Here is a 57,671-nt window from a genome sequence, read left to right on the forward strand (position 1 = left end):
AGAAAGGGTTGGATCGAAGAAATTGTTTTACAGGTTTATCGACCCGATTTAGAACGTTTTACCACCGAGTTAGAACGCACGGAAGTTGAACTCGCTAAAAATCATATTCCCTTTGCTGTGGGGATTTTAAGCGGCTTAAAAAACCGTCCAACGCCGATGAATATGATCGAAAAACAAGTGAAAGCCACCCGCAAACATCAATTAGCAGGAGTCTCTTTTTTCTTCTATGAAAGCCTCTGGAATTGGGCGGAAGAATCCCCGAGAGAACGTCAAAATAAACTGCAAAAACTTTTTCCTATTCCCGCCTTACGTCCTTCGGTTTACGGAGTAAATTAAACAGCGGGATTAAATACAAATAAAACGCATAGGGAAGACAGTTAAAATCACTCATCAATAGCGTTACCGGAACTAACCCCGCAATGTTCCAAGGAATCAAAGGAGATATCATTACAACGGTATTTTCCAGATTAACGGCTAATTGCTCATCCTTCAATTCTAAGGTTTGATATCTTTTTTTTACCAATTGTTGGGTGAGTAAAATGGCGATTGTTTGCGTACAACCGTAGGCGCCTGAAACAGTTCCGATCAACATTGTTGCTAAAAATAAATCCTGTTGGGATTTGGCGCTGTGTAAAAACTGTTCGATAAAGTTTAAAATATGAGTGTCGGCTAATATTCCGGCTAAAGCGGTTGAAACAATCACAATTAACACAACTTTTCCCATTGCAATCATTCCCCCTCCAATTAAAATAGATTGTAGCGGCGAGGGTTCACTGAGATAAAATCCTCTGAAGATAAAATTCAATAATTCAATCGGACTGTATTGTTGATAAAATAAAGCAATTAAACTCGCAATTGCAATACTGACAATCATTGAAAGTTTGACTTCGACTTGAAAAATTGCTAAAATAAAGATGGTGAAAGCGGGTAATAATAAAAGCGGTTGGGGATTAAAAGTTTTAACAATTTCCGAGACTAGAATCCTATCCGTGATTTGAATTGGATACAGTCTGGATAAAATTAAATAGATGATAACCGTTAAAATTAAGGGAATGAATCCCGTTTTCAGCATATTTTTAATATTGGTATACAGTCGGGTTTGAGTCACACTCGCGATTAAATTTGCACTCGATGACATCGGAGAACAGCGATCGCCAAAATAAGCGCCAGAAAGAATCGCACCCGCCACCAAATTGGAATTTCCCCCGCTATTACCCGCCATAATCATTAAAGCAATACCAATGGTTCCAACGGTGCCAAAGGAAGTCCCAATTAACAGAGAAACCAAGCTTGTTAATAGAAAGGCTAATAGGATAAAATAGTGAGGGTTAATGATTTGAATGCCATAATACACCAAACTGGGTACCGTGCCGGCGCTCATCCAAGAAGAAGTTACGGCACCAATTAAGAGTAAAATAATAAAAACCGGAAAAGACTTTTTAGCGCCTGCGATCGCCATTTGAATTAAGTCTTTTAATAAAAAGCCTCGCCTCACCAAAACCGCAAACCACAGCAACAGCGAAGCGAGTAAAGGATAAAAAATAAAGTACCCTTTGAGGGTACTAACAACTAATAAAAGAAAGGAAACAATCAGGGTAATGAGTAAATCCATGCAGTTGATTATAGAGGTTAAAGGACTGCATACTTAGCCGCATAAAATTATCAAAGAAAGGCAGAAATTTTATCCTTCTCCATTAGGAGCTAGTCCAATAATTATATTAATGGGATTTGTATGATGCACCTCAATCGAGAAATCTTTTAATTAAAGCTCTCAATTCTGATCGGTTCGGAATCTTCACGGAATTCTCTGTCGGTTTCCGTTTCCATTTCCGTTTCCATTTCCGTTTCCATTTCCGTTTCCATTTCCTCTAATTGCTGTTGTGTCTCGTATCTTTCGAGCCAATCTTGACCCAACTGAATCGTCACATCAGACTCTAAAAACCCGGTACTTTCAACCACAACTTTACCAAAACCTAAAGCCCGTTGAATCGATTCTGCGCCCTCCGTATCGCCATCTTGAGCAACAATTCGAGTCACCTCTAAAGGTTGAGTCCAGGGCTTAGAAACCTTAACATTCCAGAAGCCATCTTCGTTAAGTTCCATCACCAAACCATCAACCGCATCCCAACTATCCGTACTATCTTGAATGGCAATTCTCAAATCTCGGCTATCAACATTTTCAAAACGCCAAGAATCATAACCAAAATCAAAATGTTTAGCCAAAATCACATCTAAGCGACTGTAGTCGGGTAGCCAATAACTCGCATCATATTCTTTCGGATCGCTAAACTCTCCCGGAACCATTAACATCTCAATACTTTCTCGATCAACATGAGTCGCAAAATTCACCAAAGCGACCAATTCCTCTAAACTTAAATTGGTGTCAATATGAGACTGAATAATCGAAACCAGCTTGGGAAGTCGGGAAATCGTCGCCACATTTAACGCCTGTTCCATAAAAGATCGCATCAAAATTTGCTGGCGTTGAACCCGACCAATATCGCCCAAACTATCCTGACGAAAACGCAAAAATTGCAACACTTGAGAGCCATTCAGATGATGTTGACCCTGCTCCAAATTGATATACAAATGTTGGCTATCATCGCTATATTTCATATCTTTGGGAACGTAAATCTCTAAACCTCCCAAAGCATCAATCAGTTTTTCAACCCCTTGAACATTAACCCGAACATAGCGATCGATTCCCACGCCCCCCAACAGTTCGCTCGTCGCTTTGGCACTCAAAGCGGGGCCACCTTCATAGTTAGCATGATTAATTTTAGTCATCCCCATTCCCTCAACATAGGTGCGAGTATCGCGGGGAATTGACAAAACTTTCAGCTTCTTTTCAGCCGGATCAAACCGAACCAAAAGCATGGTATCCGACAAGCCTTTAAATGAGTCTACCAGGGCGTGATATCCCAAGTCTTCTTGTTCGTCGAAGAATTCCTCATCTTCCAAGTCAGAGGTGAGAACCTTAACGCCCAAAACCAGAATATTAACCGGGCGAGTTAACTGGGGAAAACGTAAATTTCCCCTCGCCATTTGACCCTTAGAAAAGACAGCCGCTTCCTCGGCGGTTAGCTTTTGTTGCATCAACGGCGTTGTCGAAAGGGAAACGGCGAGTAAGGCGCCTGCGGTTGCCGAGATCGTGGCCACTCCCGTTAAGCCCAATGCCAATCCTAACCAGCGTCCGGGGCCAGATTGGGTGAGTTTTTTCAGTACCGGTTGAGCAGTTTTTGATTGACGCAATAGACGATGATTAGTTCTACGAGCAGACACAGGCTTCCTCACACACAAAATAACGTTTTTTTATCAATGCCTGAAAACAGAGAAAAAACTATTTTCAGACCTAAGACAGATGCTTCCCCAGCACTCGTTCCGCCAGTTGACTAATTCCCGGCAACCACAACGGCTGACGTTGCCAAAGGCGAATCATTAATCCAAAACAGACTATAAAATAAGTGGTTGTTAATATGCTACTACTTAACAACAGAGGCATCTTTAAAAATTCCGTTGTACCCGAGCCTGCCTCTAATGCCAAATGTCCCAGTAACCAAGCCAAAGCCAATGTCACCGCCAAGCGACTGGTAGCTTGATGTTGCGGTGTTCCCTGACGGCGATACAACGTCCAAAGCGCCGGAAACACTCCAATCACCGGAACCAAATAAACAAACAGTCGAACGTGTGGCGCGTCCGGATATTCTAGGGGATCGGTTTGATTCATAAAACCTCCTGTAGCAGCTTGACGCCTACAATAAATACGAGGGAATTTGGGCTGTGCGATCGTTGGTGTTTCTGAAAAAAATTTTGATCCCTGATGGTTAGATCTCCGCAACTCCTAAAAGCTGCTGTCCATACCGCAGAACAAATTCTGATACACTGAATACAACCCCCGATGTAGGAGAACATATTACACCATGACCCAGTCCAAAAAACAAACTGTTATCTCTCCATCTATATTATCTGCCGATTTTAGTCGCTTGGGAGACGAAGTTCGCGCAGTAGATGAAGCCGGCGCCGATTGGATTCACGTTGATGTGATGGACGGTCGTTTTGTTCCTAATATTACCATTGGCCCGTTAATCGTAGAAGCACTCCGACCCGTCACCAGCAAACCCCTCGATGTTCACTTGATGATTGTTGAACCGGAAAAGTATGTTGAGGATTTTGCCAAGGCCGGCGCCGATATTATCTCGGTTCACGCCGAACACAACGCCTCTCCCCATTTACACCGGACTTTGGGCCAAATTAAAGAACTCGGCAAGCAAGCCGGTGTTGTTCTTAATCCGGGGACTCCTTTAGAGTTGATTGAGTACACGTTGGATCTTTGCGATCTCGTGCTGATTATGAGCGTTAACCCCGGTTTTGGCGGTCAAAGCTTTATTCCGGGTGTCGTTCCCAAAATCCAAAAGCTGCGTCAAATGTGTGATGAACGCGGCTTAGACCCCTGGATTGAAGTTGATGGCGGTTTGAAAGCCAACAACACTTGGCAGGTTTTGGAAGCAGGTGCTAATGCTATTGTAGCGGGTTCTGCCGTGTTTAAAGCGTCTGATTACGCTTCGGCGATCGCCGGCATTCGCAACAGCAAGCGTCCGACTCCCGAGTTGGCCACTGTATAAAAAACGCTTGTTCGTTAACATCTAAAGCTTAAAATGCACAATTTAGGAGTCAGATTTTTTCTGGCTCCTGTTGTTTTTGAGGGTTAATATTCGTAGATTTCTAAGGGTAAATTATCCGGATCTTTGAAAAAGGTAAACCGTTTTCCAGTAATTTCATCGGTTCTAATGGGTTCGGTTTCAACGCCTTTTGATTGCAGTAACGCTACAGATTCATCTAAGTTTTCTACCTCAAACGCCAAATGTCTCAAGCCGCAAGCTTCGGGACGGTTCGGACGTTCGGGCGGATTTTCAAAGGAAAATAATTCGATTTGATCGCTCGCGCCGACTCTCAAATCCAGTTTATAAGAATTTCGAGGCGCTCTATAGGTTTCTTCAATAATTGAAAATCCCAAAGTATTCACATAAAAATCTTTGGATTTTTCGTAATTAGAACAAATAATCGCAACGTGATGAATTCGACTCGGTTTCATAGTTTAGGTGTCAGGTGTCAGTGAGCAGTTAACAGTGAGCAGTTATCAGTGACCAGTTATCAGTGAACACTGACCAGTTCTATCGTAACCAGTGATAAGTGATAACTGGAGACTAAAAAACCCGGTTTCTAAGAGAAACCGGGTTTTTGGGCTTTACCTCACAGTTTTTCCCGAACTCCGGGGCGGGTTTATATCCGTTGTCTGCGGGGAATGATAAATCAATTCGGAGGCGCGCCCCTACACTCCTTCCCCGACACCCGACAGTGAACAGTTATAGCACTACGCATTATGATTAGGACATTAGTAAAAGCTGAAAACCTTTTGTAGTCTAACTTTTGCATGAGCGCCTTTTGCATGAGCGCCTCTTGCCCCTTTCCCCTATTCCCTTTCCCCTTTCCCCTTTCCCCTGTTCCCTATTGACGATCGCGATTGCCAAATTAAACTTGATATGATAAGATAAAAGACTGGTTTAACTCAAACTCACTCAATCGATCACTGAATCGCCGTAAGTTCACCATAGACTAGACGAAACACTGGATATAGAGTTAAGATAAACAGGCTATCCCCGAAAACACTATATATAGAAGCTTCGGGACAACAAAAAAGTCCAGAATCTAGGTGTAATCTATTATGTCTAAGAACTTAATCACAGCGGGAATTATCGTTCCGGCTCAGTGGCCATTGGCGCGAGTTTGGTTAGAAGTCTCGGCGTGGCTCGGTATCGCCCCGAGACAAATTGAACATTTAGAATTGTGGCAGCACCAAATCTGGGTTAAGATAATAGGGTCAGGAGCAATCTTCGTCAGTTATCGCTCCCTGCCGCTTTGGATCGAACAGGGCTTAGAGGCAATCTCTCAGTGTCAAACTCGCGATCGCCTTAACGAACTCGGGGAAATCTTCAGTCGCGAACTTAAACGCTATCGCCCCCACTATAACCCCCAAGCCATAGAACAATGGCGTTCAGCTTGGAGTGAAAAAGCCAAGCAACTGAGAACAGACGAAGAACGGCTCAAACCCCTACGGGAACGTCAGGAAGCCTGTCAGCAATGGCAAGACGGTTGGCGCCAAGTTCTGCGCTACTGTAGCACTCTGGAGTCCTTAGAACGGCTCGCACCGGAAATCAAAGTGCAAACCCAGCAGTTTGAGGACTTACCCGAAAGCCAAACCGTGATGCAACTCTGGCATCAACGCCAGCAGGAAATTACTCAAGTAACAGCCTAGTCAATTGGAGTAATTTTCCGGACAGCACTGACATTTTCTCGGTAGAGACAGATAGAAAGTCTCTACTATTTCCGTGTAATTACAGTGGTAATTTGTCAATTGCACGGATACACTGTATATTAAGTCCGATCTATACAAAACTTAAAGGAGGTGACGTCTGTGTTGAAGCAACAGCAAAACAAGTTCAAGACAGTTCAACTCACCGAAGGAGTATTGGTGCTTACAGCCTTCGATGATGCTTGCATTCCCGCATTACGTTCTGGATTTGCTGGATATCCCGTTAATCCCCGTTGGAATGCCGTTAAATTTCACGCCTGGAAAACAGGTCGTCAATGGCGTGTCGCTCTTTCTGAGGGTGAAATGACCGTTCGTTCAACCGACTCAATGTTAGTCTCAAAACACGAAGTCGAACAAACAACAGAGTCCGAATTACCTCGAAGGTCGAGGGAGAAAAACTCCCAATCCTTCTTTTCTAATCATGGCGAGCGTTCAGGAGAATTAACTCTTGCTTGAACCACACAGGGCTTAGGGCGGCGTTTGACCGCCCTCCTAATTTGCCCTTTTAACGGATTATTTCACTTCAATGGATTGGCGTTCAGCATCTTCTCCAAATCACAACAAACCCCCGCTTCACATCTAGCTTTAATTACAACTTTATTCTTGAATAAACGCCCCTTTATCCCCATTAAAATCCCCGTCGGGTGTGATAAGATGACATCACGACTCCTGAATTCCTAACTCTATATGTCATCTTCACAACCTGCTCACCTTTCTTTAGAAAGCGCCCAACAAACTCTAGAAGCCTTTAACTGTGCAGATATTCAATCTGTTAATCCGATAGAAAATCGCGATCGCATTTGTTCGGCGCTTAAACTTGTCGTCGAAAATTCAGAATATCAAATGCTCGGAATTTGTGCGGATTCTTTAGATGCGGCTTGGAACGCTCTCCAAGAATATTTACACGGACTCGATTACAATATTACTCTAGATCGCAATGCTGTAGAAGCGATAGAAGGTTCAGTTTTTGTTAAATTTAATGGTCGCAGTCAATCTTACTACGCCAGTCCCTACACCGAAAAATATCGGGGTGTATTGGTGTCTTGTCAATCTACAGATGATACCGGAATTAACGGCACCTACGGGCATTTTCCCCTCGATTTATTTAGTTAAATTAGCCATTAATTCTCTCTAATGACATCGCCAAACCATAATCACTCCATTACTACTTCCGCTCACCAAAAACAATCCATCTGCACTAAAATTCAGCGTATTAACACTGTTGAAATGACCCGTTAAAGTGCGAAGTAAATATCCCGTTTCTAGCGACCAAATCTTAATTGTTTGATCGGAACTTCCACTCGCAATAAACTTAGAGTCGGGACTGACAGCCAAAGTCAAAAGATCGCGATCGTGTCCCGGTAGAGTATGAACCAATTGTCCATCTTTGAGCGACCAAACCTCAATTGTATTTTCCCAACTTCCACTAATTACAAATCGACAATCTGAACTAATCTCCAGAGTTTTATAGGTTTGAAACGGCTCAAAAGAATGTTCGATCTTTCCGGTTTTTACCGACCAAAAATTAATGCTATTATCGATACTTCCACTATAAATCAGTTCGGAATTAATATCAACTGCAATCGCATTTACAGAATTAGTATGTCCGGTGAGTGTGTTCTCTAATTCTCCCGTAGCGAGCGACCAAATCTTAACCGTATTATCCCAACTTCCACTAACAATAAATTCACCATTTGGACAGACAGCCAACGCACTCACCGAGTAAGAATGACCGATGAGTGTATGCAATAATTGTCCGGTTTGTAACGACCAAATTTTAATCGTGCTATCCACACTTCCGCTAACCAGGTGTTGATTATCGGGTGTAACGGCTAAAGCGGTAATTGAGTTAGAATGACCTTTTAAAGTTCGGATCAGTTGTCCGGTTTGTACCGACCAAATCTTAATTTGATGATCCCAACCCCCACTAACCATAAACTGACCATTTGGACTGACTGCAATCACATTAACAACATCTGAATGTCCGGTTAACGTGAGAACAGCATTCCAATTTTGAGGGTTTTGTTTGGATTTTAGCTGTTGTTTTTCACTATCATTCTGAACGATAATTTTTAATTCCTGACGGTAAACTTCCCGACGTTGGAGTTGTAAATCTTTCAAAACCGACAGATAAGGCTTCACCCACATTCGCGGAAATTCTGAACTTAATTTATACAAATGCGGTTGATAGTGAGGATCGATACTGAGATAATACCAATCAATTAAAAAAGTCGCTAAAAGCTGATGAATTGTTACGATTAATTGTCTGACTTGACGGATCGCCAAAGCCGGACTTAACCCTTGAGAAATCAGTTCTTCCTGTGCTTTTTCCCAGTTCCAAGGTTGTATGGGAATTAGAGAAACATTTTGATTTTGTAGACCCCAAAAACCCACATGAAAATGCACTTCATAGTCATTAATATCGCTGTACAAAATAAATGTCGGTACGGGAGATAACACCATCTGCAATTTTCTGACTTCAATATCGCCCAACGGTCGAGTAAAATAGTCAGCATAAAATTCAACCGGACGTTTGTTGCTGGTTTGGGGATAATGTTGGTTCAAAAACCGTCTTAAACCGTTACCAATATCTTTTTTAAGATGTCTTCGCATCCCCAACGGACAATCTTCGCTCATATCCGGGGGAGCGATAAACATCAATAAACGATGCTGTTCTTGTCCTTCTAATAAAATCCGTTCGGTTTCCTGACGGCTGAGATTAGAAAACCATTTTTCTCGGTTCCAAATTGCATCGAGTTCGTGCAGTTTTAGCTGAATTTCATGGGCTTGTAACTCCCGCAACAGTTCCCGTTGCAAGCGGCTAATTTCTCGGCGATCGCTAATTTCTTGCTGGCGAATTTGTAAGCGACGTTCCTCTTGAGTAATTGCCAAAGAATTAAACTCTTGAAGTCGGCTTTCTTTGCGATGGGAATATTCAACCAAAGCCTCAATATAACGGGGATCTTCTTTCACCTTGTCCGGAATAGAAGGAAAATCTAATTCCGAAGATTGAGACGAACGCTGACCGTTCATTACCGACATTAACTGTTTACCCAGTTGACGCGCAACCGGAATCAAAAGCGGAGCGGCTAGAGGATAAAGATAGGGAGGAATTGTCATCAGATTTATACCGGTTCGGGTGTTAAAATAATAATCTAATCCGCCTAAATTTTCGGGCTTGAACTGAGCGGAATGTAAAAGCTGAACTTCAAGCAATTCACATCAAATTAAACACCATTTAATCATCTCCAAAATTCGCCTATATTTCATCTATCGGAGTCTGATTTTAGGTGGTTATCGGTTGATAAATTCCCGCACCCGTTCGAGGTATGTTGGTGCATCCTCCAACATCGGAAAATGAGCCGTATCCTCTAAGATAGCCAGTTCAATGTTATCATTCAATGCGGCCGCTTGTCGCCCCATTTCGGCGGGAATAATTTGGTCGTATTCTCCCGCAACCAAGAGCGTAGGAACCTTAAACTGAGCAAATTGTCGGGGAAGCCACTCCGTCGCCTCTTTACTCACCGAGGTTAACACCGTACCGTAAGCCGCGTCAAAATCCGCCAGTAAAAAATCTTCTAAAAAAGCTCGACTAATGGCAGTCGGTAAAGAACGATATAAAAATCTTGCCATAAAAACTTTATCAACCAACGGAATCTTTGCCAACCATTTCGGACGAAATAAAACCACATACCGACTAAACTTATGAAACGTGGTAAACGTCTTTTCATCGTATTCAAAAATACCGCTACAGGTTAAAATCGCCCGTTCCACCCGTTCGGGATAAAGATTAATAAATAAAGCCGCAATTGACCCGCCCATCGAGTGAGCATTCAAATAAACTTTATCCAAATTCAAAGCATCCAATAACCCCTTAAGTTCGTGAGCATAATCGACCAATTCATAACTCAAAACCTGAAAATCCGACCCCTCAATTGCCGTAGCTTTTGAACGGCCAAACCCCCGCAAATCATAAATCAAACAATCAAATCCATCCGATAAAGCTTGAGCCGTACTCGTCCAATAGCGACCCGAACCGCCCCAACCGTGCAGAAACACCATCACCGGTTTTTTCTGTTGCTGACCCGGTGCTTTAATCCATTCATAATAATGTTGAACGCCGTTGATATTAATATAGGAACTTTTTAAATCCAACTGCATTTGATCAATTCACCCCTAGAACTGTTGAAGTTTTTTCTCTCAAGTATAATAGATCTCTTAGATTTCCAGCAATTTTTTAGGTTTTATTGAAGAACTGAGTCAGTTTATCCTCATCTAATTGACCGTTGGTTCTCACACCATTACACACATCCAAGCCAAACGGTGCCACAGTTTCAACCGCTTCTACTACATTATCAGGATTCAACCCCCCCGCCAAAAATACAGGAACATTCACCCTAATCTTCTCCTGATTCTCCGTGAGTCTTTAACCAATAGGATAAAACAGTTTTCGCCGTAGCCGGAGAAGCCGTCTCAACCCCCGTTGAAGTTCGATGCAGCCACCAACCTTTCGCCGTCTGCGGGGAACTCCACAAGTTCAGATGTTCGACAGGCGGATCGGCGTAAAAGCTTTCAATTCCCGCCCCCAACAGCGCCGAAGTCCGGTGAGTAAAGCGATCGTGACTCATGCGGTAAATGGGAAAATTGCCCCCCAGAGGGACGCCCCAACCGTCTAAGGCGATGAACGCTTTGACTTCGCCCCCCGCCTGTTGCCACATCCAAGCCGCCGCGATCGCCCCCACAACCCCCGCACTAAAACAAATCAAGATAATCGGTAATTTCACCGGATTTTGCCCAAAACCGCCTCTAGGAGGAGGAGACAAGGCGGGAGTTTGAGCTACACTGCATAAATAATTGAAAATGTCAAGACCTGAATAAGCCGGATAGTCCTGGGTCGGAAAAATTAACAAATTCCCCGACTGACACCGACGCCGCAAATCGCCGAAAAGCTTACAGAGAAAGGATTCCGTTAACTTCGGATCGTGAATACCCGCAATAATAACAACCGCCATAACCCAAATTCGGTTCAACTTCTTTTATACTGTAGATCAAGCTATCCCCCCCAGGGGGATGATAAGCTAAAAAAGGGGAGCGAAAAGGAAGATTTGAGTCCCAGACACTCCCAACCGTAAATAACAGCTATTTTTGAGGATAACAAAGTGGTTGCAACACCCGAAAAAACACAAGACAATATTTCTGTATCCGACAGTCCAAGTCAAGATCGAGTCGCCGTCCTGTTGATGGGATACGGCGAAGTCGAAAGTTATGAAGATTTTGCCAATTATAACGAACAAGCGTTGAACTTGTTAACGGCAAAATTCGCCCCGGTTCCGACTTGGATTTATCCGCCTATGGCGAAACTTTTGGCAGTATTTGACCTGCACGAATGGAGTCACCAACACGGGAATTTTATTTCCCCTCACAACGCTATTTTTGAACAGCAACGGGCGGGAATTGAACACGAACTCAAGCACAAATGGGGCGATAAAATTAAAGTGTTCAAAGCTTACAACTTCTGTAAACCGTTCCTCCCCGAACAGGTTTTGGAACAAATCAAAGCGGAAGGTTTTGATAAGATTTTAATCTATCCGTTGTTAGTCGTTGATTCGATTTTTACCAGCGGAATCGCCGTCGAACAGGTGAATAAAGCTTTGGCAAATTTGGCAGACGGTAGCGAACACTGGGTTAAAGGTCAGCGTTATATTCCGTCGTTCTTTAACGAACCCGCCTATTTGGATTTGATGGCGAATATGGTCGAAGAAAAGATTAAAAATGAATTGGCTGTCGCCCATTTGCCCTCACAAACCGCGATTGTATTAATGAATCACGGCTGCCCTCACAAAGCCAAAGGATTTACATCAGGAATTGATGAAAGTCAGGCGATGTACGAACTGATTCGCGAGCGTTTAATTCACCGTTATCCGTTGATTTCGATTGGTTGGTTAAACCACGACACGCCGTTAATTGAGTGGACGCAACCTAATGTTAAATTAGCCGCCCAAAACTTAATTGAATTGGGGGCGACATCAGTTGTATTTATGCCGATTGGATTTGCAACAGAAAACCACGAAACGCTGTTAGATGTTGAACATATTATCGAAGCGTTGCGTCGCAAACATCCCGAGATTACCTATGTACAAATGCCCTGTGCAAACGACCATCCTGAGTTTATGAAAATGGCAGCAGAATGGGCAAATCCGCAGATAGAAGCGCTGTTAAATGAAACAGCTTTGGCGGTTAATCCACAGTTAGCGTCGGTTCAAGCCAAAGAAGTTCATAATCACGACCACAGCCACCATCATCACCACCACGACCACGACCACAGTCACGGTCATCATCACCACCACCATTAATCCCCCCTGCCCCCCCGATGATCGGGGGGTTAAGTTTTTCAGAATTGTAGGGTGGGTGACAATTAATTTTCAGTGGAGATCACCAATTTTTATCGAAGTCACCCACCCTACTCCTAAAAGAGAAATAATTAAGAGTGAAAATTACAAAGGAGAGAGGGCGCAAGCAAGAGCGCCCCTACATTGATTGCAATACGTTCCTCAATAGAAGTGTCTTGTAATTGGTTAATAATCTCAGATTTATTCATAGTTTTAATTCAAAATTAACGGTTGTACAGGATGATAGTTAATTATGATTATAGCTTCGTAAAGTTACCGTTATTCTCCCCTCGCCTCGCAGGGGGGATTAGAGAGGGGTTGGGGGAAAGCTGACAATCAAGGTTTACATTTCTTCTCCCCTCTCCTCCTAAAAGTGGGGTTGGGGGAGAGGTTAATCTGGTGTTTGATTCTTCAAGTAATTCAGAATTTTTTCATCCTGAGTAATTAATAATGAACCGTGAATTTTAGCCGTTGCCACAATAATCTGATCTGCTGGGTCGGCATGAAATCCAGAAAGCCGTGTTGATTCAAGGATAATGGGAAGGGTTAATTCTAACAGTTGAATACCAGGATATTTTAGAGCAAGTTCGAGCCATTCTTCTACAGAACACTCAAAAGCCAGTCTATTTTTTTCAACTAATTTGGCAACTTCCCAGCAAGAAATGATACTGATACCCAACCCGCTTGCTTGATTTGATTGAATAATCTCACGGTTTTGGGAAGACAATTTCGGGTTTTCATCAACCCACCAAATCCAGATATGAGTGTCTAGGATAATCATGTCAAAGCCTCCCAATCTTCTATTGCTACGGGTTCATAAGGTTCTTCGTAGGAAATGAGTTTTCCTCGCAGGGGGCGATGTTCAGAGGTAAGCTGTTGTGAGGAGATTGAACGCATATCATTTTTAACCGTTTGTAAAATGGCTTCAATGATTGCAATACGTTCCTCAATAGAAGTGTCTTGTAATTGGTTAATAATTTCCGATTTATTCATGGTTTTAATTAAAAATTAACGGTTGTACAGGATGATAGTTAATTATGATTATAGCTTCGTAAAGTTACCGTTATTATCATCACCATCATTAAACGTCGTTGGTTTAATTTGACCTAACCCCCCAACCCCCTTCCCTACCTCTCCCTAACCCTCTCCTACCTCTCCCCAGCCCTCTCCTAAAAGGAGAGGGGAAAGGTGTCCCTCGCGGGACTATTTATTAGTCGAGAGGGAAAAGGAAGAAAGTTTTTTATTTGGAAGGGGGAGACTTTTATATGATTTAATTAATACTCCCCTCACCATTTATCAATAGTCCCTTATGGGACACCTTTTCCCTCTCTCACCCCCACCAACCTCCCCCTACAGGGGGAGGCCATTTGCCCCCTCTCGACTAATTAATAGTCCCTTATGGGACACCTTTTCCCCCTCTCCAACTAATAAATAGTCCCTTTGGGACACAATTTCCCTCTCCTCGTAGGAGAGGGTTAGGGAGAGGTTTGAGAGGGATGGGGAGAGGTTTGAGAGGGTTAGGGAGAGGTTAATTAGAATATAAATTAGGGTAGAGTTGACAATCAACGTTTACGTTTGGGGTGAACTTGAGAGAAAATAGAGATAAGACCCCCAACTATCTCACACCGTATGACGTGCTGTTTAAACCCCTACTGTCCCAAACCCAATAACCCGGACGTAAACCGTTATTGTCAAGCTTGCGGCACCGAATTAATTCCCATTTTGAGAGGTCATTATCGGGTAATAAAACTGTTGGGAGAAGGGGGTTTTGGTCGAACCTATCTCGCGGAAGATATTGATAGATTGAATGAATATTGTGTGGTCAAACAATTCACCGCAAACGTTCAGGGAACCGGGGCGTTAAACAAAGCGACACAACTATTTTAACAGGAAGCCCGACAACTTCAGCAACTCGGAAAACATTCTCAAATTCCGACATTGTACGCTTATTTTGAGGAAGGGAAACAGTTATTTTTAGTTCAGGAATATATCGAAGGCGAGACGTTATCACAATTAATAGAAAAGCGGGGAATTTGGACGGAATCGCAGGTTAAACAACTGTTGGAGGATTTGTTACCGGTTCTGAAGTTTGTTCACGAACAAAAGGTTATTCATCGGGATATCAAGCCGGATAATATTATTCAGCGTCGGGGCGATGAATGTTTTGTGTTAATTGATTTTGGGGTTGCCAAACAGTTATCTACAACGGTTTTACAAACAAAAGTTGGGACTCGTATTGGTAAGGATGGTTTTGCTGCTATCGAACAAATGCAAGGCGGGGAAGCTTATCCGGCGAGTGATTTATTTGGTTTGGGAGTAACTTGTTTTTATCTGTTGACTCAAGTTCATCCCTATCATTTGTTTTTGGAAGAAGGTTATGGCTGGACTCGCAACTGGAAGCAGTATCTCAAGCAATCTGTTAGTGAGGAATTAAAGGAAGTTCTAACTAAGTTACTGCAAAAAGATGTTCAGCAACGTTATCAGTCTGTTTCTGATATTTTAACAGCTTTGCGATCGCATTCTACAAAAAGTTATCAAAGTCCTAAATCTTCTCAAACTGTTACTTCAGGTGTTTCTTGGAAAAATGCAACCTGTATTAAAACTTTAACAGGACATTCAAATCATGTTAGGTCTATAGCATTCAGCCCCAATAGTCGCATTTTAGGCAGTTTGTCGTATTTTGGCAACACTATAATATTGTGGGATATCACAACTCAAACTCAAATTTCTACCTTTCCATTGAATTCATCTTATGTGTGGGAATTTGTTAGCCTACAAGATTGTCAGATTTTAGCTGGAAATAGAGACAAGCATATGGTAATTAAAAACCTAATAACTCACAGAAATTCTGTAAGAAGTCACAATGGTAACATCTCAGCGAGGGGATGTATTAATAATACTATTGAATTGAACTATAATAATATCCTCCCTCGAAGGGGAAATCTCCAAACTCTAAGCATAATTCCTGCTGCGAACAATATCCGAACTCCAAGGAAGTTTCCTATCTTTTTAGAAGGTCATTCAGGTCATGTCTATTCTGTAGCATTCAGCCCCGATGGTTGCACTTTAGCAAGTGGAAGTGCTGACCAAACTATCAAATTATGGGATATGGAAACTGATAGAGAAATTGCTACTTTAAAAGGACATTCAAATACAGTTGATTCTGTTGCATTTAGCCCCGATGGTCGCACGTTAGCGAGTGGAAGTTCTGACAAAACTGTTAAATTGTGGGATGTGAAAACTCAAACTGAAATTACCACATTAAAAGGACATTCAGATTGGGTTAAATCTGTTGCATTTAGCCCCGATGGTAACACGTTAGCGAGTGGGAGTTCTGACAACACGATTAAATTGTGGCGACCCGAGTAGGTCGGGGTTTTTTTGTCGGGTTTGGGGATATTTTTTGTTGGGTTTAGGGGTTTTTTTGTTAGGTTTAGGGCGCAAGCCTTGCGCCCCTACGTGGTTGGAGGAGAGGTCAAATTACCCCCCTCAGTCCCCCCTAAAAGGAGGGAAGAATTATCCGTTTCCCTCTCCATTAATAAATAGTCCCGAAGGGACACAATTTCCCTCTCCTCGTAGGAGAGGGTTAGGGAGAGGTGGAGAGGGTTAGCCAGAGGTAGGAGAGGGCGCTGCGGTGAGGTCAAATAGAGGCTAGGATTTTGGGAATAAAAAGGATTAATTTATCGTTGCGTCGAACGGTTTTTTAAATAGATTGCTAACAAAACAATCATTGAAATAATGCACAAACTTTTCCACACAAACAACCACCAAGGACGCCACCAGCCCCCGGTTTCTACTTCAACAATATCGGATAATCCAAATAGAAAAAAAGTGATCGCAGCCATCATCCGGTGAACTCGAACCCATCCCCTATTTTTGAAAGCTGCAACTGCAAACCCCGCCGCAAATACACCCCAAATTCCCGCTTCTATATAATTTCCTTGCGTGTAAATTGCTTCTAAAATACGGGCTTGTTGGTTCAGTTGTTCGACGGAAGAACCAGACGTTAACTGTCTCATCCACCAACCCAAACCCACCAACATTAGAAACAACAGGGTTAACCGAATGATTGCACCTTTTGACATAGAATTAGGAGTGTAAAGTAAGTCCCCCTTTCTAAGGGGGATTTAGGGGGATCTTTTAAAACTCCCCCTTTTATCCCCCCTAGCCCCCCTTTGTAAGGGGGGAAAAGAGGGGAGATTTAAGGGGATCTTTCCCCAGAGAAAGAAGAAAGAGGACTGTATAGTAAGTCCCCCTTTCTAAGGGGGATTTAGGGGGATTTAGGGGGATATAATTAGGATAAAAATTAATTAATCCTCAAATTGCATCAAATTCCAAATTTGACTTTCATCTAACACCTTTTTCGGACGCATAATTAAAATCAACTGTCCCAACAACGGCACCTCTGTATCTTCCTCAAACCACTGCAATTCCAGTTGATTATCCCGTTCGACCAAAAAATAACGATCCGCTTCCCAATTCCGTTGTGAACGGTCAATAACCACCAAAACCGGTTCAACTTTTCCCGGTAAAGGATTCGGTAAACTGTCGCTTTTTCCAATAATAACAACCGGATCTTCCGCATTCGTAATAACCTGCCAACCCGGAAGCGGTATCCACGCCCCCTGACCGGAAAATTTAACCATCCCAAACGGTTTTTCTTCGTCGGTAATGGGAACCGCTTTTAAATCTTCTAAGGTTAATGGAAATTCGCCGACAACCGGAAGAATACGGGGTAAATCTTCATCCGATTCTAACCGATAAACCGGCAAACGCGGCGCCGGACGAGTGGAAACAACCGAAAAATCAGTTAATAGTTTTTCCACCTGTTCTCGGGCGCCGGAAGACTGAACAAATTTTAGCGCTTTAGCAATTAAACGCGATCGCTGTTGGAGATCGCTATGCTGTCTGGCGGCTTTCCAACACTGGTAGGCGATCGCATCCCCCGGACTTTGGGTAAACCCCTCCGGTAAACTGCTAAGGCGAGACATATCTTTGATCGCCTTGGCGAGTTCTTTGGCTTCATCGGCGTCGATATTTTGCGATACGCTAAACTCTGCGGCTTCTATGCGTTGCGGTTGGGTGAGAATACGATACTCATAGAGAATATCGCTTCCTTTTTGCAGAAAATGCGATCGCACTCCTTCCGAGGCGTCGCCCGTCACCAAAGAGTTGTACACTTGAGAAGCAACAATGACCTGATTTTGTTGAACCGGTTCAAAGCCAGTTTCTTCAAACAGTTGTTGAGAATTGTAGCCCGATTTTTGTAGCGTCGCACAGGCCTGTCCCCATTCTACCCAAGTTCCTTGTTTGCGACGGAGTAATTGTAACAATTCTTCCAAATTCCCGCTTTCATTAGAGGGTTGTGGGTTTGGGTTGTTTTGCGGTGTTCCAGTCATAACGTTAAAATCCAATTTGAGTTTACCTTACCTGTCATTTGTGATTCAATATTCCAGTGGAAGGCAACGGGGTGATTGCAGTTGAGTTCAAATCCGGTCGGATCGCTCCTACTTCACTCAGTTTAGCGGAAAAGGTTTAAGATTTTGCAGTTTTCTCGGTTGGAAATTGCTACCAATGTATTAAATGTTTTTTCTGCGGTTCGTCCAAAAATAGTTTAACTCAACCTCTTGATTCTTTTATTTTTATAATGAATTCTAAAGTTTTACTCAAAGAAGTCTATAAAAAAGTTCCGATGTATCGCTTATTTAATCGTTTGTGGATTCATCCCCATCAGATTAAAGGATATGGCGTCAGCGATCTGGTCTGTGATTATCCGCAATGGGGACCAGGTGACGATTATCAAGTCTGGTTTGATGAAAAAATGACCGAGTTTCAAGTGAAAACTCAGTGGGTTGAAAATGGAGAGAATGGAGAGAATTCGACTCCGTTGGTGAGAGTGTTAATTTTACTTTGCGATCCGGTTGTGGAAATGAATTTTATGCGTTATGTTGATGTAGCGTTAGATTCGGGCGATCAATTTTTTGTACCGATGCGGTTGGCAACAGAATCTTCGCTGAAAACTTTAGAACCCACAGAGGGGTTAGAAATTCACGTTCTCGCCGAAAAAACAAACAATAAAATTCTTTATCCCGATGAGATTTTAGCAGAAATTAATAACAGTCAATGGTCTATGATTTGGGAATAATTTTTCTTGAAAATTAGGATTGAGAACACAAAAGAGCGATCGCCAAAAATCGGCTTTGATCGGACAAGCTTTTCAAAAATTTCCGATCTACATTGACTTCCTCTGATTGATAGGGAGGTGGTGAGTCCACCCCCGTGCGCGGGAACAAGCGCGTTGAGGGGAGTGGCTATCCCGTTGGGGGAGGACCGGAGGTGGGGAGAAAGATGTGTAGCATCGGTGCTTCCGTATTTGATATTACCTAAAAAACGTCAAACTTTAACGAAAAAAATGATATCTTTCATCTGGATCGCCGTGTTAACCTGTCTAGGTATCAAAGAGTCAAAGAAAAGAACTACTCGGTCGCAGAGGTAGTTTTGACTGGTTTAAAACTTTGACAGAGGTAGACTTTATTGCGATAAATAGTCTGATTATTTCTGGTGGGAACCGACTTTTTAACTCGGGTTGCTAAGTGTGACTTCAAAGTTTTCATTGTTACCGATTCGTAGCTTTGTCTTTATTTAATACCAAGCTCTCAGAGAACGAGTAAGTCGTCAGTCGTTCAACGGCCGTCGGTCAACCTTTTTTGTCTTCTTCCGATGTGTTTCAACCTGCAAATACTCATTCCACAGAAAAATGAAACTCAAGCAAGTTGGTTATTCGCTTCTGACTTTGGGTGCCCTGTTCGCTTCCCCCATGTCCGCTGAAGCCGCAAGTTTCACCACAGTAGCCAGCGGGCTGAACAATCCCAGCGGAATCACTTTTGGTCCCGACGGCAGTCTCTATGTCGGAGAAACGGGTACGGGTGGCGATGGCAACTGTCAGCCCTCTCCGAGCGCCCCCGAATCATTGATTTGTGCAGGCCAAACCGGATCGGTCACGAAAGTCGATTTGGCTAGCGGTACTCAAACAAGAGTGGTCAGCAACTTTGACTCTCTGGCAATTCAGCCGAGTCTGGAGCAGGGCGCAGGCCCGCAGGAGATCGCCTTTGACTCCGAAGGCAATGCTTACCTCCTGAGCGGCTACGCCGGATATCCCGCCAACCGGGACCTGGAGATTTTTGAGCTAGCTCAAGATGTTGAGCCTGATTTACCCCCCGGTCAAGTGGTGTTTGCGCCCCCCAAAGAAAATCCCAGCGAGTTATTGAATGTACCCGACCTGGGGAAACTGTTCAAAATAGATTTGGCTACTCAAGAACTCACGGAACTGTTTGACTTTGCCAAACACGAACTGTTAAACAACGTTGACGGTGGCGACTACATTACCAACCCCTTTACGATCGCCATTCAAGATGATTCGGCTTTTGTTGCCGATGCGGGCGCCAACGTCATCTACAATATCGGCTTGGATGGCGAATTTATTAACGCTTTTGCGGCTCCGACTCAACTGGTTGAGAACGTAGAATTTCCCGAGGTTTCTCCTTTCGGGCCGCCCGAAAATTCCGGTGAAATCCCCATTCTCGGTGGCGACCCGAGCCAACTACCGAACGAAGGCGAAGAACCCGAAATGCCCTTCCCCGTATTTCCCGATAGCCCGTATGAGTTGCAATCGGTACCGACGGGAATCACCACAGGCCCCGACGGTGCGGTTTATTACGCGGAACTAACGGGCTATCCCTTTCCCGAAGGCGAAGCGCGAGTTCTCCGCATTAACCCCGAAACCGGAGAACCCGAAGTTTTCGCAGACGGTTTTACCCAAATTACGGACATCGCCTTCGATCCAGATGGCAACCTGTTGGTGCTGCAATTTGCCGATGAAGCCCAGTGGAAAAACAGCGTCAATGGTAGCTTAAAAGATTTGCCCGGTTCCGTCATCAAAGTCACCCCCGACGGTAAACGGACAACCATCGCCTCTGAAGGGATCTTCTCCGCAGCAGGCATCCAAGTCGGCCCCGACGGGGGGATTTACGTTTCCAACAACGCGATCGGTACCAACGGTTCCGTGATCCGGTTCGACAATACTAAGTCCGTACCCGAACCCGGTAGCATCTTGGGTCTGCTGTTCTTTGGCGGCGCCACCATTATGGGTCTCAAGGGTAAGCGAAACATTGTGTAGCTTATTTGTGTAGCTCATTGGGGAAAGCTAGCAATTCATAGATCTAGATCTCCTCAAGAGATTTAGATCTAGGCTATTTTTACTTTTTTTGGCTAAATTTACCCGGTTTAAAAATCAAAAAAGGCTTGCATAAAGTGGATTTAAGCTATTTTTTCCCTTTTCCAGGAGTACATCTTTCTAAGTAATTCTTTCAACGGAGGATTTTACGGTTGCCTGTTGTCTCTCTTACAAACTTGCGTCTCAACGGAAACCGCGCCCGTCGCGCCGATCGGTGAATTTCCCCGATCGCCTTTTGCTATCACTACTGTGCAGACAAAGGAACGGCGCGAAGTGGGGTAAGAGCGCGTTTCCCGCAGGCAGCACCCCCTCAGCAGGGAACAGTAAGGCATTGAGCAATCTTTACCGTTTTTTACACAGCTTGGTTTATTTATGTCTTAATACTTAGATTTTTCTCTACCCTTGTGGGGATGACGGATTATAATTTATAATATAAAATATCGCTTCTTTAAGCAACGCTACTCGGTAATTACACGCAACACAAATTTTAATTACACTTCAGTAGTTTTGCGTAAAAAAAGTCAAATCTTTACGAAAAAAATGACATCTTTTCATCCGGATGATTGTGTTAGCTTATCTATCAGTCATCTGGGTGTCACAGAAGAAAACGAAGTCGGAAAGGTAGTTTCGACTGGTTTACAGGTTTAACAGAGACAGACGTTATTGCAATAAATAGTCTGAAAGACTGATGGTGGAGATCGACAAAAGTCACTCGGCCAGCTAAGTATGGCTTCAAAGTATTAATTCTGATTGATTCATACTTTTTTATCTGTTTCGCGCCAAGCCCTAAGGGACTGGTAAATCGTCAGTTGCTTACGAACCGAAAACCGATTTTTTTAAGTTTTCTTCTGATGCGTTACAAGTTACGACTATTGATTTCAGGGAACAATGAAACTTAAGCAAATTGGTTATTCACTATTGACTATCGCCGCCGGACTCGGTGCGGCAATGCCTGCGGAGGCAGCAACTTTTACAACAGTAGCGAGCGGACTGAATAATCCCAGTGGGATTACCTTCGGCTCCGATGGCACCCTGTATGTTGGCGAAACCGGTACCGGCGGAGACGGAAACTGTCAGCCCTCTCCCAGTGCCGCTTTCGCAGAAATTTGTGCGGGCAACACCGGATCGATCACCAAAGTCGATCTCGCCACCGGCACTCAGACCAGAATCTTCAACGGCTTTGACTCCCTGGCACTTCAGCCGACTCTAGAACAAGGTGCAGGCCCCCAAGAAATTGCCTTTGACTTCTTGGGAAACGCTTACCTGGTCACGGGTTACGCCGGATATCCGGGCAACCGGGATGCAGAGATCTTTGAAGTCGCCCAAGGCGCCGAACTCCCCCCGGAACAGAATTTAATTGCGCCCCCGGCCGAAGATGCCAGCGAGTTATTAAATACACCCGACCTGGGCAAACTGTTCAAAATAGATTTGGCAACCGAAGAAGTCACCGAACTGTATGACTTTGCCCTCTACGAACAGTTAAACAACCTCGACGGTGGCGACTACATCAGCAACCCGTTTGCGATCGCCATTCAGGATGATTCGGCTTTTGTGGTTGATGCCGGTGCCAACGTTATTTACAATATCGGCTTGGATGGCGAATTTATTAACGCCTTTGCATCCCCGACCCAACTGGTTGATAACGTAGAATTCCCCGATGCTTCTCCTTTCGAGCCGCCTCAAAATGGAGGTCAAGAAGACCCCGTTCTCGGTGGCGACCCGAGCCAACTACCGAACGAAGGCGAAGAACCGGAAATGCCCTCCTTTGAAATTCCAGAAGGCCCGTTAGATTTACAATCCGTACCGACCGGAATCACCAAAGGCCCCGACGGCGCCGTCTATTACGGTGAACTGACCGGCTATCCCTACCCCGAAGGAGAAGCGCGAGTCTTCCGCATCAACCCCGAAACCGGAGAACCCGAAGTTTTCGCAGACGGTTTCACCCAAATTACAGATATCGCCTTCGATAAAGAAGGCAACCTGTTAGTGTTGCAATTTGCCGACGAAGCCCAGTGGAAAAACAGCGTCGAAGGCAGCTTAAAAGATCTGCCCGGTTCCGTCATCAAAGTCACCCCCGACGGTCAACGCACAACCATCGCCTCTGAAGGAATCTTCTCGGCAACAGGCATCCAAGTCAGCCCCGACGGTGGGATCTACGTTGCCAATAACGGTATCGGTACCAACGGTTCGATTATCAAGCTCGACGATCCAAAATCTGTACCGGAACCCGGTACAATTTTCGCCCTGTTAGCCTTTGGCGGCGCCAGCCTTTTCGGTCTAAAAGGTAAGCGAGACAGAGTTTAGGTGAACGCAAAAAGTAGGGGTGTATCGCCATCACTTACGCCCCCTACAACCAACCTCAACCCCCGAAAGTCTCGATCAATTTAGAAATGAACATCTTTCACTCGGTTAGCTCCTTCACACTCACCTGTTTATTGCTTTCAGTCGCCAATCCGTCACTCGCCGCAACATTTACTCGGTTTGCCACAGGCCTCAACAACGCTCGCGGACTCACTTTCGGCCCCGATGGTGAACTCTACGTTGCGATCGCCGGAACGGGTGGCGGCCCGACCTCACCCAATTCTATCCCCTCGCCAAACGTACCCGGTCTTGACCTGTATTTGGGCAACACGGGGGCGATCAGTAAAGTTTCCGCAGATGGGACCGTCACCCCCGTAGTCACCGGCTTGAGTTCCCTGGCTTTGGCAGATGGTAGCAACGCCGTCGGGCCTCAAGATATCGCCTTTGATGCCAGCGGAACGCCCTATATTCTTTATGGATCGGTGGCTGATCCGGCTCAACGCGATCGCACTCTCAACGCCCTGGCGGGTAGTCCTTACTCGGAAAACGATGTTTTGGGGACATCGGAGTTGGGCAGTCTCTACCAAGCTAATTTTCAAACCGGTCAACTGACTCAACTGGCTGACCTGGCTCGGTACGAACTGCAAAACAACCCCACCGGGGGCGATATTGACAGCAACCCCAACAGCCTCGCGATCGACGGCGATACCATCTACATTACTGACTCGGGCGCTAATAATTTGTTTGCCTACAGTCGGAGAGAAAACCAGCTTCAACTCAACACCACCTTTGACCCGGAAATTGTTGCTCTCGACAGCCTCAAGTTTCCACAGGGGTTGGGGCCGCCCCCAGCCGCGCCTAACGATCCCACTCAGGCACCGGAAACGGAAGACCCCCTCTTTCCCCTGCAATATGTCCCCACCGGCGTGGCGGTCGGTGCCGATGGCAATTTGTATGTTGCCGAGTTTGGAGGGTTTCCTTTTCCTGACGGGAGATCGGAAATTACTCAAATTGATGGGAATGGTCAACAAACAACATTTGCTGACGGTCTGATTCAGCTTACTGATATTGCTTTTGCTCCCAGTGGTAAGGCTTACGCGACTGTTTTGGCAACTGAATCTTTGGCACTGGGCGGCGATCGCGGAAAAGTTGTGGAGATCGGTACTGATGGGAAAGTTACCACTATTTTAGATGGCAACCAGGTAGACGGGGTTGAGTTGTTAGTAAACTTAACCGTTGCGACGGACGGTCTAGTTTATGTTGCCGGTCGGGGTAATGGCCCGGAATCAACCATTTTCCAAATTGATCCAGACGGTGATGCTGTTGATATTCCTGAACCCAATTCGGCCTCTGGCGTTTTAATTTTGGGTCTTTTGGGAGGGGTTTCTTTTGGGGTCAAGAGCGCTCGAAAACGACTTTTAGAGAGGGGAGAAGGCATTTCTCTATAGGGATAAATCAGCCAAGTTCATTGTCAATTTAACCTGAGGATTATGATGAAAGTTAAAAAATTATCAGTCGGTGCAAACCTAACGTCTTTACTTGCCGGATCGTTGCTTTCTTTGGGTGCGATCGCCAGCGAAGCTAAAGCCGTTACTCTCGAATTTGATAGCCAAATTGGTGAACCCGGTTTTGCTCCCGGTCAGTTATTTGTGCCTCAAGGTGTCTCCGTTCAAGATAGCACCGGCAATATTTATGTCGGTAACGGTCGCGGACGCAACCCCGACGGGAGTACAAATTTTGAAGTGGGTAACGAGGTTTCTATCTTTACTCCCGAGGGTGAATATATTGGTGGGGTCGGATCGGGCGGTACCGGCCCGGGCGAGTTTGACGAACCCGGAGCGTTGGAGTTTAGCCCGAAAACGGGTAATCTCTACGTGGGCGATGTTTTTAACCTTCGGGTTAATGTTTACGATCCCGAGGGAAACTATATCGAAACCCTCGCCGAAGGCGAATTTGGCGGACTGATCGAAGGTCGGGCTTTCTTCGGGCCTTCTGGGATTACTTTTGATGCCGAGAATAACGTTTATGTTGGCGACTTCAGTAACGATCGCATTCTGAAAATTAACGAAGCCGGCGAAATTATTGACACTATCGGTACTCCCGGAACTGAACCCGGACAGTTTCAAGGCCCTGCGGGGATTCGGATTTCTCCGGTTAGCGGTAATATTTATGTTGCCGACCAGTTTAACAACCGTATTCAGGTGTTAGATCCTGAGGGGAATCCGCTTTTGGTCTTTGGTACCGAAGGTACCGAACCCGGTCAGTTCTTGCAGCCCATTGGCTTAGAAGTGGACGAGCAAGAAAATATTTACGTTGCTGATTCTATTAACAGTCGGGTTCAGGTTTTTGACAAAGAAGGTAATTTGTTAACGGTTTATGGCGAACCCGCCCGCAACGCCGACGGTGAGATTATCCCCCCGCCCGCCCCTGACGGTTCCAGCGGACCTTTCGGACCCGAACTCGACCTGCGACCGGGTGCGTTTAACTGGACCGGCGGCACCGGAATTGAGGGTGACAAACTCTATGTGGGAGACTTCTTCCAAGGTCGCATTCAGGTACTTGATATTGATTATCACGATGATATGGCAAAAGTACCCGAACCCACTTCCGCTTTAGCTTTGGCCGGGGCGGGTTTGATCGCCGCCAAGCTTCTCAAAAAGCGTAAAATGACCCGCTAATTGTTCTGTTGATGCAGAAGTGCTTGACACATACAATCGGTTAAGATACGTCGTCACAGCACTTCTGTCTGAACGTTAAGCCACAAGCCGAAAGCCAACAGTTCAGCGGCTCCCGCATGGTCCGTGATTAATTTGTTGTTAAAATTAAAGTGGGTTTATCATGGGGTGAGACTGGATAGAATCTCTATCTAGTATCAAAAAACACTGCTTAATTTTAGATGAAGTCTGGGAAAGCATCAGCCCACTGCCAAGACCTTAAAACAAGGCGGGGTATAACAGTTAAAATCTTGAAGATTTGAAGAATAGCCGAAAAGGATTATCGGGCTTAAATTTTCCCTAGAAGTTATCGTCAATTCCTCTAGAAAAGCAGTATTTTCTAAAGCATAAACCTTCCCACCTATCTTTGGAACGGATATTTTTAACGGAAATAGAATTTCTGTTCAATCAAACCGTTAAATCGGCTAAAAACTCTTGAAAAGACGGTTTAACCTTTCGACAGATTGACGCCCGCGAATGTCATCCCTTAAACTGTGAATAATTTACAATTAAACATTTTTCTGAACGTCAATCAAGCTGCTAAATCGGATAACGATCAAGGTAAAATAGTTGAATACAATAGATAAAAAAGGCGAAATGATTATCGCATCTAAGGATAAATTAACTCACTACAATCGCACTGTAAATATCATTTTTGACTGGCTGCCGAGCAGGTTTACAGAGGCGATATCCGAAAAGCAAACCTCAGCAACCAACCCAAATGATGAACAACTCGCTTGGTTGAGAAAACAGCATTCAGAGTTGTTAAACGGAGCCAAACAAAGAACCTTTTTTATTGCCTTTAGTTTGGTTCCCCGCCGTTTGGGAAAAGCAAACCTAGTCCTGAACAACGAAGACCTGAAAACGGCAACAGAACTCTATCCCGGCTGGCAACCCCAACACTGGCGGGTCGATCAATTGGCTCGAACTTTGTTAGTTTTATCCTTAATTCAAGGCAACCCCGAAACCTATCAAAGCATCCTAGATCAACTGTTTTCGGCCGCCGATATTGACGAACTCGTTGCCCTTTATCAAGCCTTACCCCTACTGCCAACACCGGAAAAATACCAGCAGCGAGCCGCCGAAGGACTGCGTACAAATATGTCCGTTGTCTTTAATGCCGTCGCACTCAATAACCCCTATCCGGCAAATTATCTCAGCGAACTCGCTTGGAACCAAATGGTTTTAAAAGCCATATTTATCGACAGTCCCCTCTATAAAATGATCGGTTTAGACGATCGCACCAACCCCAAATTATCCCAAATGTTGCTCGACTACGCCCACGAACGTTGGGCCGCCTCGCGCACAGTCACCCCCGAACTTTGGCGGGCGATGGGTGCCTTCACCACCGACAACATGAGCGAAGATTTAATCAAAGTATTGGAACATTCCGATCCCAAACACCAACAAGCGGGTGCGATCGCCTGTAGCCGTTCAAACTCCGAAAAAATCCGCTCTTTGCTGGAGTCTCGCCCCGAGTTAAAGGCATTTGCCCAACACCAGACTTGGGACACCTGGACTCGAAATCATCTCTATTCCAACCACGCCAATACAGCCCAATAAATTTTACCTAAATACTGATCGCAATGAATTCTACCAATTTGATGTTTATCGATCCCCATATCCACATGAGCTCCCGTACTACCAACGATTACTTGATGATGCAAGAATCTGGTATTGTAGCAGTTATCGAACCCGCTTTCTGGCTCGGTCAGCCTCGCACTAATCCCGGTAGCTTCAAAGACTACTTTAGCAGTCTCATCGGTTGGGAACGCTTTCGAGCCGCTCAGTTTGGAATTGCTCATTATTGCACCATTGGCTTGAATTCCAAAGAAGCGAATAACCCCGCAGTTGCTGACCCCGTAATGGAGTTATTACCTCTATTTGCGTGTAAGGAAGGAGTCGTCGCCATTGGTGAAATTGGCTACGATGACATGAGCGAAACGGAGGATAAATACTTCCAAGAACAGCTTGCTTTAGCCAAAGAGCTAGAAATGTTAGTTATGATTCATACCCCTCACCGCAATAAAAAAGCAGGGACTAGCCTCAGTATGGATCGTTGTATTGAACATGGTTTAGATCCGTCTCAAGTTATTATTGATCATAATAATGAAGAAACCGTCGAAGAAGTTTTAGAGCGAGGATTTTGGGCAGCCTTTACCATTTACCCGATGACAAAAATGGGTAATGCTCGCATGGTAGAAGTCGTCAAAAAATACGGTACTGAGCGCATAATTGTTGATAGCAGCGCCGACTGGGGATTGAGCGACCCGTTGGCGGTACCGAAAACCGCTCAATTAATGCTCGATGAAGGCATTTCTGAAGAAGATGTGCGAACCGTTTGTTATGGAAACGCCCTCAAAGCCTACAGCCAAAGCGGTCAAATGAATGAAAACGACTGGCTGAAACCTCAAGAAGTCGATTATACCGCCCAGTTCAATGGCAATAGTGTTTTACGCGGACAAAACCCCGATTCTCAAACTATACGTGATTCTCTGATCATTAAGTAAAAATAGGCTTTTCAGAGTTATCTAACTTTTTAGAGGCAGATTGATCATTGGATTGATTCATCTGCCCTAACTATCCAAAAACAGAGTTTATCCTCATTTCAGGTCATTGATTTGAATACAACACTTTTAAGCGACCGAACAACCGGCTATTTTCAATTGATGCGCCCCCCCAATATTCCCACCGCTTGGGCGGATATATTAGCCGGATATGCGATTTCTGGAGGGAGCGCATCCGTTAGTTCTTTATTATGGTTATTGCTGGCAACCACCGGACTTTATGGCGGAGGCGTTGTTTTTAATGACGTTTTTGACGCCGAGTTAGATGCAAAAGAACGCCCGGAAAGACCGATTCCGAGAGGTGCCGTTTCTTCTCAAGAAGCAACAATATTGGGCGGGTTTTTATTAACCGTTGGGGTGGTTGCGGCGAGTCAAGTTTCAGTTTTGAGCTTGATTTTAGCGAGTTTAATTGCTGCGGCGACGATTATTTATGATAGTACAACCAAACATCATGCTTTGTTTGGGCCGCTGACAATGGGGTTTTGTCGGGCGGGTAATTTATTACTCGGGATAAGCGTTTTACCCGCAACCTTTAACAGCATTAATTTCGGCGATTTCTCCTTATTTCATCCCACCTATCTCGCAATTATTCCGATTTTATATATTGGTGCAATTACCGCTATTAGTCAGGGGGAAGTTTACGGGGGAAATCAGCAAACCGGATGGATTTCTGTTGGGTTAATGGCCGTTGTGATTGCGATTTTATTCGGATGTGCGGTTACATCGGTTCATCTGATCAGCGCTTTATTGTTTGTTGGGGTGCTGAGTTGGCGGATTTTTCCCCCTTTTATTCAAGCGGCTAACGATCCTCAACCCGACAAAATTAGAAATGCTGTTAAAGCAGGTATTTTATCTTTAGTTGTTGTGAATGCTACGCTTTCCGCTTGTTTTTTAGGCGGAATATTTGCTATATTAGTATTAGCATTGTTGCCGCTCTCAATGGGTTTATCCCGTTTATTTGCGATGACCTAATTCGCCGCAAACACGGTAAGGGTGGGTTGGGAAAAAATAGAGATTTTCTACAAATCGCACGGCTAAACTCACCCGAAAACACCGATAACTTAACTCAAAAGGGGCGGGTTAACAGAGATAATTTATCAGAAAAATACACGAATACAAAACCCGCCCCAAAAAATCAATACAAAATCAACAACTAAAAACCATCAAGTTCCATGACATTTACACTTCCAAAACCTGTTCTTGAATCAACAGTTTTAAACGATTCATCTGTTGACTATGCTCCCCTCAAACAAGAGGTAAAAGTTACATTTAACTACGACGTACACTTTACACGGGATTTATTTAATCCCAACAATCCTTTATTAGCAAAAGTGTTACTCGCAACCCGAGAAGGCGTCAAAAAAGCCATCGCCTTTGTTGATAGCGGACTCCCCCAAGCATCAGAAATTCTCGAAAAAATTCAAGCCTATAGTGACTGTCATCCCCAGGCGTTAAACCTGAAAGCCGGTTCAACTTTAATAGCAGGAGGAGAAGCGGCGAAAAATAATCCTCAACTCGTAGAAGACTTACAAAAACTAATTTCAGACGCCGAACTTTGTCGCCATTCCTATGTTATCGCTGTGGGAGGGGGTGCGATGTTAGATTTAGTTGGCTACGCCGCAGCAACCGCCCATCGGGGGATTCGGTTAATTCGGGTCCCGACAACCGTTTTAGGACAGTGTGACTCGGGAGTTGGAGTTAAAAACGGGATTAATGCTTTCGGGAAAAAGAACTTTTTAGGAACATTTGCGCCGCCAACTTTGGTTTTAAACGATGCCAACTTTTTAACCACATTAGATGATCGAAATTGGCGTTCCGGTATCGCGGAAGCCGTGAAAGTTGCGCTGATTAAAGATGCGGGTTTCTTCGATTTTATTGTTAACCGAACCGAAGCATTAGTTAACCGAGATTTAGATGCAATGCAGCAAATTGTTTACCGTTGCGCTAAATTGCATCTCGATCATATCGCAGGCGGAGACCCCTTTGAAATGGGAAGTTCTCGCCCTCTAGATTTTGGTCATTGGGCGGCTCATCGGATAGAATATTTGAGCAATTATCGGCTTTATCATGGGGAAGCTGTGGCGATTGGAATTTGTTTGGATAGCACTTATTCCTATCTCTCCAGTTTAATTACCAAGGGAGAATGGCAAGAAATTCTAAGCCTATTTAAAGCTTTAGGATTTAGCCTGTATGAGAGAGAACTTTCTTCTTTTGTTCATCAACCCGAAAACCCCCGTTCTCTGTTTAAAGGATTGACAGAATTTCAAGAACATTTGGGCGGCGAACTGACCTTAATGTTGTTAACGACAATTGGTAAAGGTTTGGAAGTTCACCAAGTCAATTTAGACAAATATCGTCTCGCAATTTTGATGCTACAAGAGGCAGATTTATAATGCAAGTTATAGAAAACGGCTCTCATCTAACCTACTGCACAAATATTCATCCGGGTGAATCTTGGCCGGAAGTTTTCAGCAATTTAAAAGAATATCTTCCGGCTTTAAAAAATCGCTTGAATGCCGAAAAATTTGGCATCGGTTTAAGGCTTTCCCATCAAGCGACAACTCAACTTAATTCCTCAGAAATGGGCGAGTTTAAAGCTTGGTTAGCCGAACACAATCTCTATGTTTTTACCCTGAATGGATTTCCCTACGGGGGTTTTCATAACGAAGTGGTAAAAGATAAAGTTTACGCCCCGGACTGGACCACACCCCAACGAACAAACTACACCAAAAAACTCGCCCATATCTTAGCCAAATTGTTACCGGAAAGGGTGAAAGGGAGTATTTCAACTTTACCCCTTTCTTATAAGCCTTGGTTTAACAGTTCATCGGATTTTACCGGGGCGTTTAAACAGAGTACAATTAACCTGATTGAAGTTGTTATCGAACTGGTTCATCTGCATCAGACAACGGGTAAATTTATTCATATTGACCTCGAACCCGAACCCAATGGGTTAATTGAAAATTCGGCCGAAGTGATTGACTTTTTTCAAAATTGGCTGTTACCCGTTGGCGGGGAATATTTGGTTAATAAGCTGAGTATTTCTTTAGCCGCAGCCCAAACCCTTCTGCGAGAACACATTCAAATTTGTTACGATACTTGCCATTTTTCAGTTGTTTATGACAACCCGGTTCAAGTGTTTCGTCAGTTTAAAGAAGCCGGGATTTCAATTGGGAAAATTCAAATTAGTGCGGCGATTAAAAATCAGCTTCCTGTAGAACAATCCCAACGGGATAATCTCGGGGAATATTTACAGAAATTTGCCGAATCAACTTATTTACATCAAGTTGTTGCTTGTTATCCAGACGGAAGTTTACAATCCTATATTGATTTATCCCAAGCACTTCAAGAGTTGAAAGAAACAGCGGCGAAAGAGTGGCGAACTCATTTTCATATTCCCATTTTTAATCAAACCTACGGGATTTTACAGTCTACCCAAGACGATATTTTGACGGTATTAGAACTGTTGAAAGATTATCCCTGCGAACATTTGGAGATTGAAACGTACACTTTTCAGGTTCTCCCTGATAACTTAAAAATCGATTTGCTGAGTTCTATTGAAAGGGAATATAACTGGGTGATTCAACATTTTATAGGTGATTCTAGTGTTGAGTCGTCGGAATTGAAAAAACCGTTGGTGAAAATGGGTTAATTCTCCTTTATTCCCTTATCCCCCCTAGCCCCCCTTAAAAAGGGGGGAAGATGGAAAAAAATTGTAGATTAAATGTTTTATTGGGAAAAAGTAAATGCAAAAAACATTAGAAAATCCCCCCTAGCCCCCCTTTTTAAGGGGGGAAGATGGAAAAAAATTGTAGATTAAATGTTTTATTGGGAAAAAGTAAATGCAAAAAACATTAGAAAATCCCCCCTAGCCCCCCTTTTTAAGGGGGGAAGATGGAAAAAAATTGTAGATTAAATGTTTTATTGGGAAAAAGTAAATGCAAAAAACATTAGTAAATCCCCCCTAGCCCCCCTTTTTAAGGGGGGAAGATGGAAAAAAATTGTAGATTAAATGTTTTATTGGGAAAAAGTAAATGCAAAAAACATTAGTAAATCCCCCCTAGCCCCCCTTTTTAAGGGGGGAAGATGGAAAAAAATTGTAGATTAAATGTTTTATTGGGAAAAAGTAAATGCAAAAAACAGTTGTTATAAATGTGGTGGGTTTGACAACGGCGTTGTTAAAAGCAATGCCAAAATTGTCTAAATGGGCGAAACAAGTTAATACAATTCAGCCCGTATTACCTGCGGTGACTTGTTCAGCACAAAGCACTTATTTAACCGGAAAATGGCCGGGCGAACATGGTATTGTTGCCAATGGTTGGTATTTTCGCGATGAAAACGAAATTAAGTTTTGGCGCCAGTCTAACCGTTTGGTACAGGCACCGAAAATTTGGGATATTGCTAAAGAAATTAACCCCAATTGTACGACCGCCAATCTGTTTTGGTGGTACAATATGAATTCATCGGTAGACTATGGGATTACGCCCCGACCCATGTATCCGGCTGATGGTCGAAAAATTCCCGATATTTACACTCAGCCCGGTGATTTGCGATCGCCAATTCAATCGGATTTGGGTCAATTTCCCCTGTTTAAATTTTGGGGGCCGGCGACTTCAATTGCTTCGAGTCAATGGATAGCAGATTCGGCAAAATGGGTTGATATTCGCAAAAATCCGACCTTAACTTTGATCTATCTTCCCCATCTCGATTACTGTTTGCAAAGTGTGGGAACCAAACCCGAAGAAATTCAAAAAGATTTGCAGGAAATCGACCAAGTTTGTGGGGATTTAATTGAATATTATACCGCCAAAAATGCCAAAATTATTGTGCTGTCGGAATATGGAATCACTCCGGTTTCTCAACCGATACATCTGAACCGATTATTTAGAGAAAAGGGTTTGTTATCCGTTCGTGAAGAATTGGGCTTGGAATTGCTGGATATGGGCGCCAGCGAAGCGTTTGCAGTCGCCGATCATCAAATTGCCCATATTTATGTGCGTTCAAAAGACAATATTTCTAAAGTGCGATCAATCCTGGAAAATGTTGATGGAATCGCCCATATTTTAGACGAAGAAGGGAAAAAAGAATTTCATCTTAATCATAGCCGTTCGGGTGATTTAGTTGCCGTCGCCAATCCCGACGCTTGGTTTACTTACTATTATTGGTTGGACGACAAACGCGCCCCAGATTTTGCTCGCACCGTTGATATTCACCGCAAACCCGGCTTTGACCCCGTTGAACTGTTTATCGATCCAAAAATCCCTTTTTCCAAGCTAAAAATAGCCTGGACGTTGTTAAGAAAACAGTTGGGTTTTCGGTATTTGCTCGATGTTATTCCCCTCGATGCTAACCTCGTTAAAGGGTCTCACGGTTGTATTCCGCCTAATAGTTGTGATTACCCCGTTTTTCTCACTCAAAAAGCAGAACCTTCAGAAGAAAACCCTCTGTTACCTACAGACATTAGCCAACTGATTCTTAAAGAAATCTTTAACTAATTAACCCCGGTTTTAACAAAAAAAACTGATATATCGTCTGGGGTGCGGTCATCTATCTAAAGATATAAATTCGGGGTAAAAATGAACGCCCCGATTTTTTTATCTTGCCAAATTTACCCAATTTAGTTATACTCATAAAGACCTCTTGAACAATAGACAATTTTTCGGTAAATTTTCAAGGATTGGTCTGAAAAATTCCCAGATGAAGTTTCTTAATAAAATCAATGAAGCTGCAAAATATACTAACAGCATCAGCGACAGTTTTTTCTGTCCTTATTGGTGGGCTTTTTGCCCCCGCTCACGCTTTTAACCCCGCCGACTTAGAGCGAGTCTTAAACGGGAATAACTGTGTAGGGTGTAACCTCGCTGGAGCGAACTTCGCGGGGCTTAACCTGGGCGGTGCAAATTTTCAAGGGGTAAACCTCAACGATAGTAACTTTTCTGGCGTTAACTTAGGTGGTGCTAACTTCGCCGGAGTTGATTTAATTGGGGCAAATTTTCAAGGGGTAAACCTCAACGATACTAACTTTGTGGGAGTCAACCTCAGCAATACAAACTTTGCCGGAGTTGACCTCATAGGTGCTAATTTTTTCGGGGCTAATTTAACCGATACTAACTTTGTGGGAGTCAACCTCAGCAATACGAACTTTGCCGGAGTTGACCTCATAGATGCTAATTTTTTCGGGGCTAATTTAACCGATACTAACTTTGTGGGAGTCAACCTCACCAATACAAACTTTGCCGGAGTTGACCTGATACGGGCTAATTTTTTAGGGGCTAATTTGACCGAAAGTAACTTTGTGGGAGTCAACTTAAGCGAAGCCAACCTCAGCGGAGTTAACCTCACCGACAGTAACTTTATCGGAGTTAATCTCAGTAAAGCCAGCCTCACCGGAGTTGACCTAACAGGAATTAACCTGATTGGAGTTAATCTAACAGACACACTCCTAAATGGTGAAAAAATCACCGATCAAATTGCAAGCGTCCCCGAACCTTCTTTCCTGGTTAGCCTCAGTATATTAGCAGTAGCAGGGGCAGGAAGTCGCCTCAAAAAGAAACTCGACTATTTGCAACAAAAATAGTTGATTTTCTATCATAATTATAGAAAAATTTTAATTCTGGGTGTATTGATTCAACTAATTTTTGGGAAAATATATCTTTAGGAAGAACCCGTCCCCACACCGGCGACGGGTTCCGAGGTGACTGATATGATCTTCGGTTGATTAATGTGTGTTATGGGGGCGGGGCGGGTTTACTTTAATCTCTGAGTTGTGGTAAAGATCGTAGGCTGAACCCACCCCTACGTTTGGGATGATTGATTAGCCGGACATGATCATATAAACCCACTTTACCCAATAACAAAATTAATCAACCAAAAATCATATCAATCAGCAGACTGCGAAAGATCGGTGTGATATTCAAAAGAATATTCATAGCCAATATTAATTAAACTTTTTAATCTTAATTTATAGGCGGCTGTAATTCGTTTTCAAAACGTTTACTTTCGCCGAACAAAAGCTTTTGCACTCCCGAGCAAAATTGGACAAAAACGCCAATTTGTTAGCAAGTGCGAAACCCATTTTATCGGCTTAACCCGACTGAAAACTCGGGTAAATTGTCGCGGCATAAATTCAAGCTTTTTATTCAATCTGTGCATCTGTAATTAGAGGTATCTCATGGCTACATCTGAAAATCCATCAACTCAAGAAATGAATATGTCAAGCCAGACTGGTGGCGGTGGAATGTCCTTTGGCAATCCCCTCGCCCCCGCAGAAGGCGAAGAGTACGACTTCAGCAGCTTTAACAGCGATTCACAGCAGGCCGGTACACCCTTCGACCCGTTAATTGGGCTTCCCGGTATTGATAACCTCGGCGATATCTTTGGAGATGTAAATCCAGAAGATAACCCCTTCGGTGGGGGTAACTCGGGCGGCTTCGGCGGTGGAAATTCCTTCGGTGGGGGTAACTCGGGCGGCTTCGGCGGTGGAAATTCCTTCGGCGGTGGAAACTCAGGCGGCGCCGGTGGTATGGGCGACATGGGCGACATGGACGAAGATTCAGAAGCACCCGTTGACCCGGTTGATGATACCCCCATGCCCGTTGAACCCGATGGCGGAATCGGAGACGGCGCAGGCCCAATTGGGGATGAAAATCCCTCTGGTGGTAATCCCACAGAAGGCGGCGCAGGGGGTGAAAATTCCTTCGGTGGCGGTAACTCGGGCGGCTTCGGCGGTGGAAATTCCTTCGGCGGCGGTAACTCGGGCGGCTTCGGCGGTGGCTTTGGTAGCAACACCCCCAACAGTGGCGGCAACATCGATACAGGCGAAAATAACGAAAATTTAGGTACTGGTAACTCTGCTTTTGGCAGCAACAACCAAACACAAGGTAACGGTAACAACGCTTTTGGGGATGGCAATTCTACCAACGGCAACGGTAACACCGACTTCGGCAGCAACAACCAAACAGAAGGCAACGGCAACCGTTCCTTCGGCGAAGGCGGCGAGGGTTTTAACGAAATCTTTGAAGGTCGAGAAAATCCATTAGAAACGTCCGAAGGGGAAAGCGATATTCCCATCGATTTCGGAGAAATTGGCGGAAACAATCCCGTCTTTGCCGGTGGCGGTACACCCGCACCAGAAGGGGGCGTACCGGTTGATATAGAAGATTTAGAAGAAAGTAGCAACAATCAAACCGAAGGTAACGGAAACTGGAATTTCGGCAGCGATAATCAAACCAACGGTAACGGGAACTGGAATTTCGGCAGCGACAACACCATCGAAGGTAATGGTAACTGGAGTTTCGGAGATAACAACAATATTAACGGGAACGGCAACCGTCCGAGCGGCAGTGGAAACACCATTACCGGAAACGGCAATCGCCCCACCGGTACTGGTACCACCATTGTAGGCAACCGAGTCAGTACCTCAGCAGATAATGTAAGTATCTATGGAAACGGCGATCGCTATTTCCAAACCGATAGCGACGGTAATACTATACTTGTTGACGATCCGTCCGCTCGCGATCCCAACTACACTTATGATTTTAGCGGTTTCGAGGGTGGTGACTCCACAGAGGTTAACACCGGTGATGTAGGTTTTGGCGGGGTAATGGCGACCTTCTCAACAGAAACCGACTCCGATGAGGGCGCTGACTCCACACCCGTCGCGGAGACATTTACCCCCGAAGATTTTATCCCAACCTCTAGCGATGCGTCCGATGTTGACGTTGAGGATGTCGAAAGCGAACAGTTCTCTACACAAACCCCAACCGGCGAAATGTCGGAAGAATCAGCCCCAGACGAGGTTACTGACTCCGATATCCCCGACATGATGGGAGAGTCTTCGACACAAACCCCAACCGGCGAAATGTCGGAAGAATCAGCCCCAGACGAGGTTACTGACTCCGATATCCCCGACATGATGGGAGAGTCTTCCCCAGAAGGTATGATGGAACAACCCTCAGAATCTACAGAGGGTCAAGCCGATTCTGACAGCGATATGAGTTCCGATGATTCCGCCCTTTTAGACCAACTCCGAAACAGTCCTTTTGGTCGTTTGTTGGATATTGATGGCGTTGATGGCGTTGAGGATATTTTTGGTAACGTTGGCGGCGCCGGTGGTGGAAACGGTTCCTTCGGTGGCGGCGGTGTAGGTAGCGGTAATCCCTTTGCTAACTGGGACCCGCTTACCGATGGCAATCCTTTTGGTGAAGGAGACGAACCAACAACCAGTACAGAAACGCCCGAGGGTTCTAGTAATCCTTTTGGTGAAACCGAAACTCCTTCAGGTTCTAGTAATCCTTTTGGTGAAACCGAAACTCCTTCAGGTTCTAGTAATCCTTTTGGTGAAACCGAAACTCCTTCAGGTTCTAGTAATCCTTTTGGTGAAACCGAAACTCCTTCAGGTTCTAGCAATCCTTTTGGTCAAATTGACACCCTTACAGGTGAAATTGGGTTTAATATCGACAATTTTGTTGATTCTATGGAATCGACAATTGAAGACTTGATTGATTCTGTCCCCCAAGATTTCAATGAACCGGGTACTGTCGCAGATATCGGTCCTAGCTATATTGTTCGCGATGGTGAAGGCGGTTTTTATCTTAGCGCTGATGAAACCGTTGACAACGATGATATGTTGATTTTCGGTGGCGCTATTGGCAATCAGTCCGAAGCTGAAAGCGTTGAGGATTATATTGATTTCATGGCGGGAGGTTCGGACCAGCCCGGTGTAGTTGCAGCCATTGGCGATGAATATCTGATCGAAGATGGCGACGGCGGTTTTTATCTGAGCGCTGACGAAACTTTTGACAGCAATGATACGCAACTAAACGGTAGCTCTATTCTCAACCTGCCAGATTTTGAAGGTTTCAACGGTTTTTAATCAACGATTAAATACCGATTAAAAAACCCGGTTTCTTAAAAGTTACCGGGTTTTTGAGGAATTCCCACAGACAACTATTATGTGATTAAAAACCCGGTTTCTTAAAAGTTACCGGGTTTTTGAAATAAGTGACCGGGTTTTTGAAATTGTTTTTGAAATAAGTGACCGGGTTTTTGAAATACTCTTAACCCCATTTCCAATTCTATAAAAAATTGGAGGATAAGAATCAATAAAATAGACTCTCCCTCCAATTCAATTAAAGCTTTTTAGCAGATAAATCAATTTCAGATCTTCAGAAATTTAGGTAATGGGTGGCTAAGAATAGAGCTAGATTTTAGAGATCAATCTCTCTAAACCTTTTAGTTTTAGGCGATTCTTGTTTTTCCTCCTAACTGCAACGACAATTTAAACTTTGGCTAGCGCTTTTTTCGGCTTATAACTCATCCCTTGGGCGAAACTTTCTAGATTCCCCGCTTTTCCTTCTAAGAACCGTTTAATGTTCATACTCTCGGCGCCAAAATCTTGAATTTGTAGCTTACCATGACGCAGAGGTTTATCAACAGGCCAGAACGTGATTCGGTGTTGAATAAAACCTTCAGCTTCCGGGTCTCCAAACGCATAAGAACAGGGGATAATAATCGTAGGACAGCGTTGAATAAAATTATGATCCGGGTAATATAAATCCTGCTCAATCAGATAGTATTTACTCAAAGTATGCGAACGCAATTCGACCTGAACCTTTTGATTATACTCATCTAAAAACTCACCCGAACTTGAGTTAATTTCACCCGCAGGACGCAACAAATGCGCCCATTCATCCATTGTCCGCAGGTCGCTGAGATATTCATATCCCATCTCTATCGGCGCATCTACAAAAATCGTATCGGTGACAATTTTATAACGACCCACAGCGGCTTCAGTTCGTCCGGCGTTGCGCTCTAAAATAGCTTTTAATGAGCGACATTCGGAAGTATGAACTGTTTCAATTCCCTGCATAATCATCGGCACCCGACGCTTCGGATCGACAAAACTCAACCAATGAAAATATACACCCGATTCATCCGTTCCGGGTTCAATATAATCCGGGGGAAATAACATTACCGGATAAACCTGAAAATACTCTTTATATTTAATCCCGCAATGCCACTCAATCCCCTTAAATAAACCATTGTCAATTCTTTTGACATGATAGTACAAATTATGTTGATAACCCGAAGCCGTTCCTAGCCAAGTATCTTCATCAACCTGTTCGATCATGTTGCTAAACAGCGTCCACTCGTCCAAATTTTTCAGGCTGCAAAGATAGTCAAAAGCCGTATCCGTATCGGTGGCAATATAAGCAGACGTTGCAAAGGTATTTTCTTCCATGATTTCCTCTGATGACTAACCAATTTTAAGTGAATAAAACGGATTAATTGAACTCGCAAATTTATAATTTTGTACGCCTTGCAAGACCGTTAATCCGTTTTTAATCCGACATCTATTTCAAAAAACTATCGGCGAAAAAGCGACTCTATGCACTCACCAACATTTGAGTTTGTTGAGCCTTAACAATGCGTTCTTCCCCAAGCTGTTTGGAAGCTTCATGGGTGGTAATTCCCGCATTTTTCGCTTTATCAAACAGTTCGAGCAACGTATCATAAATACTGTGAACGTGGGCGATGGCTTTCTTCTCGTTATACCCGATCAACTCGTGGTAAACATTAATCAAACCCCCCGCATTAATCACATAATCCGGGCAGTATAAAATATCTTGAGCCGTGAGCATTTCACCATGCACTTGCTCGTCTTCAAGCTGATTATTCGCCGAACCTGCAACAATCGCAGCTTGAATCGAAGGAATCGTTTTACTGTTGAGAATAGCTCCCATTGCACAGGGCGCAAAAATATCAACATCGAGTCCATAAATAGACTGCGGTTCAACAGGAGTCGCCCCATATAACCGTGCCACTTTAGAAACTTTTGCTTGATTAATATCGCTAACAAACAGCTTGGCACCATTTTGATGCAACCAATCACAAAGGTGCTGTCCGACATTACCCAAACCTTGAACGGCAACCTTCAAACCTTGCAAACTATCGGAACCAAAACGATATTTAGCCGCCGCTTTCATCCCCAACAAAACACCAATTGCCGTTACCGGAGCGGGTCCGCCAGACTTTTCTTGAGTCCCGACAACATACTTCGTCTCACGGTTAATTTGGCGAACATCTTGGGGGGTAAGATTAATATCTTGACCCGTAATAAATCGACCGTTCAAGCGATCAATAAATCTACCGTAAGCCTGCAACAACTCACAGGTTTTTTGTTCGGGCTTGGCAATAATCACCGCCTTACCTCCACCCATCGGAATATTAGCGCAAGCCGCTTTATAAGTCATTCCTCGACTCAAACGCAGAGCATCCGTTAAAGCCGCCGCCTCACTTTCATAAGGCCAAAGACGAGTTGCACCCATAGACGCACCCAGTCGGCTATCGTGAATCGCAATAATTGCTTTGAGTCCAGAAGCTTGGTCATTGCAGAACAAAACCTGTTCGTGTCCTGCTGTCGTCGTTGTTTTAAATAATTCCATAGTTGTCTTTGTTGTTGTTGAATAAGTTCAGAAGTTCAGAAGTTGAGGAGTTGAGGAGGAAAGAAGGAAAGAAGGAAAGAAGTAAGCGCGTTGGCGAGGAAGCTTCGCCTACAGAAGTTCAGGAGTTCAGGAGTTCAGGAGTCAGTAGGAAAGAAGGAAAGAAGTCACCGACTCAGGAAAAACTGTTAACTGACTACTGTTATCACTGGTGACGGGTTCGCGACTCGCGTTGGGCGGGTTCCCCGAAAGTCACGCAACGGACGTTCCCGAAGGGTGACTGATTTCTACGCTCTCGGAAAAGAAACCTGTTCTTTCGATGAACCATTACCATTACCATTAGATGAACCATTTTTTGAGGTGTAGTCATCTAACGGATAACCTTGGGGTTCCGGTTGCGGCTCTGCTTTTTCTTTTTCTCCCGAACGATTGGCTAAACTCTTAGTCCGTCCCTTAGACGGGGCGTGGCGATCAGGATCAATTTTAACATCAATCACAACCGGGCCTGTAGCTGCCATCGCTTTCGACAAAGCAATTTCAAGCTGTGACTCGTCCTGGACCTCAATACTTTCGGCTCCCATTCCGCGAGCAATCATCGTAAAATCAGTCTTAGGTAACAGAGCATCAGCTTTCAGTCCCAACATCGCCATACCCTGGAAACACATATTGTAGCGAGCATCGTTGAGAACAATCCAAACCACAGGGATTTGATACTTAACCGCAGTGCTGACTTCGCTATTCATCAACATCGAACCATCGCCGACAATGGCAACAGCTTTATTCCCTTTGCCCACCGCAGCGCCGAGAACACCCGTAGTTGCATGACCCATTGAACCCACACCTGTACTAACCCGGTAGCGGTTCGGTTCAGAAAAACGCAGCAGGTGAGTAGACCAAGTAAAAGAATTCCCCGACTCCGCCAATACCACAGCGTCGCTTCCTTCAACCACGATTTTTTGAATCGTCTCCATTAAGATTTCAGGACGCACCAGAGAACTGGTCGCCTCTGCGATCGGGTCCCGTTCAGGATTCGGGAGATTAACGCTCTGTTTGGGATAATTGGATAGATGGGGTAATAGCTGGCGCAGGAATGTGCCGATATCCGCTTGTACGGGATAGGTGGGGGCGGTTGGATAGCTGACTCCAATCACGCTCGGATCAATATCAACTTGAATAAATCCTCGGCTTGGTACCAGGTCGGGACTCCAAAAAGAGGTCGGTTCGCCCATGCGGGTACCTAGCACTAAGGTTCGCAGCGGTTTGACTGTGTTGATATAGTTCCAAACGGAACTGTGACCGCCTAAGCCCGTGACGCCAACATACTGGGGATGATCTTCGGGAAAAAGTCCTTTCGCTCGGGGCGAACACATCACCGCAGCACCGGTCATTTCGGCAAGCTGCATCACTTCTTCGGTTGCTCCTCTGGCACCGTAACCGAGCCAAATTGCAAAATTGCCCTCAGACAGTAGTTCGACGCAGTGGGAGATAACGGATTCTGTCGCGGCGATCGCAGTTTTGACGACGTTAGCCTTGGGGAGTTGCTTGGGCATCGGCAAAGACTGGATTCCGGTGGGAATACTCACATGAGCGGTAAAGCCGCCCTCCTGAGACAGTCCTTGAGTCAGTCGTCTGGCAATTTGGGGCAGTTGTTCGGGGCAGTCTACGATAGTGGCGTAGTTGTAGAGCGCTCCCGAGGTGAAGATTCCGTCGGTGGGTAAGGTGCGGGGGCTGGTTTCTTGGATGGACCAGCGATCGCGTTGGGAGGGTGATGTACAGGCTGATAGATGAATGACTTTGCTCCCCTCACCTCTGGCGGCAAATAGTCCGGTCAGCGTGTTCATAATGCCCGGGCCGGCTGTTGAAAAGACTACAACCGGGCTGTTGCTGGTCAGGGATGCTTCTAAGGCGGCAAAGGCGGCGCCTGACTCGTGGCGACAGTGAATGACTTGGATTTGACGGCTACTGGATAAAGCCGCCCAAAGGCTCGCCATTGCACCGCCAGAGACGCCGAAAGCCCATTCCACACCCAGATCTTCTAGTAGTTTGACGATCGCCTGACAGACAGAGGTCTGGGGTTTAACTGCTTTTGGGTTGGGATGTAATCCCTTCGCTGATTCTTTGATCGACTGTTTGTTGACAGTTTTAGTCGGTTTCTCCGGAGTAATTACCGGAGAAGTTTTAGTAGATTGCTCGCTCATTTTTTAGCTCTATTCTCTCTCTAGTTTTAGCCTTCTATTTCTTGTAGCTGGCTCGATGTTACCCACATGATAATTACATATTCCGTAACACTGCTATGCACATTATTTAGGAGAAGGTATCATTTTTTTTGATATTGCTCTTTTTAAGAAAAAAATTTGGTCTGTCTCTATATTAGGGAGGATTTATAGCGTAAACTGGGAATTTAATTGAGTGACTTGACAAATTGAATGTTACCTTTTAAGATTTTTAGAAATGTCACTGCTAACCGAGAAATTCATCTATCTAAAGTGATAATTTTTTAGATAAATTTACGCAAAACTTTCTGGATGTTCGGCGGGAATCAAACCAAGATTAAAAAAAGTTTGAGCTACAACGATGCAGCCCAAACCAGCTTAGTACACGAGAATTATGATGTTTGCACGCACTAGGTATACAGTTTACAAGAGCTTTGAGAATTGGCTTTCTGTTGGTTTCTCCAAATTTGCGGGGCGACTCCGTGATATTTACGAAACTGTCGGGAAAAATGACAAGAACTTTGGTAGCCGATTCGACCAGCTATCTGTTCTATGGTATAGTTGGTTTCTCTCAACAGCGATCGCGCGGCTTTCATCCGTCTTTCAATAATCCAGCGATTCACGGTTTTTCCCGTTAAAGATCCCACCTGGCTGGTTAAATAAGCAGGTGAATAGCCGGCATCTTCGGCAACCTCAGCCAGGGTAATTGATCGCCAATAGTTGGCTTCAATAAAATTGAAAACTTTTTTGAGGGATTCTTCAAATGGAAAAGTAGAATCGGCTTCTTCGGGCGCCGCATTCTCCCCAGTTTCTATCTCCTCTCCGACGCTTTCACCGGAGGTTTGACCAAATTTCATGGCGTATCCTTGGTGTAAGATAGAGCGCTTTTTGATCTGGGAAAGCACCGCTTCGGTTAAATCTTGCAAACGACAAGGCTTTGTTAAATAGTCGTCCGCCCCCAGTTCCATCGCGTGCCGAAAATCGACTTTCTCCCATTTCGCCGTCAGAAAAATAAACGGGATGATCGCCGTTTCTGGAGTTTGTCGCAAAGCATCTAAAACCTCATAGCCATCTAACTCTGGCATGATAATATCGCAGATAATCACCTGCGGCAGATGCTTGCGGGCAAGTTCGACTCCCATCGCGCCATTTTCTGCTGCTATGGGATGAAATCCTTCGGCTTCCAAAGACTCGGAAAATAACTGTCGGGTATGATGTTCATCTTCGACAATTAAAACCTTTGCAGAAGATGCACTTTCATTAGAGGATGCACTCATCATTGGTGTGCTTGCTGTCATGGTTTCAGGTAGATTACTCGATTACAGGACTAGATCAGGCTTGCTTAAATTAATAAGAAGGGGCAATAAGTTGGCAAAACTAATGTTTACTGTGTTTTCAAAGCACAGCTATTCTTGATATAGGTAGGTACAATTTCGGGAACTCAATCCCCCCATTTTGAAGGTTTATGATTGATAATACCATTCAACTGTTGGGCTTGAGCTACTGATTAAAGCCAATAATTCAATGATTCTAAGACTTATGTTACACCCCCTGATGAAATTTATCAAAAAATTTAATAAAAAATTGAGAAGTTTTTATAGCACAATTAAAAAAGATATAGAATCCCTGCTTAATTCGTCAATGGCAAATTAGAATTAAGCGTTATTGAGTCAAGCTCTAAAATTTATTTAAACGGATAAGATCGTGAATTTTAAAGCGAATACTTTAAAAACAATCTTCAACCAGGATAACGTTTTCTAGGGGATAAAGTCAACCCCAGATTTTTTGTTCAAGCTCGTGTAAAATTGTTGAGATCGCCAACTTGAGAACTGCTCTGGATTGGAATAGTGAGAAATACACAGCAATCGAGAAGCGATCAAGAGTTCACAGAATTGATTCATGAGAACATCAGATCTAGAGTTGGTTATTAGTTTAAACCGAAACAGCAGTGATGAAAATTTATCCGAGGATAGAGAACAGATTAAATTCAATTAATCCCCGCATTTCCAGCGATGTAGGTGTCAAGAATTCAGCCAAGGATTCTATCGAATTATCAAGACCCTTGTAAAGACTCCTGTTGACAACCAAGCGATCGCGGTTCAACTCTTGAAGCCGCCAAAAATATACTCAAGCTTTCGATAACATGATCGGTTTGAGGTAAAGCATCAGGCACCACCGTTTGAAAAGCTTGATGAGCCGTTTCAAAAGCAGTTTGAAGCCGCTCAACATCACCACAACTGGCAGCAGAAGCAAGTTGAGCGATGGTTTGAGATAATCGCTGTAACAAATACCGACTTTCAGGAGAACCGATCATAATCTCCAAAGAAAGAGAACCACTTTGAGCAAAAAGACGACTAGCAGTCGCGATCGCCAAGCGATACAGCGGACTAGACAACTCCAAACTCCGAGCCACATCAACCCCCTCAGTTGCCAAAAACACCCCCAAACCAAAGGTCATAAAATGACGAATCCCCTGAACCGTCGCCATCATCCGATCGTGTTCCGAAGCCTCACTGGTTCTCAACAAGCCGCCATTACGCTCAATCAGCTTCAACAGCCAATCAAAAGCCTGATCGCTACGCCCCGGACAAACCACAACATTCTGAGATAAAAAAGAACGAGTTCCCGGTCCAAACATGGGATGCAAGCCCATCACCGGCCCCGAATGATGAGTTAACATCGCCTCCAAAATCGGTGCTTTAATGCTAATAATGTCCGTCAAAGCTGTCGTCTGTCTTAAGTAAGGCGCCGCCTTTTCAATCACACTCACCGCCTGTTGAGTCGGCACACAAACCATCACCAGATCGGCATTACCCAACAGCACCTCCGCATCTTGCCAATCGTGGCGACCCATCAACTCTACCTGATGTCCGGCACCAATTAGCTGTTCGGCAAAAAACAGACCCATCTTACCCGTACCGCCAATCAGCGTCACCCGCTTCGGCGAATCGGTTTTGGAAAAATCCGTTGAAGACCTAGAATCATCAGTTGGAGTAATTTTCGCCGCCGCCTTAGCACTGGTCAACAGACGCCGCCAGACAAACTCAGGAACACCCGAAGCGTCCAACTCGGTTTTGAGAGCGGTTGAATTAATCTCATCGGGAGAATCAGCCATCGCCGCGATCCGTTCTCCGAGCAACTTGACAAGCTGACGGTCAATTTCTTCTAACTTTGACGTAGATTTTGAACAAAGTACCATTAAATTACCTCTTTTTTAGGGAACAGGGAATAGGGGGAAGGGGAAAGGGGAAAGGGGAAAGGGGCAAGAGTTTTTTCGATGGCTTTTTTACTCCTTTCCTCCTGAACTCCTTTCCTCCTGTACGCGCGCGCGAGCGCGAACGCGCTTACTCCTTTCCTCCTGAACTTCTCAGAGCGGGGCGGGTTTAAATGGGTTGTTGCTGAGAATCGTAGATTTTCGCAGAACCCGCCCCTACATCACTGGTCAGGTGTTCACTGTTTAAACGAGGGCGGGAACCCGTTGGGGAAGGAGTTCGGCTGCCAACGCATCAAACTGATTCGGGGTCAAAGATTGCGGCCCATCAGAAAGCGCCTTAGCGGGATTGGGGTGAACCTCAATCATCAAGGAATCGGTACCGGCAGCAACCGCAGCTTTCGCCATCGGGGGAACAAACTCAGACTTACCGGTGCCGTGACTGGGGTCGATCATGATCGGCAAATGAGTCAGGGTTCGCAGTACCGGAATAACCGATAAATCAAGAGTATTGCGGGTATATTGGCGATCGAAGGTGCGAATTCCCCGCTCGCATAAAATCACGTTCGGGTTGCCCTCAGACAACACATATTCAGCCGCCATCAGCCAATCTTTCACCGTCGCCGCAATACCACGCTTCAGCAACACAGGCTTATCTTGAGCGCCAACTTTTTTGAGTAAAGCGAAGTTTTGCATATTGCGGGCGCCCACTTGCAGCACATCCGCAACCTCGGCAACCGCTTCTAAATCTGCGGTGTCCATCACTTCGGTAATAATGCCCAAACCGGTGGCGGAACGGGCCGCATCTAACATTCCCAAAGCACTCTCACCGTGACCTTGGAAAGAATAGGGAGAAGTTCTCGGCTTGTAAGCGCCTCCCCGCAGAAACTTAGCGCCTGCGGCTTTCACCCGTTTGGCGGTTTCCACAATCATTTCTTCGTTTTCAACCGAGCAAGGCCCCGCGACAATTACCAACGGATGTTCTTCACCGAAATAAACATCACCATTGGGCGTGGGAACTTTTATCGAACTGGGTTCACCATGACGAAACCCCCGGCTTGCCCGTTTAAAAGGTTCTTCAATGCGTAGAACTTGCTCGATCCAGGGATTCATCTTTTGAATCTGGTCTTTGTGAAGTAAAGCCGTTTCGCCGATCAAACCTAAAACGGTTTTATGCTCACCAACACTTTTTTCTACTTTGACATTCCACTGTTCGGCGAGGGCTTCGCTGATGATTTCAACTTCAGAACTGGGAACACCGGGTTTGAGAATAACGATCATAATTTACTCCTGTTTTGTGATTTGTAGCTGTTTGCTAGTTGTTTTTGTGTCAATTGAGAGATGAGTTAGTCACGTAAAAAATGACTAAGTTCTTCTAATTTTTTCCAAGCTTCTCCGCTGGCTAAAACCTCTTTGGCGATCGCAACGCCTTTGGTGATACTGTCAGCATAGGAAACCGATTCACCCACGTAGAGCGCCATCGCCGCATTGAGAGCAACCACATCCTGTTGGGCTTGGGTTCCTTTGCCTTGCAACACCGCTTTGAGAATTTCAGCGTTATCATTGACATCGCCGCCCTTGAGGGCTGCTGTCGGGGCGATCGCCAGACCACAATCAGTGGGGGAAATTACGGTAAGATTAACCGTGTGTTCGCCGATCGCGCCGTTTGGGGTTTCGCTGACAAAAGCGGCGTCGGTGAGATCGGCTAAACCCACTTCGTCGAGTCCTTCTCGTCCGTGAACCACAACCGCCCGACGGATGTTAAGCTGAGTCAAAGCCAGGGCAACGGTTTCGACTAACGACGAGTCATAAACCCCGATCACCTGTCCGGTCGGTTGCATCGGGTTCAAGAGCGGGCCGAGTAAGTTAAAAACCGTGCGAATTTTTAAGGTTTTACGCAGGGGCATAATAGCTTTAAAAGCCGGATGCCAACCGGGGGCGTATAAAAAGGTAATTCCCACCTCGGAGGCTGCCGCTTCTACCCGTTCGGGACTGGCTGATAGGTTTAAGCCTAATGCTTCTAAAACATCGGCAGACCCGGCTTTGCTAGAACTAGACCGATTTCCATGTTTGGCGACTTTTACCCCTGCTGCTGCGGCAACAAAAGCCACTGCTGTGGAAATATTGAACGTAGATGCACCATCGCCGCCCGTGCCGCAAGTATCGATCATCGGGACGGTACTGGTAGAGGAATTTGACTTCAGCGCCTGTTCGCGCAGAACTTGGACCATACCGACTAACTCGCTGGCCGAAACCCCTTTTGACTGAATGGCGGCTAATATGGCGCCAGAGATCACGGGGGGAATTTCCTCAGTTAGCCAGCCCCGCATGAGAACAGATGCCTGTTCAACGGAGAGGGAGTGGCGATCTAATAGCTGAGTCAATAATTCGGGCCAGTTTTGTTGTTTAGCCGCTTCCGGGGCGCTCTGTCGTTTGACAAGATTGGTGTTGGGAGAGATTAATGTTGTCATGGGATTTTACAGTGAACAGTTATCGGTAATGTAGGGGCGGGTTCCGTACAGATTTCTGTTGATCAGCAGTAAGCTAGATAAACCCGCCCCGAGCGTCACAGAAATCATTGAGTTGTTAGAGGAATGCTAGTAGGGGCGGTCGCAACATTTCATCAGTTAGTTGTTGTGCTTTTAGCACTTTTAACTTGGGGCGGTCGCCCGACAACTTTTGCAAATTTCATCGGTTGGTTGTTGTGCTTTTAGCACTTTTAACTTGGGGCGGTCGCCCGACAACTTTTGCAAATTTCATCGGTTGGTTGTTGCGCCTTTAGCGCCTCAATACAGATTTCTGTTGATGAACTGTAAGCTAGATAAACCCGCCCCGAGCGTCACAGAAATCAAGTGTTTACTGTTGACGATCTTCGAGCGCTTTGATGACGGTTTGCACATCTTTATCACCCCGTCCAGAACAGTTCAGAACAATGCGAGGACTGCCTGTTAAACTCGGACAAAGGATGTCAAGATAGGCGATCGCGTGAGCCGTTTCTAAGGCCGGAATAATGCCTTCTAGAGAAGACAACATTTGAAAACCTTCCAACGCCTGCTCGTCGGTAACGTTATAATATTCGGCGCGACCGAGATCTTTGAGGTAGCTGTGTTCGGGACCAACGCCAGGATAATCAAGTCCGGCGCTGATCGAATGAGCCTCAACAATTTGACCTTCGGTATCTTGCAAAAGATAACTCATCGCCCCGTGCAGAACCCCAATTTTTCCTTTAGTTAAGGTGGCGGCGTGTTTATCAGTTTCGACGCCAACACCTGCGGCTTCAACGCCGATCATCCGAACGCTAGTATCGTCAACAAATTCGTTAAATAAACCGATCGCGTTCGATCCGCCACCGACGCAAGCGATTAAAATATCGGGTAAACCGCCCCATTTTTCCTGGCACTGGGCGCGAGTTTCTTTACCAATAACTGCATGAAAATCTCGGACAATCATCGGATAAGGGTGAGGACCTGCCGCCGAACCGAGAATATAATGGGTGGTTTCTACGTTTGTTACCCAGTCGCGAATTGCTTCTGATGTCGCATCTTTGAGAGTACCGGTTCCCGCTTCTACCGGACGAACTTCCGCACCCAACAGCCGCATCCGAAACACGTTCAAAGATTGCCGTTCAATATCGTGTACGCCCATATAAATGACGCACTCCAAACCAAACCGGGCGCAAACTGTTGCGGTAGCGACACCGTGTTGACCCGCACCCGTTTCGGCAATAATGCGCTGTTTGCCCATACATTTGGCAAGCAACACTTGACCGAGAGCATTATTAATTTTGTGGGCGCCGGTGTGGTTGAGGTCTTCTCTCTTCAGATAGATTTGCGGCCCGCTACCGTCAGCTTTGGCATAACGTTCGGAGAGGCGTTCGGCAAAATAGAGCGGACTGGGACGACCCACGTAGTCTTTCAGCAAACCGTCTAATTCTCGGTTAAAATCCGGGTCATCAATATAGCGATGAAACTCTGTTTCTAACTCGGCTAAAGCCGGCATCAACGTTTCGGGGACATATTTACCCCCAAACTGGCCGAACCGTCCGAGTGCGTCGGGTCGTTGATTTTTGCTGTTAGAAACTGTTGGACGTTCATTCAAACTAACCATATGTCAAAAAATCCTTTTTTTAGGTGTTAGGTTTGAGGTTTGTAGGGGCGGGTTCTGCCTAAATTGATCATTTCCCACTGTCAACTGATATAAACCCGCCCCGGAGTCGGGAGATAGAACTGATAACTGACAACTGAAAGAAACTGATAACTGAAAACTGTTCTGACTGGTGACAGGATCAAGGCGGGTTTATGTAACCTATTTGCTCGGAAACAGACATTTTTGTAGAACCCTTGATGGGGAGGGCGGGTTTATGTAACCTATTTGCTCGGAAACAGACATTTTTGTAGAACCCTTGATGGGGAGGGCGGGTTTATGTAACTTATTTGCTCGGAAACAGACATTTTTGTAGAACCCGCCCCTACGCGATCGCTGTTTTGAGATCACGTGCTAACTGTTCGATGTCTTTGAGTCCTTGTTCGGGTGAATTTTCAGCCAAACGCCGGACGAAAGCACTACCGACGATAACCGCATCTGCTCCCCACTGGGCAATTTGTTGGGCTTGTTTCGGTTCGGAAATGCCAAAACCAACGCCAATAGGTTTATCTGTACTATTTTTCAGGTCGCCAATTAACGTTTCAACCCGCGACTGAACCTGCGATCGCATTCCCGTTACACCAGTCACGCTCACCAGATAAATGAACCCCTGCGACTTCTCGGCGATCGCCTGTATGCGCTCTGAGCGGCTTGTTGGCGCCACCAAAAGAATGATTTCAATCCCCACCTCAGCAGCAATATCCAAGAGGGTTTGAGCTTCTTCTAGGGGCAAATCAGGAACAACCAGCCCTTTAACTCCCGCATCGGCAAACCGAGTTAAAACCGCACGAATACCGCGATAAAGGATGGGATTGTAATAAGAAAATAAAATCAACGGGGCTTTCAGAGTCGGAACAACAGAAGTAACCAACTCTAACACTTGGTCAAACGTTACCCCTTTGGCTAAAGCGCGTGTTGCTGCGGCTTGAATGACCGGACCATCGGCTAACGGATCGGAATAGGGAATTCCCAACTCAATCAAGTCGGCGCCGCTGCGGTCGAGAATTTGTAAGGCTTTTGCCGTAGTTTCCAGGTCGGGGTCGCCTGCGGTAATAAACGGAATTAAAGCACATTCGCCACGCTTTTTTAACGTTTGGAAACATTCTGAGATTGTTTGAGTCTTCGTTTTCATCTTTGTAGTTCTAATTGTTTAGGAATAATCGCTCGCACGGCTTCAGTAATATCGGTTTGTTGAACCAAAGATTCGCCCACCAGCACCGCATTTGCACCGGCTCGATTTACCCGAATCAGATCGTCGGATGTCTTCAAACCGGACTCGCTGACGACCACAATATTTTTCGCGGTTAGTTCTTGACTTCGCGCTTTTAATAACTGTTCGGTGGTCGCCAAATCGACAGTAAAATTTTCTAAATTGCGGTTGTTAATGCCAACCAAACGAATAGTTTTACCCGTTTCCGGCAATGCTAACACCCGATCTAACTCGGCTAAAGTATGAACTTCGACCAGAGAATCCATTCCCAAGCGATCGGCTAAAATAGATAATGCACTCAAGTCAGCATCATTCAACACCGCAGCAATTAACAGCACCGCATCGGCACCGGCCGATCGCGCCATCAACACTTGGCAGGGGTCGATGATAAACTCTTTGCAAAGCAGGGGAAGCGATACGCTATCTCTGACCCGTTGTAAGTTCTCAAAACTGCCTTGAAAAAAGGTTTCATCCGTGAGAACCGACAAACAAGCGGCGCCGCCCCGTTCGTAAGCTTGGGCAATTTTCACCGGGTCAAATTCCGGGCAAATAATACCTTTACTCGGGCTAGCTTTTTTCACTTCAGCAATTAGCGCCGGAGATCCTTGTTTTAAAGCTTTGGCAAAGTCTCTCCCTTTGCTAAAAGCAGAAGAAGGCTTTAACAAGGTTTCATAATCAGAACCCGATTCTAAAGATGACATCGCCTGCTTCATTTGCAAGACTTCATCTTCTTTTTGCCAAATAATCTTTTCGAGAATGTTCTCCTCAGTTGCATTTGGCGGTGCAATTTCATAACCAATATTCGGTTTTGCTAAACGACGACGAATTTTCATCTGTACTGATCCTCTGTGACCCAATCTCAATCTCAAGCTTTGCTATTGTTAGTCTTTAGCCAAACATTTAAGCGCGAATAAATGCCTCAACAATGCTGTTTTCAACTAACTCTTGATTTCGGGTATCTGTCGATAGGTTGCTATCACCGTCGGTTGCATAAGCATCAACGACATTTTGAATAATCTTTAAACCCGCAGTACCCGCCATCGTCATCAGAGACTCGGGGTGAAACTGAACCGCAGCGATAGGGAGATCCCGATGTTCGATCGCCATCACCACCTGATCGGAGGAAAATGCTGTTACTTTCAATTCCGCAGGCATTGCCTTTGTTAACGCATACAGCGAGTGATACCGTCCCGCTTCAAAGGTTGAAGGCAACCCTTTAAACAAAACTGAATCTGAGTCTACAACAGTAATTTCCGAAGAAATACCATGTTGCGGATAGTCTAAAACCCCCAAAGTTCCGCCAAAGGCTTCGACAATACCCTGTAACCCCAAACAGACTCCAAACAGGGGAATATGCCGGTGAACGCAAGCTTTGACCATGTTTCCGACGCCAAAATCGGGCCGGACGTCCGGGACCGGGCGAAAGTACCACCAAGTCGGGTTGTTCTTGGTCGAGGGTTTCGATCGCGAAACCGTGACGTCGGGTGATAACTTGGGCGCCGGTTTGCCGAATATAGTTCGCCAACGTATGCACAAAAGAGTCTTCGTAGTCTACGATCAACACTTTCGGGCGATCGCTGGTTTTGGTCTGGATGGGGGTTGTTGACTGGCGAGCGCTTGAATGTTCCGGTTTGCTTTGTTTCAACGCTTGCAGCATTGCAGCCGCTTTGGTAAGCGTTTCTTTGGCTTCGGCTTCGGGAACTGAACTGTGCAGGACTGTCGCCCCGACGCGCACTTCTGCGACTCCATCCTGTAGGCGAATGGTTCTCAACACCAAGCCGGTGTTTAGGTTGCCGTTAAAATTGAAATAACCGACCGCTCCCCCATACCACCGTCTGGCGCTGCGTTCATGCTGTTCGATAAAGGCGATCGCCGCCCGTTTGGGCGCACCTGTTACTGTTACCGCCCAGGTATGGGTTAAAAAGGCGTCTAGGGCGTCGTATTGGTCCTCTAACACCCCTTCAACGTGGTCAACGGTATGGATCAAATGGCTGTACATTTCCACCTGACGCCGGCCGATAACCTGGACCGATCCGGGTTTGCAAACTCGGGATTTATCATTGCGATCGACGTCGGTACACATAGTCAATTCTGTCTCGTCTTTGAGAGAATTGAGTAAATGTCGAATTTGATAGGCGTCTTCGATCGCATCATCGCCCCGTTCAATGGTGCCGCTGATCGGACAGGTTTCTACTCGTTTTCCATCGACTCGCACGAACATTTCTGGGGAAGCGCCGATTAAATATTCGCCTCCCAAATTGAATATAAATCCGTAGGGACTGGGGTTGATATTTTGCAGGATTTGAAACAGTTCGCTGGGTGCGGTACGAGTGGTTTCAAAGAAGCTTTGAGATGGGACTACTTCAAATAAGTCTCCTCTGCGGAAATATTCAAATGCTGTTTTGACTAATTCCGCATATTCGCCCGGACCGTGATCGGCAACTTGGCTAACAGGTTTGCGTTTTCCTTGATAGTTTGTGACTTCGCCGGTTCGTGCTAGTCCCTCGGTTGAACTGTTGGCGGTTTTGAAGTCGTATTGCAGTTGAAATGCTTGTTGTAAGTAGTAGTCTACGACAATAAGTTCATCGGGTAAATACAGCACTAAGTCTCGCTGATCGTGAGGACGTTTTATGGTTTGGGGGATGGGTTCAAATTGGAAAACTAAGTCGTAACCCAGCGCTCCGTAAAGTCCTAAATGTTCGTCTTCGTCGCTTTTTAGTACGGTTGTAATTGCTCGAATTACTGAGAAGGCGGAGGGTTGTTGGCTTCTTTCTTCTTCTGAAAATAACCGTTGGGCTGGTGCAACGTCGCCCGTGATTTTTTGACGGGTTTGCTTAATATTTTTTAGGTCGGCACAATTGAAGATTGCATCGGCTATCTGTTCGAGTAATATTTCGCCTCGTTCGTTTAGGGATGTAATTGTAAAATTATGGTCGCGTGTGGCGATTTCCAGCGGGGGATTTACAAACCCAATCGCCCATCTTCTATAGCGTCCGGGATATTCGTAGCTGCTGGTTAATAATCCACCTCGCGCAGTATCTAATTTAGATAAAATTTGATCTAAAGCGGTTGATTTAGGTAGAAGTTCTACCTGTCGATTTACTTCGATACCACCCTCTGTTAGATATTGTTGAGCTTTATACATCATGTCTTAGTTCTCCATGATACTGCGGTAGATTTCTGTGAAAACACTGATTACTGTCTTTACTGTCTCAGAGCTTAAAGAACTTTATACAGAAATTTCAATGATATTTTTTAGGAATATCGTTACATTTCTTTAGATGATCTTGTCTAAACGAATTGTCAGACTGAAACTGTTGAAAGCTTGAGCAATGTTTTTACAAAAACTCTAACTTTCTACGGAGAAACAACTATCTTTAGATAGATGAACTAACACAAGATAAGTGTTAACAGTCCTTATTTTAAAAGGTTAAATTTAATTCTGTAAAACACCTCAATTCCCCTGCGATCGCCGAGAGTTTGTGGGGTCTGACACCTCGTTAAACATTACCGTTATCAAACATCCGTGAAAATACGGACGACTTGATCAGAGCTTAAAGAACTTTGTAAAGAAATTTCAATGATATTTTTTCGGAATCCAATGATTTTTTTTTAGATTGACTGATAGATATAAATTCCTCAACTATAATTTGGAAAATATCGGTAAATCTCTTCACTAATTTCTACCCAAAGATAGATGAATTAATTTCGTTAGGCAAGGGGAAAGGGGAAAGGGGAAAGGGGAAAGGGGAAAAGGGAAAGGGGAAAGGCAACCATGCAAGAGTTAATAGGTAATTCTATAAAAACCCGGTAACTTTATCGCGCACCGGGTTTTTGGGAGAAAATTAAATACTCAATCTTTCCCCCCGAGCGGTAAAATCGACTCAGGGGCTTTGCGGGTGCGATCGCCTCTAAATTTATTATTAAGGAAGCTATCAACAGCGATTTCATGGTAAACTCAATTTTAGAGCAACTGTTAGAGCGGGCAACTCCAAAGGTCGATGCGGCTGAGGTGTACTTTCTCTCGTCTCAAGATACGCCGATTCAGTTTGAGAATAATCGCCTCAAATCTCTACAAACGAAAGCAAAACAAGGCGTGGCTTTGCGGGTGATTTCTAACGGGAAGTTGGGTTTTGCCAGTTCTACAGATTTGACTCGACTCGACGATCTGATCGAAGCGGCAATTCAAACCGCAGAAATTGCTGATCCGGTAGAATTTGAATTTGCTAAAAATTATCATCACTCAACACCGAAAACCTCTTACACTTTCCCCACAACTCAAGAATTGGTAGAATTGGGTCAATCGTTAATCGAACAAGTTCACAACTACAACAGTGAAATTCTGGTTAATGTTGACTTTGAGATCGAAACGGAATTTATACAAATTGCCACAACTGACGATGTTTTTGCCGAACAATCTCATCAAATTTTAAGCGGAAGTTTGGGGGGAAATTTGGTTCGGGGTGAAGATTTTCTGGAAATTTACACCTATGATATCGCTGGCGATCGCCCCCTCGACAGCGAGAAATTGTTATCGGATTTAATTCAAAAATACCAGTTAGCCGAACAAAAAGCAACCATTTCTAGCGGATCTTTTCCGGTTTTGTTTACGCCGAGGGCGGTGGCGATGGTGTTGGGACGTTTGTTTAAAACCGTGTTATCCGGTCAGGCGGTTGTACAAAAATCTTCGCCTTTGAGTGATAAATTGGGTCAAACTTTATTTGATTCTCGTTTAACTTTATTAGAAGATCCCCAGTTAGGTCCGAATGCTTGTGATTTTGACGATGAAGGGACTCCAACCACTCGTAAAACTTTAATTGACAAAGGCACCGTTCAAGGGTTTTACTGGGATAGACAGTGGGCGGTTCGAGGTCAGGTTGAACCGACTGGAAACGGGTTTCGCGGTGGGTTATCTCGTCCGGGTCCTTCTTTGGCGAATCTCTGTATGAGTCCGGGAAGCACCTCTACAGAAGATTTAATTGCCAGTATGGATGAAGGGATCATTGTTGATCAAGTGTTGGGGGGCCGGTCAGTCCAACCAGTTGGCGGGAGAATTTTCGGTCAATTTGGATTTGGGTTATAAAGTCGAAAAAGGTGAAATTGTCGGCCGGTTGAAGAATACAATGGTAGCGGGTAATATTTTTGAGGCGTTTAAACGGTTGGGGGATTTTGGCGATCGCCCGGAATGGGTGGGCGGAGGATCTTATGTTCCCAGTTTGTTGTTTCAAGAGTTGGGAGTTGCCGCCCGTAAGTCTTAATCAATTATGAATTATAAATTATGAATAAGGCGATGAAAACAATTAGGACTCTATTAGTCGTTTTTCTAACGGGTTTGTTGCTGAGTGGGTGCGTTAAATACGATGTGGGAATTGAGTTTAACAGCCAAACTTACGGAACAATTCAGCAGAAAATACAGCTATCTGAACGTTTAACGGGTTTTAGTCGGGATGCCGTTAATGAGTGGGTCCGCAGTCTCAAAGGTCGGGTTAGACGGGTTGGAGGACGAACTAAAAAGGTTTCGGATCGGGAAATTTTAGTTACGATTCCGTTTGGGAATGGGGCGGATTTAAAAGAAAAGTTTGAACGGTTTTTTAATCCGGTTGATTCGGAAAAAAATAAGAGATTTAAAGATAAGTTAGATGATGATTTACCCCAATTTTCTTCGGAGTTGAACCTGAAACAAAATAATTTTGTTTTTGTATTGCGAAATCATTTAAGTTTGGACTTAGATTTGCGAGACCTGGCGTTACTGACTGCAAAAGAACAGGTTTTAATTAATTCGGGAGATTTGTTAGAATTACAGTTTAGTTTGAATACCCCTTGGGGTGCAAAACTGATAGAAACTGATGGGATAAACCCCGACAACCCCCAACCCCT

General features: G+C 44.8%; 48 protein-coding genes (2 of these 48 cut by a window edge). 24 read left to right on the top strand and 24 right to left on the bottom strand.

Features of this window, described 5'->3' with window-relative positions:
* A protein-coding gene (locus tag ACL6C3_RS20490) for a glycoside hydrolase family 10 protein (RefSeq protein WP_413160891.1) crosses the window boundary here: on the top strand, positions 1–336 show its final stretch. The gene continues 861 nt to the left of window position 1, outside the view; the window shows 336 of its 1,197 coding nt (coding positions 862–1,197); its start codon lies beyond the left edge, outside the window; the stop codon is at positions 334–336.
* Here the strand turns inward: ACL6C3_RS20490 and ACL6C3_RS20495 are convergent.
* The 3 genes from ACL6C3_RS20495 to ACL6C3_RS20505 all read right to left on the bottom strand — a co-directional run bounded on the left by ACL6C3_RS20495 (position 296) and on the right by ACL6C3_RS20505 (position 3,727).
* Positions 296–1,612 (bottom strand): Na+/H+ antiporter NhaC family protein, encoded by a 1,317-nt coding sequence (locus ACL6C3_RS20495; RefSeq protein ID WP_413160892.1) that lies wholly within the window; start codon positions 1,610–1,612, stop codon positions 296–298. The genes ACL6C3_RS20490 and ACL6C3_RS20495 overlap by 41 nt on opposite strands.
* A 146-nt stretch (positions 1,613–1,758) precedes the next feature.
* Positions 1,759–3,282: an LCP family protein gene (locus ACL6C3_RS20500; protein ID WP_413160893.1), complete on the bottom strand. Its 1,524-nt coding sequence runs from the start codon at positions 3,280–3,282 to the stop codon at positions 1,759–1,761.
* 70 nt (positions 3,283–3,352) lie between these two features.
* Positions 3,353–3,727 (bottom strand): hypothetical protein, encoded by a 375-nt coding sequence (locus ACL6C3_RS20505; protein ID WP_413160894.1) that lies wholly within the window; start codon positions 3,725–3,727, stop codon positions 3,353–3,355.
* A gap of 193 nt (positions 3,728–3,920) precedes the next feature.
* Here ACL6C3_RS20505 and rpe point away from each other — a divergent pair, with 193 nt between their 5' ends.
* Entirely contained in the window at positions 3,921–4,622 is a 702-nt protein-coding gene (gene rpe, locus ACL6C3_RS20510) for a ribulose-phosphate 3-epimerase (protein WP_413160895.1), read from the top strand.
* Between the two features lie 83 nt (positions 4,623–4,705).
* On the opposite strand, the gene ACL6C3_RS20515 is transcribed toward rpe, so the two are convergent.
* Complete coding sequence (locus ACL6C3_RS20515) at positions 4,706–5,092, bottom strand: VOC family protein (RefSeq protein WP_413160896.1); 387 nt, start codon at positions 5,090–5,092, stop codon at positions 4,706–4,708.
* A 630-nt stretch (positions 5,093–5,722) separates the two neighbouring features.
* Between ACL6C3_RS20515 and ACL6C3_RS20520 the strand changes: the two genes are divergently transcribed.
* The 3 genes from ACL6C3_RS20520 (at position 5,723) to ACL6C3_RS20530 (ending at position 7,483) form a co-directional block, all read left to right on the top strand.
* Positions 5,723–6,313, top strand: a complete 591-nt coding sequence (locus ACL6C3_RS20520) for a hypothetical protein (protein ID WP_413160897.1) — start codon at positions 5,723–5,725, stop codon at positions 6,311–6,313.
* Positions 6,314–6,472: 159 nt separating this feature from the next.
* On the top strand, positions 6,473–6,826 hold the full coding sequence (locus ACL6C3_RS20525; protein WP_413160898.1) for a hypothetical protein: 354 nt from the start codon (positions 6,473–6,475) through the stop codon (positions 6,824–6,826).
* A gap of 231 nt (positions 6,827–7,057) precedes the next feature.
* Entirely contained in the window at positions 7,058–7,483 is a 426-nt protein-coding gene (locus ACL6C3_RS20530; RefSeq protein ID WP_413160899.1) for a DUF1824 family protein, read from the top strand.
* 18 nt (positions 7,484–7,501) lie between these two features.
* Here the strand turns inward: ACL6C3_RS20530 and ACL6C3_RS20535 are convergent, their stop codons facing one another.
* The 4 genes from ACL6C3_RS20535 to ACL6C3_RS20550 form a co-directional block, all read right to left on the bottom strand.
* A complete protein-coding gene (locus tag ACL6C3_RS20535) occupies positions 7,502–9,490 on the bottom strand; it encodes a serine/threonine protein kinase (protein ID WP_413160900.1) in 1,989 nt (662 codons plus the stop codon).
* Positions 9,491–9,664: 174 nt separating this feature from the next.
* Positions 9,665–10,531, bottom strand: coding sequence for an alpha/beta fold hydrolase (locus tag ACL6C3_RS20540; protein ID WP_413160901.1), 867 nt, complete (start codon positions 10,529–10,531; stop codon positions 9,665–9,667).
* 76 nt (positions 10,532–10,607) lie between these two features.
* A complete protein-coding gene (locus ACL6C3_RS20545) occupies positions 10,608–10,766 on the bottom strand; it encodes a hypothetical protein (protein WP_413160902.1) in 159 nt (52 codons plus the stop codon).
* Between the two features lies 1 nt (position 10,767).
* Positions 10,768–11,400 carry a hypothetical protein gene (locus ACL6C3_RS20550; RefSeq protein WP_413160903.1) on the bottom strand — a complete coding sequence of 211 codons (633 nt, stop codon included), beginning with the start codon at positions 11,398–11,400 and terminating at the stop codon, positions 10,768–10,770.
* Positions 11,401–11,529: 129 nt separating this feature from the next.
* Between ACL6C3_RS20550 and ACL6C3_RS20555 the strand changes: the two genes are divergently transcribed.
* Positions 11,530–12,723, top strand: coding sequence for a ferrochelatase (locus ACL6C3_RS20555; protein ID WP_413160904.1), 1,194 nt, complete (start codon positions 11,530–11,532; stop codon positions 12,721–12,723).
* A gap of 427 nt (positions 12,724–13,150) precedes the next feature.
* Here the strand turns inward: ACL6C3_RS20555 and ACL6C3_RS20560 are convergent, their stop codons facing one another.
* Positions 13,151–13,540, bottom strand: a complete 390-nt coding sequence (locus ACL6C3_RS20560) for a type II toxin-antitoxin system VapC family toxin (RefSeq protein WP_413160905.1) — start codon at positions 13,538–13,540, stop codon at positions 13,151–13,153.
* Positions 13,537–13,752 carry a hypothetical protein gene (locus ACL6C3_RS20565; protein ID WP_413160906.1) on the bottom strand — a complete coding sequence of 72 codons (216 nt, stop codon included), beginning with the start codon at positions 13,750–13,752 and terminating at the stop codon, positions 13,537–13,539. The genes ACL6C3_RS20560 and ACL6C3_RS20565 overlap by 4 nt, the downstream gene beginning before the upstream one ends.
* Before the next feature lie 636 nt (positions 13,753–14,388).
* Here ACL6C3_RS20565 and ACL6C3_RS20570 point away from each other — a divergent pair.
* Both ACL6C3_RS20570 and ACL6C3_RS20575 read left to right on the top strand, forming a co-directional pair.
* Positions 14,389–14,646, top strand: coding sequence for a 4-Cys prefix domain-containing protein (locus tag ACL6C3_RS20570; RefSeq protein ID WP_413160907.1), 258 nt, complete (start codon positions 14,389–14,391; stop codon positions 14,644–14,646).
* A gap of 51 nt (positions 14,647–14,697) precedes the next feature.
* On the top strand, positions 14,698–16,128 hold the full coding sequence (locus tag ACL6C3_RS20575) for a protein kinase domain-containing protein (RefSeq protein WP_413160908.1): 1,431 nt from the start codon (positions 14,698–14,700) through the stop codon (positions 16,126–16,128).
* 311 nt (positions 16,129–16,439) lie between these two features.
* Here ACL6C3_RS20575 and ACL6C3_RS20580 read toward each other — a convergent pair whose 3' ends face one another.
* Positions 16,440–16,844 carry a hypothetical protein gene (locus ACL6C3_RS20580; protein ID WP_413160909.1) on the bottom strand — a complete coding sequence of 135 codons (405 nt, stop codon included), beginning with the start codon at positions 16,842–16,844 and terminating at the stop codon, positions 16,440–16,442.
* Between the two features lie 225 nt (positions 16,845–17,069).
* Complete coding sequence (locus ACL6C3_RS20585) at positions 17,070–18,158, bottom strand: RuBisCO accumulation factor 1 (protein WP_413160910.1); 1,089 nt, start codon at positions 18,156–18,158, stop codon at positions 17,070–17,072.
* A gap of 248 nt (positions 18,159–18,406) precedes the next feature.
* Between ACL6C3_RS20585 and ACL6C3_RS20590 the strand changes: the two genes are divergently transcribed.
* The 13 genes from ACL6C3_RS20590 to ACL6C3_RS20650 all read left to right on the top strand — a co-directional run bounded on the left by ACL6C3_RS20590 (position 18,407) and on the right by ACL6C3_RS20650 (position 38,448).
* The gene (locus tag ACL6C3_RS20590) at positions 18,407–18,904 is read left to right on the top strand and encodes a hypothetical protein (protein ID WP_413160911.1); all 498 of its coding nucleotides are present in this window, start codon (positions 18,407–18,409) and stop codon (positions 18,902–18,904) included.
* Between the two features lie 612 nt (positions 18,905–19,516).
* A complete protein-coding gene (locus ACL6C3_RS20595; RefSeq protein WP_413160912.1) occupies positions 19,517–20,935 on the top strand; it encodes a ScyD/ScyE family protein in 1,419 nt (472 codons plus the stop codon).
* Between the two features lie 945 nt (positions 20,936–21,880).
* Positions 21,881–23,296, top strand: coding sequence for a ScyD/ScyE family protein (locus ACL6C3_RS20600; RefSeq protein ID WP_413160913.1), 1,416 nt, complete (start codon positions 21,881–21,883; stop codon positions 23,294–23,296).
* Positions 23,297–23,382: 86 nt separating this feature from the next.
* The gene (locus ACL6C3_RS20605) at positions 23,383–24,741 is read left to right on the top strand and encodes a ScyD/ScyE family protein (protein ID WP_413160914.1); all 1,359 of its coding nucleotides are present in this window, start codon (positions 23,383–23,385) and stop codon (positions 24,739–24,741) included.
* Positions 24,742–24,783: 42 nt separating this feature from the next.
* Entirely contained in the window at positions 24,784–25,971 is a 1,188-nt protein-coding gene (scyF, locus tag ACL6C3_RS20610; RefSeq protein WP_413160915.1) for a scytonemin biosynthesis PEP-CTERM protein ScyF, read from the top strand.
* Positions 25,972–26,577: 606 nt separating this feature from the next.
* Complete coding sequence (locus ACL6C3_RS20615; RefSeq protein WP_413160916.1) at positions 26,578–27,570, top strand: EboA family metabolite traffic protein; 993 nt, start codon at positions 26,578–26,580, stop codon at positions 27,568–27,570.
* Positions 27,571–27,665: 95 nt separating this feature from the next.
* Positions 27,666–28,517, top strand: coding sequence for a TatD family hydrolase (locus tag ACL6C3_RS20620; RefSeq protein WP_413160917.1), 852 nt, complete (start codon positions 27,666–27,668; stop codon positions 28,515–28,517).
* Positions 28,518–28,628: 111 nt separating this feature from the next.
* On the top strand, positions 28,629–29,546 hold the full coding sequence (gene eboC, locus ACL6C3_RS20625) for a UbiA-like protein EboC (RefSeq protein WP_413160918.1): 918 nt from the start codon (positions 28,629–28,631) through the stop codon (positions 29,544–29,546).
* Positions 29,547–29,746: 200 nt separating this feature from the next.
* Positions 29,747–30,967: a 3-dehydroquinate synthase gene (locus ACL6C3_RS20630; protein WP_413160919.1), complete on the top strand. Its 1,221-nt coding sequence runs from the start codon at positions 29,747–29,749 to the stop codon at positions 30,965–30,967.
* Entirely contained in the window at positions 30,967–32,226 is a 1,260-nt protein-coding gene (gene eboE, locus ACL6C3_RS20635; RefSeq protein ID WP_413160920.1) for a metabolite traffic protein EboE, read from the top strand. The genes ACL6C3_RS20630 and eboE overlap by 1 nt, the downstream gene beginning before the upstream one ends.
* A 478-nt stretch (positions 32,227–32,704) precedes the next feature.
* A complete protein-coding gene (locus ACL6C3_RS20640; RefSeq protein WP_413160921.1) occupies positions 32,705–34,069 on the top strand; it encodes an alkaline phosphatase family protein in 1,365 nt (454 codons plus the stop codon).
* A gap of 224 nt (positions 34,070–34,293) precedes the next feature.
* Positions 34,294–35,151 (top strand): pentapeptide repeat-containing protein, encoded by an 858-nt coding sequence (locus ACL6C3_RS20645; protein ID WP_413160922.1) that lies wholly within the window; start codon positions 34,294–34,296, stop codon positions 35,149–35,151.
* Between the two features lie 594 nt (positions 35,152–35,745).
* On the top strand, positions 35,746–38,448 hold the full coding sequence (locus ACL6C3_RS20650) for a hypothetical protein (protein WP_413160923.1): 2,703 nt from the start codon (positions 35,746–35,748) through the stop codon (positions 38,446–38,448).
* Positions 38,449–38,853: 405 nt separating this feature from the next.
* Here the strand turns inward: ACL6C3_RS20650 and scyC are convergent, their stop codons facing one another.
* The 12 genes from scyC to ACL6C3_RS20710 form a co-directional block, all read right to left on the bottom strand.
* The gene (gene scyC, locus ACL6C3_RS20655; protein WP_413160924.1) at positions 38,854–39,816 is read right to left on the bottom strand and encodes a scytonemin biosynthesis cyclase/decarboxylase ScyC; all 963 of its coding nucleotides are present in this window, start codon (positions 39,814–39,816) and stop codon (positions 38,854–38,856) included.
* A gap of 145 nt (positions 39,817–39,961) precedes the next feature.
* Complete coding sequence (gene scyB, locus ACL6C3_RS20660; RefSeq protein WP_413160925.1) at positions 39,962–41,020, bottom strand: tryptophan dehydrogenase ScyB; 1,059 nt, start codon at positions 41,018–41,020, stop codon at positions 39,962–39,964.
* A gap of 284 nt (positions 41,021–41,304) precedes the next feature.
* Positions 41,305–43,215 carry a scytonemin biosynthesis protein ScyA gene (gene scyA, locus ACL6C3_RS20665; RefSeq protein WP_413160926.1) on the bottom strand — a complete coding sequence of 637 codons (1,911 nt, stop codon included), beginning with the start codon at positions 43,213–43,215 and terminating at the stop codon, positions 41,305–41,307.
* A gap of 425 nt (positions 43,216–43,640) precedes the next feature.
* Positions 43,641–44,528 (bottom strand): response regulator, encoded by an 888-nt coding sequence (locus tag ACL6C3_RS20670; RefSeq protein ID WP_413160927.1) that lies wholly within the window; start codon positions 44,526–44,528, stop codon positions 43,641–43,643.
* 755 nt (positions 44,529–45,283) lie between these two features.
* Entirely contained in the window at positions 45,284–46,429 is a 1,146-nt protein-coding gene (locus ACL6C3_RS20675) for a prephenate dehydrogenase/arogenate dehydrogenase family protein (protein ID WP_413160928.1), read from the bottom strand.
* A gap of 258 nt (positions 46,430–46,687) precedes the next feature.
* Positions 46,688–47,722, bottom strand: a complete 1,035-nt coding sequence (aroF, locus tag ACL6C3_RS20680) for a 3-deoxy-7-phosphoheptulonate synthase (RefSeq protein WP_413160929.1) — start codon at positions 47,720–47,722, stop codon at positions 46,688–46,690.
* Positions 47,723–47,787: 65 nt separating this feature from the next.
* Positions 47,788–48,912 (bottom strand): anthranilate phosphoribosyltransferase, encoded by a 1,125-nt coding sequence (trpD, locus tag ACL6C3_RS20685; protein WP_413160930.1) that lies wholly within the window; start codon positions 48,910–48,912, stop codon positions 47,788–47,790.
* A gap of 385 nt (positions 48,913–49,297) precedes the next feature.
* Positions 49,298–50,548: a tryptophan synthase subunit beta gene (trpB, locus tag ACL6C3_RS20690; RefSeq protein WP_413160931.1), complete on the bottom strand. Its 1,251-nt coding sequence runs from the start codon at positions 50,546–50,548 to the stop codon at positions 49,298–49,300.
* A 361-nt stretch (positions 50,549–50,909) separates the two neighbouring features.
* On the bottom strand, positions 50,910–51,716 hold the full coding sequence (trpA, locus tag ACL6C3_RS20695) for a tryptophan synthase subunit alpha (protein ID WP_413160932.1): 807 nt from the start codon (positions 51,714–51,716) through the stop codon (positions 50,910–50,912).
* Complete coding sequence (gene trpC / locus ACL6C3_RS20700; protein WP_413160933.1) at positions 51,713–52,627, bottom strand: indole-3-glycerol phosphate synthase TrpC; 915 nt, start codon at positions 52,625–52,627, stop codon at positions 51,713–51,715. The genes trpA and trpC overlap by 4 nt, the downstream gene beginning before the upstream one ends.
* 67 nt (positions 52,628–52,694) lie before the next feature.
* A complete protein-coding gene (locus ACL6C3_RS20705; protein WP_413160934.1) occupies positions 52,695–53,126 on the bottom strand; it encodes a glutamine amidotransferase-related protein in 432 nt (143 codons plus the stop codon).
* Positions 53,011–54,942 (bottom strand): anthranilate synthase component I, encoded by a 1,932-nt coding sequence (locus tag ACL6C3_RS20710; RefSeq protein ID WP_413160935.1) that lies wholly within the window; start codon positions 54,940–54,942, stop codon positions 53,011–53,013. Before ACL6C3_RS20710 ends, ACL6C3_RS20705 begins: the two co-directional genes overlap by 116 nt.
* Positions 54,943–55,743: 801 nt before the next feature.
* On the opposite strand from ACL6C3_RS20710, the gene ACL6C3_RS20715 reads away from it, so the two are divergent.
* The 3 genes in view from ACL6C3_RS20715 to ACL6C3_RS20725 are tightly spaced (at most 32 nt apart) and all read left to right on the top strand, a layout consistent with a single transcriptional unit that may run on beyond the window.
* Complete coding sequence (locus tag ACL6C3_RS20715) at positions 55,744–56,877, top strand: TldD/PmbA family protein (protein ID WP_413160936.1); 1,134 nt, start codon at positions 55,744–55,746, stop codon at positions 56,875–56,877.
* Complete coding sequence (locus ACL6C3_RS20720; RefSeq protein WP_413160937.1) at positions 56,786–57,052, top strand: metallopeptidase TldD-related protein; 267 nt, start codon at positions 56,786–56,788, stop codon at positions 57,050–57,052. The genes ACL6C3_RS20715 and ACL6C3_RS20720 overlap by 92 nt, the downstream gene beginning before the upstream one ends.
* Positions 57,053–57,084: 32 nt before the next feature.
* Positions 57,085–57,671 carry the 5' portion of a DUF3153 domain-containing protein gene (locus ACL6C3_RS20725; protein ID WP_413160938.1) on the top strand. It continues 208 nt past the right edge of the window, so 587 of the gene's 795 nt are visible here — the first part of the coding sequence; its start codon is at positions 57,085–57,087; its stop codon lies off the right edge, out of view.

Origin of the sequence: Capilliphycus salinus ALCB114379 (assembly GCF_047276495.1) — a bacterium.
Taxonomy (GTDB): Bacteria; Cyanobacteriota; Cyanobacteriia; order Cyanobacteriales; family Microcoleaceae; genus Capilliphycus; species Capilliphycus salinus.

What these genes read in the sequence shown, in the direction of transcription:
- ACL6C3_RS20495 (WP_413160892.1), bottom strand. Translation starts at nt 1,612, where the DNA reads ATGGATTTACTCATTACCCTGATTGTTTCCTTTCTTTTATTAGTTGTT.
- ACL6C3_RS20505 (WP_413160894.1), bottom strand. Translation starts at nt 3,727, where the DNA reads ATGAATCAAACCGATCCCCTAGAATATCCGGACGCGCCACACGTTCGA.
- rpe (WP_413160895.1), top strand. Translation starts at nt 3,921, where the DNA reads ATGACCCAGTCCAAAAAACAAACTGTTATCTCTCCATCTATATTATCT.
- ACL6C3_RS20515 (WP_413160896.1), bottom strand. Translation starts at nt 5,092, where the DNA reads ATGAAACCGAGTCGAATTCATCACGTTGCGATTATTTGTTCTAATTAC.
- ACL6C3_RS20520 (WP_413160897.1), top strand. Translation starts at nt 5,723, where the DNA reads ATGTCTAAGAACTTAATCACAGCGGGAATTATCGTTCCGGCTCAGTGG.
- ACL6C3_RS20530 (WP_413160899.1), top strand. Translation starts at nt 7,058, where the DNA reads ATGTCATCTTCACAACCTGCTCACCTTTCTTTAGAAAGCGCCCAACAA.
- ACL6C3_RS20535 (WP_413160900.1), bottom strand. Translation starts at nt 9,490, where the DNA reads ATGACAATTCCTCCCTATCTTTATCCTCTAGCCGCTCCGCTTTTGATT.
- ACL6C3_RS20540 (WP_413160901.1), bottom strand. Translation starts at nt 10,531, where the DNA reads ATGCAGTTGGATTTAAAAAGTTCCTATATTAATATCAACGGCGTTCAA.
- ACL6C3_RS20560 (WP_413160905.1), bottom strand. Translation starts at nt 13,540, where the DNA reads ATGATTATCCTAGACACTCATATCTGGATTTGGTGGGTTGATGAAAAC.
- ACL6C3_RS20565 (WP_413160906.1), bottom strand. Translation starts at nt 13,752, where the DNA reads ATGAATAAATCGGAAATTATTAACCAATTACAAGACACTTCTATTGAG.
- ACL6C3_RS20570 (WP_413160907.1), top strand. Translation starts at nt 14,389, where the DNA reads ATGACGTGCTGTTTAAACCCCTACTGTCCCAAACCCAATAACCCGGAC.
- ACL6C3_RS20580 (WP_413160909.1), bottom strand. Translation starts at nt 16,844, where the DNA reads ATGTCAAAAGGTGCAATCATTCGGTTAACCCTGTTGTTTCTAATGTTG.
- ACL6C3_RS20585 (WP_413160910.1), bottom strand. Translation starts at nt 18,158, where the DNA reads ATGACTGGAACACCGCAAAACAACCCAAACCCACAACCCTCTAATGAA.
- ACL6C3_RS20590 (WP_413160911.1), top strand. Translation starts at nt 18,407, where the DNA reads ATGAATTCTAAAGTTTTACTCAAAGAAGTCTATAAAAAAGTTCCGATG.
- ACL6C3_RS20595 (WP_413160912.1), top strand. Translation starts at nt 19,517, where the DNA reads ATGAAACTCAAGCAAGTTGGTTATTCGCTTCTGACTTTGGGTGCCCTG.
- ACL6C3_RS20600 (WP_413160913.1), top strand. Translation starts at nt 21,881, where the DNA reads ATGAAACTTAAGCAAATTGGTTATTCACTATTGACTATCGCCGCCGGA.
- ACL6C3_RS20605 (WP_413160914.1), top strand. Translation starts at nt 23,383, where the DNA reads ATGAACATCTTTCACTCGGTTAGCTCCTTCACACTCACCTGTTTATTG.
- scyF (WP_413160915.1), top strand. Translation starts at nt 24,784, where the DNA reads ATGATGAAAGTTAAAAAATTATCAGTCGGTGCAAACCTAACGTCTTTA.
- ACL6C3_RS20620 (WP_413160917.1), top strand. Translation starts at nt 27,666, where the DNA reads ATGATGCAAGAATCTGGTATTGTAGCAGTTATCGAACCCGCTTTCTGG.
- ACL6C3_RS20630 (WP_413160919.1), top strand. Translation starts at nt 29,747, where the DNA reads ATGACATTTACACTTCCAAAACCTGTTCTTGAATCAACAGTTTTAAAC.
- eboE (WP_413160920.1), top strand. Translation starts at nt 30,967, where the DNA reads ATGCAAGTTATAGAAAACGGCTCTCATCTAACCTACTGCACAAATATT.
- ACL6C3_RS20640 (WP_413160921.1), top strand. Translation starts at nt 32,705, where the DNA reads ATGCAAAAAACAGTTGTTATAAATGTGGTGGGTTTGACAACGGCGTTG.
- ACL6C3_RS20645 (WP_413160922.1), top strand. Translation starts at nt 34,294, where the DNA reads ATGAAGCTGCAAAATATACTAACAGCATCAGCGACAGTTTTTTCTGTC.
- ACL6C3_RS20650 (WP_413160923.1), top strand. Translation starts at nt 35,746, where the DNA reads ATGGCTACATCTGAAAATCCATCAACTCAAGAAATGAATATGTCAAGC.
- scyC (WP_413160924.1), bottom strand. Translation starts at nt 39,816, where the DNA reads ATGGAAGAAAATACCTTTGCAACGTCTGCTTATATTGCCACCGATACG.
- scyB (WP_413160925.1), bottom strand. Translation starts at nt 41,020, where the DNA reads ATGGAATTATTTAAAACAACGACGACAGCAGGACACGAACAGGTTTTG.
- scyA (WP_413160926.1), bottom strand. Translation starts at nt 43,215, where the DNA reads ATGAGCGAGCAATCTACTAAAACTTCTCCGGTAATTACTCCGGAGAAA.
- ACL6C3_RS20670 (WP_413160927.1), bottom strand. Translation starts at nt 44,528, where the DNA reads ATGACAGCAAGCACACCAATGATGAGTGCATCCTCTAATGAAAGTGCA.
- ACL6C3_RS20675 (WP_413160928.1), bottom strand. Translation starts at nt 46,429, where the DNA reads ATGGTACTTTGTTCAAAATCTACGTCAAAGTTAGAAGAAATTGACCGT.
- aroF (WP_413160929.1), bottom strand. Translation starts at nt 47,722, where the DNA reads ATGATCGTTATTCTCAAACCCGGTGTTCCCAGTTCTGAAGTTGAAATC.
- trpD (WP_413160930.1), bottom strand. Translation starts at nt 48,912, where the DNA reads ATGACAACATTAATCTCTCCCAACACCAATCTTGTCAAACGACAGAGC.
- trpB (WP_413160931.1), bottom strand. Translation starts at nt 50,548, where the DNA reads ATGGTTAGTTTGAATGAACGTCCAACAGTTTCTAACAGCAAAAATCAA.
- trpA (WP_413160932.1), bottom strand. Translation starts at nt 51,716, where the DNA reads ATGAAAACGAAGACTCAAACAATCTCAGAATGTTTCCAAACGTTAAAA.
- trpC (WP_413160933.1), bottom strand. Translation starts at nt 52,627, where the DNA reads ATGAAAATTCGTCGTCGTTTAGCAAAACCGAATATTGGTTATGAAATT.
- ACL6C3_RS20710 (WP_413160935.1), bottom strand. Translation starts at nt 54,942, where the DNA reads ATGATGTATAAAGCTCAACAATATCTAACAGAGGGTGGTATCGAAGTA.
- ACL6C3_RS20715 (WP_413160936.1), top strand. Translation starts at nt 55,744, where the DNA reads ATGGTAAACTCAATTTTAGAGCAACTGTTAGAGCGGGCAACTCCAAAG.
- ACL6C3_RS20720 (WP_413160937.1), top strand. Translation starts at nt 56,786, where the DNA reads ATGAAGGGATCATTGTTGATCAAGTGTTGGGGGGCCGGTCAGTCCAAC.